Here is a 57,671-nt window from a genome sequence, read left to right as displayed (position 1 = left end):
ATGACTTTGTTGCACTCAGTTTGCAGTTTCTGCGCGGTCTGGATATCCCCTTCTTTCAGCGCCTTCACGATACCCTGATAACGCCAGCCCATAATGTTGTAAGTACTGCCGATACCACCATCAGCGCCCGCCAACAAACCAGAAGCAAAGATTTCGTCGTAACCGTTATAGAGCACCAGATCCGGATGTTCACGACGGATCTGCTCCATCTGATAGAGATCGCCAGAGGTCTGTTTCAGCGCGCCGACACCAGGCAACGTAACCAGAGTGTTAATCTGATCCAGGGTCAGTTTAACGCCGCTTAACGCCGGAATGTTGTACACCACCATCGGCAACCCATCCGCCGAATCAATAATTGCCCGATAGTGATCGCAGTGTTCTTCAAAGCTGAAAGGGTAGTAGAACGGCGTGACGGCGGAGACGGCATCGAAGCCATAACGTTTGGCTGAAGACGCTAGCTGTTGGCTTTCAGCAGTGCTGACGCAACCTACATGAGCGATGAGTTTAATCTTGCCTTTCGCCTCTTCGGCGACGATTTCCAGTACCTGTTCACGCTCGGAAAGGCTTTGTACAAAGGCTTCGCCGGTCGACCCCCCGACATATAAGCCGTCAATGCCCTGCTGAATATTGAACTGAACCAGGCGGCGCAGACTCGCTTTATCCAGTGCTTGTTGTTGGTCAAAAGGAGTCAGGAGTGCGGCCATCACGCCACGTAAATTCGTTGCCATAAATACCTCTGAAGTGATGCTTGTCTGTTGAAACGATATACCTTTATACCTGTTATACCAGATCAATTAAGCAACACCCCATACAGAAAGCTTATAATGCGATCTGCTTCACTAAAGTGGCATTATTTCTTTTTGTGGGTGGTTTGGCCGAAGGCGTGCCAGGTGGCAGAAACGCTGTTGAGATGCGATTGCAACGCGCGATCGGCTTCATCGGGATCGTGGCGGCGGATCGCGTCAACGATCGCAATATGCTGTTGATAGCTAACGTTGTTATGCTCGTGCAGAGCCTGATCAGCTACGGTTGGGCGCGCGGCGATCAGCCAATCGAGCAGGGCAACATGGATCGCCATAAAGATCGGATTGCCGGGGATCTCCGCCAGCACGCGGTGGAAATCAACGTCTGAACGAATGAATGCCGCGTTGTTATCCAGCGACTGACTGTTGATTTCCAGTGCTTTTGCCAGCAAATCAATTTGCTCATCGGTGGCATGTTCAGCCGCATAGCGCACCAGGCTGGATTCAAAGAACAGACGTAATTGTTCGAAATGGGCAATCCCGCCAGGATGAGAAAGGAAATCTTTCGCCATGCCGGAAAGCTCGCCGATGATGGTGTCCGCCGAAGGACGCGAGACGCGGGCGCGTTCTCCATTGTTTATTTGCACCAGACCTTTTCGTTTTAATGCTGCCAGCGCTTCACGCACCGAAGGTCGCCCGACGTTAAAGAACGCCATCAGTTCGCGCTCAGACGGCAACTGCTCACCTTCGCCAAACTCGCGGCGGCGGATCATCTGCTCCAGCTCTTCTTCCACCATTTCGGAGAGTTTTTTACGCGCCAGCGGGCGGCTGCGCAAGTTGCGACCGATAGTAGTAGTAGAATCTTCAGCTTGCGGCTCAAATGCGTTCATAAGGCTCTTTCTGGGAAAATGCGTTAACGGATAATAACGAAGTTATCGTAACACAGTATCAAAATCAGACGAAAAGAAGGTAGATAGCAAAACAGGCCACATGGGCCTGTTTATCATTTATTTCACAACCCGCAATGCCGGGCGTCCACCTCGTGGAGGCTGTGGCGGCTCGTCATCAGGATTATTGTCATCGTCATGATCGGGCTTATCACCGTCAATGACCGACATCACCGTCTCGCTTTCATCAGCGGAAGTGGTTTCGTCATCATTCTGGCTTGCGATTTCTTCGTCGTAAGCCGCTTCCGGCTCAAACATGGTGCCCGCACCATTTTCTCGTGCATAAATTGCTAACACGGCTGCCAGCGGAACATAGACCTGGCGAGGAACGCCACCAAAGCGCGCATTAAAACGCACTTCATCATTTGCCAGTTCAAGATTTCCCACGGCACGCGGTGCAATGTTCAGAACAATTTGCCCATCACGCGCATATTCCATCGGGACTTTCACGCCGGGAAGCGTCACATCCACCACCAGATGCGGTGTGAGCTGGTTATCCAGCAGCCATTCGTAAAATGCACGAAGCAGGTATGGCCGACGTGGTGTTAGCTGTGACAAATCCATACAGATTAACTCCGACCGAGGCGCATTTCGCGTTCGGCTTCTGTTAAGGAAGCGAGGAAGGAATCACGTTCAAAGACGCGCGTCATATAGCCTTTCAGCTCTTTCGCGCCCGGACCGCTGAACTCAATCCCCAGTTGCGGCAGACGCCACAGCAGCGGTGCCAGATAGCAGTCTACCAGGCTGAATTCATCGCTCAGGAAATAAGGCTTCTGACCGAAAACTGGTGCGACAGCCAGCAACTCTTCGCGCAGCTGTTTACGCGCAGCATCAGCTTCTGCATTAGAACCGTTCATGATGGTATTCATCAGTGAGTACCAGTCTTTTTCGATACGGTGCATGTACAGGCGGCTTTCACCACGTGCAACCGGGTAAACCGGCATCAGCGGCGGATGAGGGAAACGCTCATCAAGGTATTCCATAATGATGCGAGATTCCCACAGGGTCAGCTCACGATCAACCAGGGTCGGTACGCTCTGATTCGGGTTGAGGTCAATCAGATCCTGAGGCGGATTGTCCTTTTCCACGTGTTCGATCTCAAAGCTAACACCTTTTTCAGCCAGCACAATGCGGACCTGATGGCTATAGATGTCAGTAGGACCAGAAAACAGCGTCATTACCGAACGTTTGTTGGCAGCGACAGCCATGAAAACCTCCAGGTATAGTCAGAATTTTTACTGCTACCAGCCAACATATGGCCAGTCAGAAGTGATGTTACCCGCCAGCGGATGCGTCATTCATGTTCGGAACGCAAACAAAAAATGAACAATACCCGTCATTTGGGCAGAAAATTGGATGATAGTTTACCAGATTTTGCGACCTTTGTGGTGAGTCGATTCTGGAAATGGGGAAAAAGAGGCGACATTCAGAAGAATGCGACAAAACCAGACCCACTTTGGCGATAAAAAAACCCGCCGAAGCGGGTTTTTTCGCCAATGGTAATCTGCGTAAGCAGAAACCAAGTCGGGTAGGCAGTGATCATTACTGATCACCGCCCCCCTAAGAACCGTACGTGCGAATCTCTCCGCATACGGCTCAAGCCTTTCTGTTAACCTCCTGAGCGGTCGGCTTCACCACGTTTAACCCTAAAGCATGGATTTGAGTATGACAGACCGGATGTACCAGTACCCTGTTATCCAGTGTGTCATCGCCTCCGTGTACTCTGTATATGATATGGTGGTCATGCCATCCCGTCGCTCTCGTAATAGTCTGACCACATAAAGCACATTTTCCCTTCTGTTGCAGGTAAAGCATCTGCCATTGTCTGCGGTGTGCCTGATGTTCCAGCATCCGCTTCCGTGTCAGCTCTTCACCATACAACTCCCATTCCGGTAAAAACGGATTGAAGCCCGCTCTCACTTTCTGGTGTCGCTTTATTTTGACATCCCCTGCATACCGCAGATTCAGCCATTCCATACCTTCATTACCAAAGACCTGTGTTCCGAATACCCAGTTTCGGGTTGCCGTTGTGTGAAAGTATTTCTCCTTCACCCAGCGCTTACCCTTATTGGGGTGTCTCCGGCTTGCCCACCGCCACAACGCCCGCCATATCAGTGCATCCATACGGCCAAACGCTTTACTGGCCACCTGATGGCTGTGGTAGTTTGTCCATCCGCGTATCTTCGGGTTAAGCTTCCTTATCAGGTTTTCCTGTCGGGCAGAGCCATATTTCGTGATTGTCGCCTTAATGTTACGGTAAAATGCTTTCACATTCTTCCGTGACGGCTTTATCAGAATATGCCCTTTATATCGCCTGACCATCCAGCCCAGAAATTCAAATCCCTTATCGATATGCACGATGTGCGTTTTTGTCTCTGAAAGCCATAATCCCCGCTCAGCGAGGAAAGCTTCCACTACGGGTTTCACCTGATGCTGGAGCAAGTCCTGCGTTATTCCCGTAATAACAAAATCATCGGCGTACCGGATAAGATACACTTTGAACTGCCGGATTTTCCGGCTGGCTTTCTCACCGAAATGTTCAGCCAGTCGTTTTTCCAGCCCGTCCAGCGCCATGTTTGCCAGTGTCGGGGAAATAATTCCCCCCTGTGGCGTGCCTTCTTCTGTCTCCTTCAACTCGCCCATATCCACCACACCTGCTTTCAGCCACTTCTGCAATATCCGTTTATTCAACGGAACATGTTTCAGCAGCCAGTTATGGCTGATATGGTCGAAACACCCTTTAATATCTGCATCCAGCAGCCATTTCGGAGAGCCTGCCTTACACAATGTCATATGACAGTGAGTAATGGCATCTGCCGTGGAGCGGTTGAGACGGAATCCGTAAGAGCCCGTATCCCCCGTTGTCTCCGCAACAGGCTGAAGTGCCAGAAGATAAAGTGCCTGCATCGCACGGTCTTTCATAGTCGGAATACCCAGAGGGCGTTTCTTTCCATCCGCTTTGGGAATATAAACCCTGCGTAATGGCCGAGGTTTATACCTTTTTGCGGTTAACCGTCCGATAGCATTCCACTTCGCTTCGGGCGTATTCCAGAGTTCACGGTCGACACCTGCCGTCCGTTTGCCTTGGTTTTCTGTCACCCGCCTGACTGCCAGTGCTTTCGCATACGGCGAGTGGGTCAGCTTCCTTTGCAGGTTTTTAACCCTGCGCCAGTCGCTTTCCTGTGCTGCCTTCGCAATCCGTACCTGCAATCCTCTCACCACCTGCGTCACTTTTGACCAGTTAATCCGGTGCCAGTGACTCAGATGACCGGAGTACGCTGGGCTTGAAGAATGCTCCCCTTTCGGGTTATGCTCTTCTCGCTTAATCATGCTTTCCTCCTGTGATGCAGAGGTCAGCAGATTGTCCGGTAATTTATGATATCCTCTGGGTTAACGTCCTCACGTTACTGGTCAGAGGAAAATCACGGTCTTACCGTTATTCTGCCTACTGTCCACAACATGGTTTGTATGATTGAGTATGGTGCGCGAGGGATATCACCGTGATATCCCGGCCTCCATTCTCTTTCCTTATCCCACAGAGAATTAGCCTGCCATCTTACGATGAAAGACCAGACGGAAGTCTGCCCCCTTTCGGGTACGGGTATGTTTCACCCCGTTATCCGTGCCATTACAGCACGGCATTCGCTTTTTCCGTCTTCCCTTACCTGCACCTCCGACAGCTTCCCTTACGGGTCGCCTGCCCTTTCGGGCAGAGATACAGGCTTACCGAGTTCCATAATCATCACACGAAAGGTGAAGACGCTGCCTTGTCCGCCGGTGGCTTTGGTGATGACGTATTCCAACGTTAAAGTGGAATAACCCGCCACGTACCTTTTGGTCAGAGCCTGTCAGCAACTTTGGCTCTTTCTCTATTACGACGTTTAAACAGACAATTCACTTACGTTCGTCTTTCCTCTCAGCCTAGCCCCTCAACCACCCTGTTGCTGGTAGTATCCGCATGATTACCTCACGGTAATTACACGCCTGTTACGGGGGTACATTGTCAGGAAGCTCCGCACAAAACCGTTACCAGTTCTGCACTATCCCTAGGCTACCGTTGGTCATACAACGGGTTGACTCCCCTGCTATCGGGTTCAACAATGACGACTACAGCTTTAGCCCTTGTTTTGCAAGTTTGATCACGGATGTTATCCAGAGAAGCGCGAACCGATAATGCTGATCCACATCCTCTGACGGTTTCACAACGATTACATAAGACAGGATCCCACGAGGGAAACCCTCATCTTGATCATTACAATGGTCACATCCGTTACCGGAATGTCTTACACTGTTTCCTGTTGAAGAGAATTTCCCGAAGGAAATATCACTTCAGGATGACGGCAGTGCTTCAGAGAGAAATATCGTCTGCTACTGGTGCTTTTACGGGATGAGAAACCTCCCGCAGACATGTTAACTCCATATCCCAGAGGACGATCATAAATGATCGTTGGGACAATCCGCTTTTGGCCAGTTTACTACACTGCAAGCCCCTTAAGGGGCAGCAGAAAAACACTGCCCCAAAAAGGACTTGCAAAATGTCGAAAAACATGATAGCTTGCTTTTCGACTCTCCGAAAGTTGTTTAAAAACAACAACTTCCGACGCAAAGGGCGACTCTCGTCGCACTTAACGTTTGGAGAACTGCGGACGACGACGTGCTTTACGCAGACCGACTTTCTTACGTTCAACCTGACGAGCGTCACGAGTAACGAAGCCAGCTTTACGCAGTTCGCCACGCAGGGACTCATCATACTCCATCAGAGCGCGGGTGATACCGTGACGGATCGCACCAGCCTGACCAGAGATACCACCACCTTTAACGGTGATGTACAGGTCCAGTTTCTCAACCATGTCGACCAGTTCCAGCGGCTGACGAACTACCATGCGGGCAGTTTCACGACCGAAGTACTGTTCCAGAGAACGTTGGTTGATTACGATTTTACCGTTGCCCGGTTTGATGAAAACGCGAGCTGCGGAACTTTTGCGGCGACCAGTGCCGTAGTATTGATTTTCAGCCATTGCCTATAATCCCGATTAGATGTCAAGAACTTGCGGTTGCTGTGCCGCGTGGTTGTGCTCGTTACCCGCGTAAACTTTCAGTTTACGGAACATAGCACGACCCAGCGGGCCTTTTGGCAACATGCCTTTAACCGCGATTTCAATCACACGCTCAGGACGGCGAGCAATCATCTCTTCAAAGGTCGCTTGTTTGATACCACCGATGTGGCCGGTGTGGTGATAGTACACTTTGTCAGTACGCTTGTTGCCGGTTACAGCAACTTTGTCAGCGTTCAGAACGATGATGTAATCACCGGTATCTACGTGCGGAGTGTATTCCGCTTTGTGCTTACCGCGCAGGCGACGAGCCAGTTCAGTAGCCAGACGGCCCAGAGTTTTACCGGTCGCGTCAACAACATACCAGTCGCGTTTTACGGTTTCTGGTTTAGCTGTAAAAGTTTTCATTAAAAGCTTACCCAATAAATAGTTACACGTTGGTGAACACCCAAACGTCTTCAATTGTTGAGGTTCACACGACAAAGTCCGGCAAACCTACCCCTTCGAATAGCCTATGCCAGCACACAAAAAGTTTTGGGAAAAAAACTTTCTTGTAACGTGGGGTCGCAGGATTATAGAGAAGTCGGGGTCAAAGATCGACCCCTTTTTGTGATTTGTGGCAGGTTTTAACCCGCTAAATGCTCGCGCTTCAGATACTCTTCGCTTTGCATCTCTTGCAGACGTGACAGGCAACGCTGGAACTCAAATTTCAGCCGCTCGCCCTGATAAATTTCATATAGCGGCACTTCTGCACCCACCACTAATTTGACATGGCGCTCGTAAAACTCATCCACTAGCGCAATAAAGCGCCGCGCTTCGCTCTCCATCAACCGCGTCATGACTGGTACATCAAACAACATGACCGTGTGAAAGAGACGTGAGAGCGCAATATAGTCATGCTGACTGCGGGCATCAACGCACAGCGTAGTAAAAGAGACCGCCAGCGTCTGGTTCTCGACGCCTATTGTCGCCAACGGCCGATGGTTGATTTCTAACGTCGGTGAATTTTCTCGTTTCGCCCCCGCCAGCGCCAACCATAGTTTATCCATTTGCGCCCGGGTTTCATCGTTGAGTGGCGAAAGCCACAGGTGCGCCTGAGTGAGCGTACGCAGTCGATAATCAACACCAGCGTCCACGTTCATTACATCACAATGCTGTTTAATGGCATCGATTGCAGGCAGAAAACGCGCACGTTGCAGGCCATTTCGATAAAGTTCATCCGGCGGAATATTGGACGTCGCTACCAGGGTAATACCGCGGGCGAACAGGGCTTTCATCAGGCCGCCAAGTAGCATGGCATCGGTAATATCAGAAACAAAAAATTCGTCAAAACAGAGCACGTCAGTTTCGGCTTTAAAGCGATCGGCAATAATTTCCAGCGGATCGGTCTGCCCCTGCAAAGCAGTTAGCTCTTCATGTACCCGCAGCATAAAACGGTGAAAGTGCAGACGCTGTTTCCGCTCTCCCGGCAAGCTTTGATAGAAAAGGTCCATCAGCCAGGTTTTCCCACGACCTACCCCGCCCCACATATACAACCCGCGCACGGGTGCATTAGTTGTATCTTCGCGTTTTCCCAGCAGTTTTCCGATCCGCACCATTAACCCGCTCGCTTTGGGCGCTGTTGGCGTACCGTTAATTAACTCCTGATAAATCGTTTCCAGTCGATTCACCGCCTCTTTTTGTACGTCGTCCGGTTGGTGACTACCCTCTTTCAGAGCCTGGAGGTAACGCGATGTTGGGGTAAAGCTTTGCATGATGTTATTGTTATTCCTCGAATACTTTATCTGTCGTAGTTCATGCCTGGCGAAAAAAAGGCCGTTCTACACTACGTGATATGCTGTCGGGATTCCACTTCTACGGGATTAACGGTTATAGTGGCATTATCAGCCGCAGGCATGGAGCCTGAAGCCAACACCCTACGGAAACAAAAGACAACGGGAGATGTTCATGACCTGGGAATATGCGCTAATTGGGTTAGTCGTCGGCATCATTATCGGTGCCGTGGCCATGCGTTTTGGTAATCGTAAATTACGTCAACAACAGGCGTTGCAGTACGAACTGGAAAAAAATAAAGCTGAGTTGGATGAGTACCGCGAAGAGCTGGTTAACCACTTTGCCCGCAGCGCCGAATTACTGGACACCATGGCGCACGACTATCGCCAGCTGTACCAGCATATGGCGAAAAGCTCCAGCAACCTGCTGCCGGAGCTGTCTGCGGAGGCTAACCCGTTCCGCAACCGTCTGGCGGAATCTGAAGCCAGTAATGATCAGGCACCGGTGCAAATGCCGCGTGACTATTCCGAAGGCGCTTCCGGCCTGCTGCGTAGTGGCGCAAAACGCGATTAATTTATTTTTCGGGCGCAGCCATTGCGCCCTCCTCTTCTGTCCTGGCCCGACTATCATTTAATCTGACATCTGATTGTTCGCAGATTAGAAATTCAATAACATCAATCTGTTTTGAATCGATTTTCCTTATCACTCAAGGTACGAGAGCCGGAATATGAAAAAGCAAACCCAGCTGTTGAGTGCATTAGCGTTAAGTGTCGGGTTAATTCTCGCGGCACCGTATCAGGCCGCAGCATCAATTCCCGGCCAGGTTGCTGGTCAGGCACCTTTACCCAGCCTCGCCCCCATGTTGGAAAAAGTATTACCTGCGGTGGTCAGCGTTCGAGTCGAAGGCACAGCTGTTCAAAGCCAGAATATACCGGAAGAATTCAAAAAGTTTTTTGGCGATGACCTGCCAGAAGGACCTTCACAGCCTTTTGAAGGACTCGGATCAGGTGTCATTATCGATGCAGCTAAAGGCTATGTTCTCACCAATAACCATGTCATAAATCAGGCGCAGAAAATCAGCATCCAGCTCAATGATGGGCGCGAGTTCGATGCGAAACTGATTGGTAGCGACGATCAGAGCGATATCGCCCTGTTGCAAATTCAAAATCCCAGCAAACTGACACAAATTACCATTGCTGATTCCGACAAATTACGTGTCGGTGATTTTGCCGTGGCGGTGGGTAACCCTTTTGGTCTGGGGCAAACCGCGACCTCCGGGATTATCTCGGCGTTAGGTCGTAGCGGGCTAAATCTGGAAGGTCTGGAAAACTTTATTCAAACTGACGCCTCAATCAACCGGGGTAACTCTGGTGGTGCCCTTATTAACCTTAATGGCGAACTGATTGGGATTAATACTGCTATTCTGGCACCTGGTGGGGGCAGTGTAGGTATTGGCTTCGCCATCCCAAGTAATATGGCGCGCACTCTGGCTCAGCAACTGATTGATTTCGGCGAGATAAAACGTGGGTTGCTCGGAATTAAAGGTACGGAGATGACCGCTGATATCGCCAAAGCGTTCAAGCTGGATGTGCAACGTGGCGCATTTGTCAGTGAAGTCATGCCAAACTCCGGTTCAGCGAAAGCAGGTATCAAGTCAGGCGATATCATCACTAGTCTCAATGGGAAGCCATTGACCAGCTTTGCCGAGCTACGTTCCCGCATTGCCACGACCGAACCTGGCACTAAAGTCAAACTGGGCCTGTTGCGTAATGGCAAGCCACTGGAGGTTGAAGTCACGCTGGATACCAGCACCTCATCTTCTGCCAGCGCAGAGATGATCGCCCCAGCGCTACAGGGCGCAACGCTTAGCGATACACAACTAAAAGATGGTACCAAAGGTATCCGCATTGAAAATATTGAGAAAAGCAGTCCGGCGGCACAATCAGGCCTGCAGAAAGACGATGTGATTATTGGAATTAACCGTGATCGCGTGAACTCAATTGCTGAGATGCGTAAAACACTGGAAGCAAAACCGGCGATCATTGCTTTGCAGATTTTGCGTGGCAACGACACCCTTTATCTCCTCCTGCGTTAATGTAGCAAACCGGGCATCAGCCTTACGTGTGATGTCCGGTTAACTCATGGTATGCTGCTCCCGTTCCTTATTTTTATGACGCCTCCATCATGTTTGTGAAGCTCTTACGTTCAGTTGCTATTGGTTTAATTGTTGGCGCCGTGCTGCTGGTCGCCATGCCCTCATTGCGGACAATCAATCCTTTTTCTGCACCGCAATATGACAGTACCGATGAGACGCCAGCCAGCTACAACCCGGCCGTTCGCCGCGCAGCTCCGGCTGTGGTCAACGTCTATAACCGTGCAGTTAACAGCACTTCCCGCAATAAACTTGAGATCCGTGGACTGGGCTCCGGGGTTATCATGGATCAGCGCGGTTATATCATTACCAATAAACATGTGATCAGCGATGCGGATCAAATTATCGTCGCATTACAGGATGGTCGTGTATTTGAAGCCTTGTTGGTAGGCTCCGACAGCCTGACTGATCTGGCCGTTTTGAAAATCAACGCCACCGGTGGATTGCCGACAATTCCAATTAATGCCAATCGTACACCGCACATTGGCGACGTGGTTTTGGCTATCGGTAATCCCTACAACCTGGGGCAGACCATTACTCAGGGGATCATCAGCGCTACCGGGCGTATTGGTCTGAATCCCAGCGGAAGACAAAACTTCCTACAAACCGACGCCTCCATCAACCACGGTAACTCCGGTGGTGCACTGGTAAATACGCTGGGAGAATTGATGGGTATTAACACACTGTCCTTTGATAAGAGTAATGACGGCGAAACACCAGAAGGGATTGGATTTGCGATTCCTTTCCAGTTAGCAACCAAAATTATGGATAAGCTGATTCGTGATGGCCGGGTAATTCGTGGATTTATCGGTATTGGCGGACGTGAAATTGCCCCGATGCACTCCCAGGCTAATGGGATTGATCAACTCCAGGGCATAGTGGTTAATGAAGTTTCCCCGGATGGCCCGGCAGCTCTGGCAGGTATTCAGGTTAATGATGTGATTATCTCCGTGAACAACAAACCTGCAGTTTCCGCTTTGGAGACAATGGATCAGGTTGCCGAAATTCGCCCTGGTTCAGTGATTCCGGTAGTAGTAATGCGTGACGACAGGCAGTTAACATTCCAGGTCACCATTCAGGAATACCCGGCAACAAACTGATAAAGCTCCCCGCCTGGGGAGCTGTATTTAATCAACAATATTGGCCCGGCCGGGAATCTGGCGAGAAACCCGGCCACCACCAGCAGCGCAACACCAGAAGCTATCGCTATTTTATAGGACAAGGCCAACACTCCAGGTGTGTACCCCATCTCTACAGCCAGCGTTTCCATATCAGCCAGGTCTGACGGTATGCAAAGCGTCTTTAATGGCATGAACATCAGACAGACAATTAAGCTTTTCGGCAATTATCGCCAGTTGATGCTTCCGGTAAATAAAGGTTTACAACGACTGACATACAATAGCCTTCAAAAAGAAGGCACAATAATGGTGCTATAAGCGACTTAAAAAATAAGTATGGACTTCCCCAGGCCTACAGACCGGCGATACTTTTTAAAAATCACCAACAGACACCTTTATTGTGCGCAAGGTTAAATCAGACGTTATTTAATAAAGCTGACGTTCTGGCATATTTCTTCAGCAACAATATCTTTACGCTGATTAAAGATAACTTTATTTTGCTCGAACAGGTTATTGCCATGAGTATCAATTGAAACAATTAAAGGGCCAAACTCTTTAACCCGGCAAACCCACAATGTTTCCGGCATCCCTAAATCGCGCCACTGTGCATCTTCAATTTCTTCAACACAGACCGCAGCAACAACCGCACAACCAGCAGGGAAAACACAATGCAAAGCTTTATGTTCAGCACAACCCTCTTCAGTGCCTTTTCCCATACCACCTTTACCGACAATCAGTTTTACCCCGGTTTGCGCAATAAATTCTTTCTCAAATTTTTCCATACGCATACTGGTGGTAGGCCCAACAGAGACCATTTCAAATTTGTCATCAGATCCTGCAATCGGACGAACAATCGGTCCGGCATGAAGAATTGCGCCACCTTCGATATTAACCGGCAGTTCTCTACCACCTTCAATTAATCGGCGATGCGCAACATCACGACACGTTACAATATGACCATTGAGATAAATAATATCTCCCGCTTTAATATCTGCGAGGTCTTCATCTTTAATTGGCGTAGTCAGGATTTTTTTAGTCATTAGAGAGTCACTCCTGTATGAGACGTAATGGTATAATTTAAATCTTTATCGAAAACGATATGGCCTTTGCGGTGCGACCAGCACCCAACGTTTACTGCTACACCAATTGTGGAAGGATGACGTGCAGTATTTTCAATATTCACGCCCATCACGGATGTATTACCAGACATTCCCTGAGGACCTAATCCAATTTTATTAATGCCCTCTTCAAGCATTTTTTCCAGTGATGCAGCCCGTTCATTTTCATTATGAGAACCAACCGGGCGCATCAGCGCTTTTTTCGACAGCAATGCAGCCGTTTCTACAGAGGTCGCCACACCAACACCTACCAACAGCGGCGGACAAGCATTTAGCCCGTAACTGGTCATCACATCCAGCACAAAGCGTGTCACACCTTCGTAGCCTGCGCCCGGCATTAATACCATCGCTTTACCCGGCAAAGAGCAGCCACCGCCAGCCATATAGGTATAAATGCTGCACTGATCAGAGTTGGGAACAATCTCCCAGAACACCGTTGGCGTACCTTTACCCACGTTTTTTCCGGTGTTGTATTCATCAAAGGTTTCGACGCTATTGTGCCGTAGTGGAGAGTCAACGGTCGCTTTGATCACCGCTTCACGCAGTAGTGCTTCCAGTTCGCCAATCAGTGGAAAATTCGTACCACACTCCACCAGAAACTGGATTACGCCGGTATCCTGACAAGACGGACGATCCAGTTCTTTTGCCAGACGCTGGTTATCAAACATGGTGGTAAAGATGACATTCGCCAGTTGGCTGGTCTCTTTTTTCTGTAAATCTTCCAGTTTTGCGGTGACATCATCAGGCAGTACTTTGCCGGTATATCCCACAAACCTGGCCATAATATTGGTCATATGGGATATCTGTTCGCTTTTGCTCATAATTGCTCCTTGAAAAGGACAGTTGCGTTAATTACGGGTGAAAGGGGAAAAGAATTGGCAGCAAAATCAGGCTGACAATGGTTGAAACGATAATCAGGGGAATGCCAGCTTTGGCGTAGTCGATGAACTTATAGCCGCCAGCCGAGAGCACCATCATATTTGCTGGCATACCAATGGGTGTGGCGTAGGCACAGGAACCGCCGATAACTGTTGCCATTAAAACAGCACGTGGATCTGCGCCCATTCCAGCTGCAATCGACAAACTTACGGGCACCAGCAACGCTGTTGTCGCAGTGTTAGACATAAAGTTGGTCATAATCACCGATAAGGTAAACACCGCCACCAGTAACATAAAAGGTGAGGAGTTTTGTCCCAACATGCTAATGACATAGTCAGCAACCAGTTTGCCAGCACCTGTCATCTCCAGTGCTTTTGCCAGCGCCAGCGTGCCGCCGAAGATAAAAATGGTCTGCGAATCAATAGCGTTATAGGCCTGTTTTTCATTCAGGACACCTGTCACCACTAACACCAGCGCCCCAACACAACCGATCACTGCCAGACTAATACCGATCTGTTTTTCGAAGATCATGCCAAGGATCGTGGCGATCAATACCACCATAGACAGGATCTGCTTCCACTGTGGTATATGGCTGTAATCTCGTTGCTCGCCCACGCTACCAACCGCACCACCATTCGAGTTAGCAGGCAGGAATTTATAGCCAATTGTCAGGAAGTAAAAAATGCCGCAAGCCAGCATGGGCAGGCCGATTTTGGCGTATTCAAAAAAGCCAAACCCACTACCAATATTCTGTAAAGCGGACTGAGCAATCAGGTTACCCGGCGCACCAATCAGCGATAAGTTGCCGCCGAGCGCCGCAGCAAACACCAGTGGCATCAGCAGATGTGAGCGACTAAAACCTGATTTTGCTGCCACACCGATAACTACCGGAATCAACACCGCTGCTGTTCCGGTGTTGGAAAGAACACCGGACATCAATCCAGTCACCAGCATGATGGTGAAAATGAGCTGCTTTTCGGTTTTGGCAAAGCGAGTGATAACGCCGCCTACTTTATTCGCCATTCCGGTTTCGAATAGCGCACCGCCAACAATAAACATCGCAACAAATAAAATGACGTTATTGTCGATAAAACCGCCAAAAGCCTGTTTAACGTTGAGCACACCGGTAATGACCAGCGCAACACAAACGATCATAGAAGTGACCGCCAGCGGCACTTTTTCCCACACAAACATAGCTATGGCAAAGACCAGTAAACATAGGGTGATGGTAATGGGTTCCATATTTATAATTATCCTATCAATGATATATGATATTGTATCCAATATTGTTGGGACGAAAATTATGCCTCGCGCCAGGCGAAGTCAACGCGTTTTTAAGAAATGGATCAGTTTTGCGATCTAAATCAAGATCGTCAGAAAACGGTTTCGATGGGAAATTTATTCGTTATATCAATGATTAATATCGCCTGCACAGGAGGTGCAGACGATCAGATCAGGCGGCGGGATCGTCTACGTAGCGGGTTAGCATGTTTTCCATTGAGCGAATAATATGGTCATGCATACGCTGACGGGCCAGTTTTTCATCATTTTTTTCAAGAGCTTCTAAAATACCTTTATGTTCCTGAATGGAAATACCGGCATATTGCTCTTCCGTCACTTTATGACCCATCGACAGGCCATTCCACATATTGGAAAGCAGCATTTTCATTTTTTCATTACCCGCAGCGTTCCAGATTTCCATATGAAACGCCTGATTCAGGTCGGAATATTCAGCAGAATTATTATCAGCGAGGGCTTTCTCCGCCGAATAGTACACCTGAGCAATGCGTGAAATATCGACTCCAGGGCGCGAGGCTTTCGCCACGGCTTCACTCTCCAGCAATGCCCGGATCTCGTAGTGTTCACGAATAGTTTGTTCCTTAATACCCAGCACAACCGCACCTTTGTTTGGTCGTACTTTAATCAGTCCATCTGCCGCCAGAATCTGAAATGCTTCGCGCACGGGCATACTGGAGACGCCCACCATACTGGCAATACCTTCCAGGGTGATCTCCTGTCCTTCCACCAGCTCACGAGACAGTATGGCCTTGCGTAATACCGCTGCGACCTGTTCTTTCGCTGAAAGAAGCTTAATTTTCCCTAACTTAGGTCTCGGCAATTTCCAAATCCTTCATATGTTGACGCATAATTTCTGCTAATGAGAGGAAGTAACGCAGAGTGACCTGCACTATTTCATCGCGTTCACCTTTGCCGATGGCTGTACTGAGTTCGCGTAAAAGTAGCGCTGACTCCTGGCTATCCTCTTTCAGATACAAAATGACATAAGAGATGTAGCCATCCAGAAACTGCTGGTAGGCTTTCGAAAGATAACGGTTATCAATATATGATACGAGTGTCAGATGAAATTCCAACTCACGAGATTTATCTCCGGGCTGCGCCAGGCTCCGGGCAAGTTGCTTAAGTGTTTCGCCTGCCGCCGATGGAATTAAGGCAAACAGCTCAGCAGCCATTGCCGCAATGACACGAAAGATCTGACTGACATCATCAGCCGCCAGTTTCGCCACTTGCATATGGCGGTTTGGCAAACGGATCAAAAAACCTTCCTGTTCAAGGGCTTGTAATGCTTCTCTGACCGGCATTCTTGAAAGCCCCAGTTGCTCAGCAATACTCTCCTGCGCCAGTTCATCGCCGGCCTGTATATTGCCGGACAAAATTTCGTAGCGAATGATTTGAGAGATCTGATCCCTGGTTTGCTTTCTTTCGATTTTCTTCACAACATCCCCATCAGCTGTCACTAAAGACGCCGGGAGTTTAACAGATTTGTGACGTGGGTTAGTAATTCCAGTGAGGATCTGCAAGAACAAAAAACCGGAGGCATTACTCCGGTTTATCGTTGTGGTGATACAAATTCGCTTATTTATTAACGAACGCTTCACCCAGCTGAATATCTTTCTTCAGTGTATCCAGCATACCTTCCAGCGCATTCTGTTCAAAAGCGCTCAGTTTGCCGATTGATTTACGTTCTTCTACGCCGTTTTTACCCAGCAGCAGTGGCTGAGAGAAGAAACGCGCATATTGGCCATCACCTTCTACATAGGCGCATTCCACCACACCTTTTTCACCCTGTAGCGCACGAACCAATGACAGACCAAAGCGTGCTGCGGCCTGCCCCATCGACAATGTCGCAGATCCGCCACCGGCTTTTGCTTCCACCACTTCAGTACCCGCATTTTGGATACGTTTAGTCAGATCAGCAACTTCTTGCTCGGTAAAGCTCACGCCCGGAATCTGTGACAGCAGGGGCAGAATGGTCACGCCGGAATGGCCGCCAATTACCGGAACTTCGATTTCGTCAGGTTGTTTGCCTTTCAGCTCTGCCACAAAAGTATTGGAGCGGATAATATCCAGCGTGGTTACGCCGAACAGTTTGTTTTTGTCATAAACACCCGCTTTTTTCAGCACTTCTGCTGCAATAGCAACAGTCGTGTTAACCGGGTTAGTAATGATACCAATGCAGGCTTTCGGGCAAGTGGTCGCAATTTGCTGGACCAGATTTTTCACAATGCCAGCATTCACGTTGAACAGGTCAGAACGATCCATACCTGGTTTACGCGCAACGCCCGCAGAAATCAGCACCACATCAGCACCTTCGAGGGCTGGGGTAGCGTCTTCACCAGCAAAACCTTTAATTTTTACAGCAGTAGGAATGTGACTCAGATCAACAGCCACGCCGGGAGTAACTGGAGCGATGTCATACAGGGAGAGTTCTGAACCTGAAGGCAGTTGGGTTTTTAACAGTAGTGCAAGCGCCTGGCCGATACCACCAGCGGCGCCGAGGACTGCGACTTTCATCCTAAACTCCTTATTATATTGATTAGCTAAATATTTGTTGCTCCGCGGCGGCGACCTTAATTCAGAAATTCAATGAATACAATAACCACACTCTAAGAATGTGTACTCACGCGAATTTAGCTTTTATGTATTTAATTTTCCTGATTATAGCCACCCACACAACAGAACAACTTTCCAACAGGTATTGACAATATACCGTACTATTTGACCAAAACAACATCAATTTCATAACATTTTTTTTACTTTTGACGAGATTTGCGAGCCGTGACACAGGCATGTTTCTTGATAACGAAATTTGATAAAATTCTGCTCTTTCATAACATTATTTCAGCCCTCATCAGGGCAGACTGTTTGCATAAAAATTCATCTGTATGCACAATAATGTTGTTTCTACTGCCATATTACGGGTGACTTATGCGAAGCTCGGCAAAGCAAGAAGAATTAGTTAGAGCGTTCAAAGCGCTACTTAAAGAAGAAAAGTTTAGTTCACAGGGCGAAATCGTCGTCGCGTTGCAGGAACAAGGCTTTGACAATATCAATCAGTCTAAAGTCTCACGCATGCTGACGAAGTTTGGCGCAGTGCGTACTCGTAACGCCAAAATGGAAATGGTTTATTGCCTCCCGGCGGAACTGGGTGTACCGACAACATCCAGCCCATTGAAAAACCTGGTGCTGGACATCGACTATAACGATGCCGTTGTGGTAATTCATACCAGCCCAGGCGCGGCGCAACTGATTGCTCGCCTGCTTGACTCTTTGGGTAAAGCAGAGGGGATTCTCGGCACCATCGCCGGTGATGACACAATCTTTACCACGCCCGCCAGCGGCTTCTCAGTGAAAGAACTGTACGAAGCTATTCTGGAACTGTTCGAACAAGAACTTTAATCCCTTTCCCCCGTCGCCAGACGGGGGAAATCTTTCGCCACTCCCCGTTTTCTCCATGGCCTTTCACCTACCTGCTTTAGCATTGAGTGCCTTTATTAGCGACCTCATATTGATGATATGAATACAAAATGTAAATCAGGTCTATTTCCTGGCAATTCACATCTCATTGATTTATCAACAATTAAAAAATGAAATGATTCATATTTGTTATGATTTTAAGATTTGTTAACAATTAATATCACTGCAAATAATTAGCCAGGTATTAATTATTCACGCAACTAGTGTATACTTGATTTTGTGATGAGGGTCACGAAATAAAGGCCCTGATAAAGAATTCTACGAGGTGAAATAATATGAAAATGAAAACAACTGTTGCTGCCCTGAGTGTCCTCTCCGTACTGTCTTTTGGTGCGTTCGCTGCTGACTCCATTAATGCTAATCAGGCGCAAAATCGTGAAGCAATCGGTACGGTATCCGTTAGTGGCGTTGCTTCTTCGCCAATGGATATGCGTGAAATGCTCAACAAAAAAGCAGAAGAGAAAGGGGCATCAGCCTATCAGATCACTGAAGCACGTAGCGGCGATACCTGGCACGCCACGGCCGAACTGTACAAATAAACCCTCATCGTCAAGTCCGACGATATTGCCCCCCAACTGCCGGGGGCTTTTTTTATCTTAATGACGCATATTAAAGCGCAAGTGCCCTTCCAGTTCTTCTTCCGCTTCATCAAATAAAAGAATCAGAGCGCCAAAACGCCTGCGCGTTTTGTCATGGACATGAATAAACTCAATTTCCAGTGGCAGCGGTAGCTTATCCTCCATGATGACATCCCAAAATGAGTCAAGATCGCGTACCTGATCCCGGGTAAGTCCAAACGTTTGGGTAAACTCACGGAAAAAATCTTCCAGGTTCTCAATCTCATCAAAATCAAAAGTATAGATATTCATCAACTGCACCATTTTTTCCGTCGGCTTTCCACATGACATAGTGATCAGATTATCCGCACAACGACTAAGTATAGGCGTAAAAAAACCGACGCTGTTGGCATCGGTTTTCATACTTAACTGCTTGTCAGCGCATGTTGATACTTATGCAACATGCCTGAAAGTCGCTTCACCGGCTCGGTGACTTGTGGCGGTGCGTGCCATATCCGCAATTTCTCCTGATAAATCTCCAGCTCTTCCAGCAGCTGGCTAAAATATTTACGTCGTTTATCATCGCTGCGTGCAGAAATCACCTTATCGGCAGTGCGCCGCATCTGACGATGAAATGCAGATAAGTCGTCGTTAATCGGTACGGGTGCATCGCGCAAACGCTGATGAGCAATAATCATCGTCAATGCCAGATGAAACTTCGGCAAATCACCAGGAAACTTATTCATTAACAAGAACAGCTGCTGATAAAGTGCCGGAAGGTGATTCTCTTTACGTCGCACGACATTAGTCGTCATGGCAGAGATAGCCGCTGAGACAAACTGATTTAGCAACACACGTCCGGTGCGATCCCGGGATTTATCACGCACCAGCAAAATGACGGTAAATGCCAACACGCAGCCGACAATCTGTCCAAGCGCGCTATCCAGGAACAAACTGAATTCAAACTTCATCGGGTTATCCAGCACAATGATGTTAATTGTACTGGCCAGCGCCCCCATCGAACCCAGTCGACGTTTTTGCACTTCAATACCAAGGAAGAATCCCAGCACTGCCAGACTCAGGCATAACAACAACATGCTTTGTTGCGTATTGGGGATGATCACCAAAAAATAGAGTAACCCCAACGGCAGTGCCGCCAGCGTGCCATAGATAAAATCGATTCCCACCATTCGAGGATTAGGCAGCCGCATTGCCAGTGATGTTACAACAGCAATCATCACCATTGCCCCACTACCAGAAGTCCAGCCGGTCCATAACCAGAACAATGTTCCCAACACGCAAGAAATCGTGGTTCGCCAGAAGTTAACCATTGCGTGGTGGCGTTCGGCTGACTCGGCTTTCACCACCGGCTCACCTTGTAAGATCTCTTCTTCCGTAGCGCTAATTTTGGTGTTGCTGATAACCCCGCGTTTGATCAACAGATAACGTGTCGCCGCCCCTGCCCAACTATAAATCGTCACGGGCGTTTCACGCTCTCCTGTCCATGCAATAACGCGACGTAAACGCTTAAGCTGCTTATGCACATCCTGAGCAGTTTCAACAGGAGTGCTGAAGAACTCCCGAAAAGTCTCGGTGATCAGTTCTGGTCGGGTGTTCTGAATTAAATAGGTTTCGCATGATTGAGTAATCAATGTCAGCGATAACGTATTAAGTGCTTTTAAGCGTCGATTTGCCCGCGCCCAGCGGGAAGATTCCATATTAAGATTGCTGCGCATCCCTTCCAGGGCTGTTGTCCGCCGCACCAGATTTCCCCAGGCTTTGTCCACCTCCTCCGCTTCACCGTGTTTGATACACAACTGCATCAGTTGATACTGGGCCACCAGCAAGCTATCCAGTTCACGATCCACTTCTTGTTTGATCGATCGCGGCGAAAAGATCAGGTCCGCCACAATTGCGCAGACAATACCGACGACAATCTCACTGCAACGTTCAAGCGCAAACTGCGGCGTCAGCAAAGGTTCTGGCTGAATGGTAATGACGATAATGAGCGCGGTATAGCCTGCCAGCCCCCACGCATACGAATTTTCAACCCGTACCAGCGATGAGATCCAGGTACAAAATCCAGCCCAGATACAACACACCAGAATCATCAGCAGTGGCGCACGGATCATAGCGATGATAATCACCAACCCGGCGATACAACCAATAAACGTCCCAATAATACGCAACATTCCGCGATAACGAATTGCCCCGGCGTAAGGCTCTCCACCGGCAGCAAACGCCGGGCCAGCGGCGACAATTGCCGCCGTCAATACCGCCCAGCGTGGCGTCTCCAGCTGAAAATGGAAACCGACAAACAGCGCCAACACGATGGCGCTCGCCAGTTTGACTGCAAAGCGAATATGTTGGTTAGCTATAGAAAAAATGCCCATCGTGATTAACCAAACTCACGCAGTCGGTGGGCCATTTTGCGAAAGAATGAATCCTGACTCTCGTCACGATCATCTTTCCCGGTAACCACCACCGTTGCTGTGGTACCTGCGGGCCACAAATTTTCTGGTTGTGCGTCGAGGCGAATCCGTACGGGTACACGTTGTGCCAGACGAACCCACTCCAGATTTGAATCAATGGTCGCCATACCTTTGGCATCGCGGGTACTGCTGGCATTAGTTACCCCGGCAGCAACACTATCAACAGTGCCTTTTAACACACGGTTACTGCCCAGCGGTGTAATTTCCGCCCGGTAACCAGGACGAACACCCTCCAGCTTTGTTTCTTCCATATAGGCCAGCACATAGAAGGTGTTCTGTTTTACCAGTGCAACCGCCGTTGAACCTCGGGTAATAAATTCACCAGTATATACATTCAGGTTAGTTACCCAGCCATCAGCAGGCGCGCGGATCACGGTACGTTCAAGATCGAGTTTAGCTAAGTCACGAGTTGCCTGAGCTTTCGCTAACTGGTGTAACACCGTTTGCAGGACGTTATTCGCCTGGTCAATCTCTTCACGAGACATCGCCTGTACACCCAGCCTATTACGACGACTCGCTTCCTGGCGCTTTTCCTGTGCCAGCACGCTGTAATACGCGACATCAGCTTCCGCTTCTGCCAGTGCTTTTTGATAACGTGGCTGATCGATAGTGAACAGAACCTGCCCTTTTTTCACCAACTGGTTATCATGAACATTGACGTTAGTGATGAGTCCGGCAACATCCGGGGCGATAGCCACCACATCGGCGCTAAAGCGGGCGTCACGTGTCCACGGTGACTCCGTGTAGTAGACCCAGGCGCGAAAAATGGCAATAAATGCCAGGATAACCAGTACCAGCGTAATCGCCGTACGCGTGAGTTTTCTTATTAGTGTTTTCACTTAAACCTCAAACAAACAGGCGCGATATCAAGTAGAAGAGACAGCAATAGAGCGCAGTGTTAAACAACGCGGGATGCCAGACAAAATCGTAGATGCCCGTCGGCACTAAGACCCGACGCACCAGCCAGAAAATCGCCAGTGATAACAGCAGCTCGAAAAATATCGGTGGGAAGGAAAGACCAAACACCACGATAACGGGAAACAGACTCATGTTGACCTTGATAACTTTAGAGAGCGCAGATGATGTAGTTGTCAGACTATGTCACCGCAGAGAAGGGCAAGAAAAGCCAGGTGAGAACGACATAGCTGTTAATTGATAATTAATATATTAGCGTAACTGTTATGCTGTTATCTATATAATGTGATCTAAATCACTTTTAAGCCAGAGTGAATAATGGAAAGACTAAAACGCATGTCGGTGTTCGCCAAAGTTGTTGAATTTGGCTCTTTTACTGCCGCCGCCAGACAGCTACAGATGAGTGTTTCCTCCATCAGTCAAACTGTCTCTAAACTGGAAGATGAGTTGCAGGTTAAGCTGTTGAATCGCAGTACGCGTAGTATCGGGCTGACTGAAGCGGGTCGAATTTACTATCAGGGTTGCCGCAGGATGCTACATGAAGTTCGTGATGTTCATGAGCAACTTTACGCCTTTAACAACACCCCTATTGGTACACTACGGATCGGCTGTTCTTCAACTATGGCGCAAAATGTTCTCGCCGGACTAACTGCCAAATTATTAAAAGAGTACCCCGGTTTAACCGTAAATCTGGTGACCGGTATTCCGGCTCCTGATCTGATCGCTGATGGTCTGGATGTGGTGATTCGTGTCGGTGCCTTGCAAGACTCAAGCCTGTTTTCACGTCGCCTTGGCGCGATGCCGATGGTGGTTTGCGCCGCTAAAAGCTATCTCAGCCAGTATGGCATACCAGAAAAACCTGCCGACCTTAGCAGCCATTCATGGCTTGAATACAGCGTACGACCGGATAACGAATTTGAGCTGATCGCCCCGGAAGGGATCTCTACACGGTTGATCCCACAAGGACGGTTTGTCACCAACGATCCCATGACTCTGGTACGCTGGCTGACAGCAGGCGCAGGGATAGCATATGTTCCACTGATGTGGGTGATCAATGAGATCAACCGTGGAGAACTGGAGATCTTGCTGCCACGTTATCAGTCGGACCCGCGCCCGGTTTATGCCCTGTACACTGAAAAGGATAAAATGCCTCTGAAGGTGCAGGTGGTGATTAACTCATTGACGGATTACTTTGTCGAGGTGGCAAAACTGTTCCAGGAGATGCACGGGCGAGGAAAAGAGAAGTAATTAACTATCAGCACTCATGTCACATCTGGTGGCGACCTGTGCCTGATACGACGCTGACGTCGTATCAGGCCTGCACAGATTACGCTGTACCACCAACCGTCAGGTTATCAACTTTGAGTGTAGGTTGCCCTACCCCCACAGGCAGACTTTGCCCCTCTTTGCCGCAGACACCAACGCCATTATCCAGTTTAAGGTCGTTGCCGACCATGGAGATCTGCTGCATGGTTTCGATCCCAGAACCGATCAACGTTGCACCTTTTACCGGTTTCGTCACTTTGCCATTTTCAATCAGATACGCTTCTGAGGTGGAGAAAACGAATTTACCGGAAGTGATATCAACCTGGCCGCCACCAAAGTTCGGCGCATAAATACCATATTCAACAGATTCAATAATTTCCTGCGGAGTAGATTTGCCTGGCAGCATGTAAGTATTGGTCATACGCGGCATAGGCAAATGAGCATAAGATTCACGGCGACCATTCCCGGTCGGCGTCATGCCCATTAGACGTGCGTTGAGTTTATCCTGCATGTAGCCTTTCAGAATGCCGTTTTCAATCAGCACGTTGTACTGACCCGGAGTGCCTTCATCATCAATCGCCACCGAACCACGGCGATCAACCATCGTACCGTTATCAACCACAGTACACAGCGTTGAGGCAACCAGCTCACCCACCTGACCACTAAAGACGGAAGTGCCACGGCGGTTAAAGTCGCCTTCCAGCCCGTGTCCGACCGCTTCATGCAACAATACCCCCGGCCAGCCTGCACCGAGAACTACCGGCATTGTCCCTGCTGGTGCCGCAACAGCTGAAAGATTGACCAGCGCCATACGCACCGCTTCTTTCGCCCAGGCGTCTGCACGGACTTCACCGTCCAGATCTGCAAGGAAAAATTCATAACCAAAACGACCGCCACCACCGCTTGCGCCGCGTTCACGTTTGCCGTCTTCTTCTACCAGCACACTGACAGACAAGCGCACCAGGGGGCGAACATCGGCTGCCAGCGTACCGTCAGTGGCAGCAACCAAGATTAATTCATAGACACCACTCAGGCTGGCAGTCACTTCCTGTACGCGCTTGTCCGCTTCGCGAGCGACCTTATCGACGCGACGCAGGATATCCAGCTTCTCTTCACGACTCATGCTTTGCAGCGGATCAACAGCGGTATACAGCGGGGAGTGTTCAACAGCGCCCAGGGTTTGTACTTTTCCATCACCACTGTCACGGACAATAGTGCGCGCGGCCTGGGCGCTCTGTTCAAGTGCCAGCAGACTTATCTGATCGGCATAGGCAAAGCCTGTTTTCTCACCGCTGATCGCCCGAACACCGACACCCTGATCGATGTTATAAGAACCATCTTTAATGATGCGATCTTCTAAAACCCAGGATTCGTGATAGCTCGACTGAAAATAGAGATCGCCATAATCCAGGCGACGTTCGGCCAGTTGACCGAGAATGGCGAACAGATCCTGATGCTTCAGGCCATTCGCGGTTAGCAGTTGTTCACTTACCAGGTTAAGACTCATCGTTTTTGCTACTCGTTAGTTACTGCGGTAGAGGATTTTTACAGCTGCCGGATGCGGCTTTAACACCTTACCAGCTTACGGTTTCGTTCCTGCTCATTGGCCTTACGGCAACGACTCTTTAATGAGATTGGGGCAATTACACGCCCCCGTCAAATCATTGCTGGTTTTCTTTACGCGGCTGACGAAGTACTTCGTTAATCTGCGGCTGATCGATAGTCCCTGAAATGTGGTAACGCAAAATTGAGACTTTACTCCACAATGGCCCCAGAACTTTACTGGCGGCGAATACAGCCGCCCCCACAATCGGATTAACAGCAAACGCTGCTGCCACGCCGACTGTTGCTGAAATTTCAGGTGCAACCACGGCTTCCATATTCAGTTTACGCTGCACAAGATTAACCGAACCTTTCATCGCGATATCCGCTTCAAGTCCGTCCACCAGCGTATCATCCGTATGTAATACGCCATCTTTAATCCAGGCGGTACTGTTTATTGAATCGTAATAAAAACCTTCACCAAAGGTATCGCTGAAATCAAAGCGCAATTTACGCAACAAGGCATCGACACTCAGCAAGCGCAGCAACTGCCCCGCATGACCTGTGCTGATATCGGTTAACTCACCTTTGCCCAAATGCGTACGGATAATGCCGTTGAGTGTGGCTTCATCTGGCTGCCAGGGCGGATTACGCCAGTGCAGATCATATTCGAAATTAAACGACGAATTACGGATCGGCGTTGAAACACCAAAAAACTCAACTGCGGCATCAATCTTTTTACCCCGCAGCTTACCTTTAATCGATGTACGTTCGTTACCCGGCGCATTTACCCACTCGCCGTCAGCGGTGAGTCTGGCATAGCCCGTATCAAGTAGCCCGTTGCTCAGGGTGAGCGTGTTGCCATTAATTGCAATATCGCCGTCGATCCGGCCATATTTTTGCCCCCAAAACCAGCATTGTTGGCAGCGTATTTGCGCATCTGGCCAGCCCTGGAAACTAATCTGGTTGGCAGCAGCAAATGGCGACGATGTTCCGTTACTCTTCGCCACGCTGGGGTTGTAATAGAGATATTTAATATTTGCCAGCCACGGTGCGTTTTTGTGCATCGCCAGAGAGGCATTAATTTCACGCCCCTGAGCTTCCACTACCGTACCATTGGCAGATGGCTCAGAAATAATACTCAGATTGTTCCAGCGCTGCCCACCTAAAGACAACATCGGCGTACGTAAGGTGATATGTTCCGGGAAGTGGGTGGTATTTCCGACCTGATTCCCCACGCCTTGCTGAAACAGTGCCAGCCACTCTGCACCATCCATTGCCGGAAGATTCAACTCAACACCAGAGTGTTCTGGCAACGGCGGAAGTGTTTTACTGTCAGATGCCCAAATAGCCCGCTCAAGAGAGAGCCTCTCTCCCAGCATCCAGTGACTATTAAAATGGTTGTTTTCCCCGACAAGCCCTGTCAGTTCAAAGCCCTGCAAATTACCTTTCACGTTCATTGTGAATGGTAGCGGTTCGCCAGCGCTTTTTTCCAGCGGTGATGGTAAGTGACTACTTACATTCTTCATATCACCACGAAGTTCAACGTCATAAGTAGCGCCAGCACGATACGGAAGCTCAATACCTACTTTTCCGTCCCACGTTACGCTACCACTTAGCGCATCATTTATCTGTGTCGGAAGAACACCGGTACGTGCCGGTTGCCAGTTTCCGCTTAGATTCACCGCGACCTGATATGCTTTCGCCCCTTCGTTGGTGGTGAAATCGACATTTAGCGGTTGATTAAACCAACGTGCTGTCAACGGCTCACTGGTCAGATTGCCGTTGATAAAGCGGAATTTACCACTCAGGTTATCCAGTTTGCTATTGAGAGGCTTAATAAACAGGCTGTTATTTTTAAGTGCAACCTCGCCTTTAGCAGTAACAAGTTCGCCATTCAGTGGAATATCCAGATGTAAGCGAGCATTCACATTACCATCCAGCTGAAGTTGCTCAAGCGTTGCACCAAGTGAATCTTTTAACGGCGATTCGTCGAAATATGGCCCAACGGCTTTACCAGGACCACTGATATCCGCATCAATTAATAACTTCTCTTTCGAATAATCAGGGATGACAGCGGTCAGATTACTGGCCTGAACACCGCCCAGATTCACTTTGTCACTGCGCATCCATAAGCCGTCATTGATAAAATCCAGCTCAATATCAAGATTTGTTAGCGCAGGCCAGTCGGGTTGAAAGGCAAATTTGGCATTACGTAGCGGGACTAATACTTCAAATTGCCCGTCATTGTTTTCATAAGGGAAGTTTTGTGGGTTACCGCCGTACACCAGAGTTGCGTTATCTGCCTGACCGCCCTGAATGGCGCTACTGAGATAATCAACCAGCTCTTTACCCATCAGGTTTTCCGGGAAGTAGCGCCAGGCTTGTGAACCATCGTCGGTACTGATTCCCGCCAGAATACCCAGCCATGGCTCATCATTGGCAGGCTGTAGATAGCGAAAACCACCATGGGCATGAACAGCCGTTGCTTTGACGTCTATATTGCGACCATCTAACTGAAATCCTTTGTCATTTTTCAGCCAGTTTATAGTTGCCACACCCTCTTCTATTTCCAGCGGGGCGCGGAAAACCGTTTCGTAAGGCATTTTTGCCTGTTTCATCGAAACCGTCATGCTGGCGTTTTCGACACTACCAGCCAGCGTACCGGAGAAATGCTCAGCACCTGGCAGCAGTTTCCACTGTTTCCAGGCAAGATCACGCCAGTCGATTTGAAAACGGGTTTTTTCTGTTTGCTGTAGAGGAATATCCAGCGCAAGGACGTTTATTTGCCCGCTCGGTTGAGTCGCTTGCCAGATCTCACTCAGTGCCGGTGAAAGTTTACTTGCCAACGGACGGAGACCTTCCAACCCAGCCAGCTCCAGATGACTGGCACGGATTCGCAGCTCATCACTACGCTGATTATTCTTACCACCAACATCCTGTTCCGGTATCCAGGCCAGAGTTAATGCCCCACTCGGCCACGGCTTGTCATCCATCGTAATACGGGTATCAGGAATGGAAAATTGCCAGCCAGGCTGTTCGCGGGTGATGTGTGCAGTGAGATTATCAACCGAAAGAGTATGGGTTTTACCTTCTCCCAGCCAGCTTGCACCGCCCTTTTTCAGCCAGATATCGCCTCCGATAATGTCGCCATCGTCGATAGTCATCCAACCTTCAAGGGAGAATTGCGCCGTTTCAAGAGCAATGTTGTCCTGCATCCATTTACCCAGCCACGGCTTTACATCGATATCATCAGCCTGTAGCCAGATTCGACCATCTTTCAGCAGGCCATCGTTATCCTGCAAATCCATACGCACCTGCATCACACCATGCTGCCCGGTAAGGCTGGAAAGGCTGACCTGTCCTTCGGCACGGTGGCGAGCCTGGTCGTTCAGCCACGTCAGTTGCGGGATCGCCAGTTCAGCGCGTTGCCCGGATAACGTAATAAAACTGACTTCGCTGTCACGTAGATCAAAGTGATCGAACTGGCGCAAAAAAAGATCGCTGAGTTGGCTGCCTTCCAGCCCTTCACCACCATCACCTGGTTCTATGGGTGTATTGGTACGAAAACGCAATTGCCAGAAAGTGAGATCGCGAAATTGCCAGCGCATATGCAGCAAGCTTTGCCACACATCCAGTGCAAGAGTGACACGTTTTACAGAAAATTCACCGCCATCTTTTAAATCAGCGTGAATATCACGGGCTTCAAGGGTCGGGCCGAAAGTCTGCCAACTGGCGGAGAGCTGGCTGGCATCGACCGGGACTCCGGTCGCGGATTCAATTTTGTTGAGGATCTCTGGACGCCAGTGATCAAGATGGGGTAACGCCAGGCGCAGGCCACTGACCAGCAGCGCCACAACGACGACGAGCGTGGCTCCAGTGAGCAGTAAAATCCCCGGCAATCGCCTCACGCGTCTCTCCTTGTCTGCCTAAAAAGGGCCGTCTGACTGGCGGCCCGGTGCGGGTTTACATCATTACAACGTCAAACTGCTCCTGGTTATAGAGCGGTTCGATTTGTACTTTAACTTGTTTACCAACAAAAATTTCCACTTCTGCCAGCGCGTGTGACTCTTCTCCCTTCAGCGCTTCTGCCACTGCCGGAGAAGCATAGACGAGGAAGCGATCAGAGTCATAAGCATGATGCACGCGCACGATTTCACGCATGATCTCATAGCAGACGGTTTCTACCGTTTTCACCGTTCCACGGCCATGGCACGTTGGGCATTCGTTACACAACACATGCTCAATACTTTCGCGGGTGCGCTTGCGTGTCATCTCCACCAGCCCCAGAGCTGAAAATCCGTTAACGCTGGTTTTTACCCGATCTTTACTCAGCGCCTGCTCCAGCGAATGGAGTACCCGACGACGGTGATCTTCATTATTCATATCAATGAAATCAATAATGATTATGCCACCAAGGTTACGTAAACGCAGTTGGCGAGCAATCGCTTGTGTTGCTTCGATGTTGGTGTTGAATATGGTGTCATCCAGGTTGCGATGGCCGACAAATGCGCCGGTATTAATATCTACTGTGGTCATCGCTTCCGTCTGATCAATGATCAGGTAGCCGCCAGATTTCAACTCAACTTTACGCTCCAGCGCCCGCTGGATCTCATTTTCCACATCAAAGAGATCGAAAATCGGTTGGCGCCCGCTGTAATGTTCCAGCTTGCTGGTCATTTCGGGAATGTACTCAGCGGTAAATTCCAGCAATGCTTCATAGGTTAAACGAGAGTCCACGCGGATCCGATCCAGCTCAGCATCAGCAAAATCTCTTAATACACGCTGTGCCAGGGCCAGTTCACCATAAAGCTGATAGCGGGTTTGTGGGCGCTTTTTGCGCTCCATCACTTTGGTCCACACGCGCTTGAGATAAGCCGCGTCAGAAGCCAGTTCCGCCTCTCCTACGCCTTCTGCCGCTGTTCGGATAATAAATCCGCCCTGCTCATCACAATAGTCTGCCACCACCTTTTTCAGGCGTTCGCGTTCAGACTCACTTTCAATGCGTTGAGAAACTCCAACATGTGAAGCTCCTGGCATAAATACCAGATAACGAGAAGGCAAAGTGATATCAGTGGTCAGGCGCGCCCCTTTAGTGCCAAGGGGATCTTTGACCACCTGCACCATCAGATCCTGCCCCTGACGCACCAGTTCAGAGATATCCCGGACGGTAAACTGCTTTTGTTCATCACCTGCCACACATTCGGTATGCGGCATAATATCGGAAGCATGGAGGAATGCGGCTTTTTCCAGGCCAATATCTACAAAAGCCGCCTGCATACCCGGAAGTACACGACTCACACGACCTTTGTAGATATTGCCTACGATTCCGCGTCGCGCCTCACGTTCAATATGAATTTCCTGCAGAATACCGCCATCAATATACGCCACGCGCGTTTCCGATGGCGTTACGTTTACCAACAATTCAGCCGTCATGTTTATCCCTTTCTTCACGCAGTGCGTTAAAATTACTTAATAATTCATACGTTTCAACCAGCGGTAAGCCGACTACGGCGTGATAGCTGCCATTTATCTTCCTGACAAAACAACCACCCAGCCCCTGAATACCGTATGCACCTGCTTTATCTAACGGTTCACCGCTGGCGACGTAACCTGCGATGTCTTCGTCTGTTAACGTTCTGAAAGTCACATCAGTAACCACCAGGCAATCCAGCACATGTTGGCGGTCTGCCAGTGCCACTGCCGTCATCACCTGGTGAGTCTGCCCTGATAGTTTGCGTAGCATTGCGCTTGCGTGTGCAGCGTCGCGCGGTTTTTCCAGTACTTCTCCGTTGAGAATGACAATAGTATCTGCCCCCAATACTGGCAGATTCTGCGTCACTTTAGCGACACCTGCCTGCGCCTTTTCCCGCGCCAGACGTGTGACATATTGCTGAGCGCTCTCCTGCGGCTGACGCTGTTCTTCAATACCCGTAACAATACGTTCAAAGGTAACGCCAAGTTGCGCAAGTAACTCCTGACGACGCGGAGAACCGGAAGCTAAATACAGAGAAGTCATAGAAACCTTTAATGCACTTATTGCACTGCAAACTGCTGGCGAACTTTTCGCATCAGCAAGAAAATCCACGGCCAGAGCACGCCATTAACTACACTACTCCAGAACACTTCGGGTCTGAAAGAGACGTTGATCACTAAAAACTCTGCCCAGAAAACAATAATATCCACCACCAGCGAAAGCAACATGACGACCAGCGCCTGCTGCCATAATGCAAGGTTACGGAAAAGCTGGTACTTAAGTGCCACCAGATAGGCGACGATGCTCATTGAAAGCGCACGCACCCCCAGTGTTGAACCGCTGATGAGATCCAGTATGGCACCCATCACAAAACCTGTGCCCACATTTACGCGGTGCGGCAGAGCGAGTATCCAGTAGAGCAGTATAAGCAGTACCCAATTAGGCCGGAAAACAATGATATTCTCCGGCCAGGGCATGATTTGCAGTAACAAAGCTATAAGGAAAGAGAGCCAGATTACCCAGCGCCCCTGACTGCGATAACTGGCCACTACTGCCTCCCCGGCGCGCGCGCAGGCGTCGTCGTAGCAGGTGGCGGAGTGACCGCCTGCCCTGATGCAGCAGCTGGCGGCGTTGCAGGTTGAGTAGCCGCTGGCGGAGCGATGCCTGTAGCTGGCTCAGGTAACTGCGGCCCCATCGCGTCTGGCGAAGGTAATACTTGTGGCATCATCTGCATCAGGCGTTCATTAGCAACCCGATGTACTTCTTCCGGCGTCATTGGATTAGCGCCGTTACGGTCCGCGCCCCAAAGCAGCAGCAAGTAACGTAAACGTTGCAACCCGGCTGTTGGACGTGCCTGAATCACGGTATAAGCCCGCTGGGTGTCAAGTTTCACGGAAGAAACCACGGCAACCGGATAACCTTCCGGGAAACGCCCCCCGAGACCGGATGTCACCAGAACATCCCCCACCCGAATATCTGTGTTGGCGGGTAAATGTTCCAGTTGCAGATCATCAGTACAACCGTTACCTGCGGCAATCACACGGATATCGTTACGCAGCACCTGAATCGGCAGCGCATGAGTTGCATCACAAATCAGCAGCACCCGGCTGGTGAGTTTTGCTACCGCAACAACCTGACCGACAACACCTTTATCGCTAATTACCGGCTGCCCTTCGTAGACGCCGTTATCGCTGCCTTTGTCGATGACAACCTGGTCGCTGTAAGGATCGTTAACCGTCGAGATGACCTGAGTCACCATCTTTTGTTCATCCTGACGCAACGGCGATCCCAGTAATTCACGCAGACGTGCGTTCTCCTGCTTGTATTGCCCAAGCATAAGCAGATCGCTGTTTTTCAGCAGCAGTTCCTGACGCAGCGCACGGTTTTCCAGTTCAAGCTGATCGCGTGAGGCCAGCGTTTGCGAGACGCCATCAAGCAATTCGCGAGGTGCGTTAGAGATAAAAAAGAAAGGGCTGACGGCGGTATCCATATAAGTACGGATTTGACTGAACGTCCCCAGGCGGCTGTCGGCGATAATAACGCCGAGCGCCACCAGCACCGCCAGAATAAGGCGAATCTGTAGCGACGGGCCACGGCTAAAAATTGGCTTCATAAGTTATGCGTATTCTCGTGTCAGATTCGGCAGGGTTAGCAAGCGCTCACCCTGCCAGCATCTGGCTACTCTTCGCTGAACAGGTCGCCGCCGTGCATGTCGATCATTTCCAGCGCCTTGCCGCCGCCGCGAGCCACACAGGTCAGCGGATCTTCAGCAACAACAACTGGAATACCGGTTTCTTCCATTAACAAACGGTCAAGGTTACGCAACAGTGCGCCACCGCCAGTGAGCACCATACCGCGCTCGGAGATATCTGACGCCAGTTCTGGCGGACACTGTTCGAGAGCAACCATCACCGCGCTTACGATACCGGTCAGCGGTTCCTGTAGTGCTTCGAGGATTTCATTGGAATTCAGAGTAAAGCCGCGTGGTACACCTTCTGCCAGGTTACGACCACGGACTTCGATTTCACGGACTTCATCGCCCGGATAAGCAGAACCGATTTCGTGTTTGATACGTTCTGCGGTAGCTTCACCGATCAGAGAACCGTAGTTACGACGAACATAATTGATGATGGCTTCGTCGAAGCGGTCGCCGCCGATGCGTACAGAAGAGGAGTAAACCACGCCGTTCAGGGAGATAACGGCAACTTCAGTGGTACCACCACCGATATCAACAACCATGGAACCGGTCGCTTCCGAAACCGGCAGGCCAGCACCAATTGCGGCAGCCATCGGTTCTTCAATCAGGAATACTTCACGGGCGCCAGCGCCCTGTGCGGATTCACGGATAGCACGACGCTCAACCTGAGTCGCACCCACCGGCACACACACCAGAACACGCGGGCTTGGACGCATAAAGCTGTTGCTGTGCACTTGCTTGATGAAGTGCTGGAGCATTTTTTCAGTCACGAAGAAGTCGGCGATTACGCCATCTTTCATTGGGCGAATAGCAGCAATATTGCCCGGCGTACGGCCCAGCATCTGCTTCGCATCATGACCTACTGCAGCCACGCTTTTTGGTGAACCGGCACGATCCTGACGAATGGCCACGACAGAAGGCTCATTCAATACGATGCCTTGTCCTTTTACATAAATGAGGGTATTCGCAGTACCCAGGTCAATGGACAAGTCATTGGAAAACATGCCACGAAATTTTTTTAACATACTAAGGGATAATCCTGAAAGCTGGGGCGGAAAAGAAAATCCGCTTACTTTACCAACCACACGCAGCAGCGACAAGGCGCAAAAATCATCTGCTACGGTGAAAATTAGTGCAGTTCGTTTCCTGTGTTACAAATCTCTGCCTGAGTCCCTGAGGGCTGAATACATCAGCAGCAATCCTGGCCCTCATTTGCAACCTGTTAAGGTCATTCACCTGCAAATGCGCTGTTACAATCTGGCGAGCAGACAAGCACACTCCCATGAGGCACAGCGCGCGTTATTCTACGTGAAAACAAATTAAACGGCAGGTTAAACCGAGTATCTTTGCGAATATTTTTTCACGTTAGTATCAAGTGGCTGAGAGGCCGCAAAAAATTCCCCTTGCCCACCAGCAACTCCACGTTCTGTCAGTGTCTGCCACTCACCACGTGAGCGTACTCCGGTGGCATAAACCTGAGTGTTTGTTCCGGTGCAAGCTTCAACCAAACTTTGCACCAACAGCTGATTCTCGGTGCGCTTCTCGATGTTTCTGACCAGACTTGGGTGAAGTTTCAGTAACTCAACATTCAACTCTTTGATCCAGGTGGTACTTACCAGTGTTAAACCGGCTTGTGTTACCGCCACCCGAACACCCAGCGCGTGTACCAACCGCAATACGGATTGCAAACGGCTGATGTGTTGACCTACATCCGCCTCTGCAAGTTCAATAATTATGCGTTTACGCTGCGATTTTTCGCATTGCATCAATGTATCGCGCAACCAACGCTGAAAACGGGGGCGAATCAATGACTCTACTGTCACTTCCAGAGCCAGCGTTTCTTCTGGCCAGTACCTGAGCAACGGGATCACACGGCTAATCTGCAAACGGTCATACTCTTCTGCCAGGCCAAACTGCTGGACCATAGGCATATATTCAGCGGAGCTGACTTCTTCGTTGCCGTCATATATACGACACATCAACTCACGATGATGGACATGACCTTCACGGGTTACCGCAGGTTTTTGATATATCCGTGGCCCACCACGGCTAAGCATTTGCTCAATAAGCGTACGCCAGCGAACATTTCCGCGTCCTTTTTCTGGCAACGAATCATCATAAACGGCCCAACCATTCCCGCCCTGCAACACGGCGTTGCGGGTTGCAGACTCCGCATGTTCCATCACTTGCTCAGTGCTCTGACCACCACGCCAGCCGCAAATACCAATGTGCATCATGTCATCACGATCAAGCATTTTATTGCTCGGCAACGTGTCAATTGCCTTCAATAATTGCCCGGCAATGCTTTCCGCTTCTTTCAGAGTGCGATGAGGCAGCAGAACCGTAAAATCACTGCGGTGATAACGCGCCAGCAACGCACCGGGATAGCGCATCATAAAGGTAGATAACAGATTGATCAGACTGAAAAGTTGCTCTTCGGTCTGGCTATGCCCCCAGGTTTCGCTCAGCAAAGTAAAGTCTGGCAGACGAATCATCATCACGATGCCATGCGTTCCCACCTTCTCTTGATCTTCCAGAAGCGTTGCCAGTTGATTATCGAAAAAGAAACGGTTGTTAAGACCTGTTTTAGTGTCATGTGCAGCATACGAGCGAATCAGTGTATCCAGTCGGCTATGCTGTTCACGGGCGTTCTGAATTTCTGATAACAGCATATCTAATGCGCTACTGGTTCTTTGTGGCCACTCGTAGATTGTCCCCCTCACGTTCGCCCCACGCTCACCGTTCAGAATACGAGTTGAACGGATCTCCAGTAGCTCCTGCCCGGAAAGTTGTCGTTGCAACCAGCGTACGGCCAGAAAAAGCATAATAATGATAAAGCCAATGGCAATGGTGAGTGGTGCCGTGGTCATCAGCGAATGGAAATAGTTACCCATCGGATCCTGATACACCAGGCGCAGGGACATGCCCGGATGTTTCACCAATGAAACAGTAATATCCCGAAATTGATTACTTGTACCAAGAGGGCGATAGCTACCACCACGTGTCTGGGAATAAACCAGCTTTTCCCCCTGGAGAAAATCGACACGAACGATATCAGTAGACACCATCAGTTCATTGATTTGCGGCTTAAGCGTTTTGAAGTCGTGGGTAACCAGATGGGTATCAATTGCCGTCGCCACCGCCTGAACCCGATGACTAAACTTAAACTGAATGGCGTTATAAAAGCTCAGCGTACAGCCGATCAGCGTAACAAATATCGTTAATCCGGTGAGCAGCGTGACAAAGGCCGAAAATTTCGTCGTTAATCTCATCCTTGTCTTAACTCCGATAGAGGGGAAGCGGGCATACTACCAAATAGGATTTTTCTCGCAATTTATTGCGCTTCGTCGGCATTGCGATTTAATTAGCGAGTATAGTCTTCAGAAATTATTTTCCAATCCATCATACACATGAGGACAGCGTATGCAGGCTTTGATCTTAGAACAGCAGGACGGCAAAACCATTGCTACCGTACAGAGCATTGAAGAGAGTCATCTGCCTGCGGGCGATGTGACTGTTGATGTTCACTGGTCGAGCCTGAATTATAAAGATGCTCTGGCAATTACCGGCAAAGGGAAAATAATCCGCAATTTTCCGATGATTCCTGGCATCGACTTCGCCGGAACTGTTCGTGCCAGTGAAGATCCGCGTTTTCATGCTGGTCAGGAAGTGTTACTGACTGGCTGGGGTGTTGGGGAAAATCATTGGGGTGGACTGGCAGAACAAGCGCGTGTGAAAGGCGACTGGCTGGTTGCTATGCCGCAAGGTCTGAATGCGCGTAAAGCGATGATTATCGGTACCGCCGGGTTTACCGCCATGCTGTGCGTGATGGCGCTGGAAGATGCAGGTATTCGTCCGCAGGATGGCGAGATTGTCGTGACGGGTGCCAGCGGTGGTGTTGGTAGTACTGCCGTGGCGCTGTTGCATAAGCTGGGGTATCAGGTCGTTGCTGTATCGGGTCGCGAAAGTACCCATGAGTATCTGAAAAGCTTAGGCGCCAGCCGTATTCTGCCGCGCGATGAGTTTGCCGAATCCCGTCCTCTGGAAAAACAAGTCTGGGCTGGGGCAATTGACACCGTCGGTGACAAAGTACTGGCAAAAGTGCTGGCGCAAATGAATTACGGCGGCTGCGTGGCGGCCTGTGGTCTGGCGGGCGGTTTTACTCTGCCTACAACGGTCATGCCATTTATTCTGCGTAATGTCCGTTTACAAGGGGTGGATTCGGTGATGACGCCACCAGCACGCCGTGCGCAAGCCTGGCAGCGTCTGGTCGCCGATCTACCAGAATCATTCTACTCACAGGCTGCAAAAGAGATTGCACTGGCTGATGCACCAAAATTTGCCGAGGCCATTATTAACAATCAGATCCAGGGCCGTACGCTGGTAAAAATTAACTAAGCGTTAGCATAAAATAATTTACATATCGTTAACGAATTTTAGCAGCACTTTGACATTCTCCCTGCCATAGTAATCATGAGCATACCGGGAGTCTGTTATGAAAAAAATTCGCAAACTTACAGAAGCCGATGTCACTGCAGAATCGGCTTTTTTTATGCAACGTCGACAAGTTCTGAAAGCATTAGGCATTAGCGCTGCCGCCCTCTCTTTACCAAATGCCGCACACGCCGATTTGCTTAGCTGGTTTAAAGGGAATGATCGTCCGCCCGCACCTGCCGGAAAACCGCTGGAGTTCAGCAAACCGACAGCCTGGCAAAATAATCTGCCATTGACACCGGAGGATAAAGTTTCCGGTTACAACAATTTCTATGAGTTTGGGCTGGATAAAGCCGATCCCGCAGCGAATGCTGGCAGCCTGAAAACTGATCCGTGGACGCTAAAAATCAGCGGCGAAGTCGCCAAACCGTTAACGCTTGACCATGACGCATTAACCCGCCGCTTCCCGCTGGAAGAGCGAATTTATCGTATGCGCTGCGTAGAAGCGTGGTCGATGGTGGTGCCATGGATTGGTTTTCCGCTAAATAAACTGCTGGCGTTGGCAGAGCCGACCAGCAACGCAAAGTACGTCGCTTTCGAAACGATTTATGCACCGAAACAGATGCCCGGTCAGCAGGACCGATTTATCGGCGGTGGTCTGAAATACCCTTATGTAGAAGGGTTACGTCTCGACGAAGCAATGCATCCGCTCACGCTGCTGACTGTTGGTGTCTACGGCAAGGCGTTGCCACCGCAAAATGGCGCGCCGGTACGCCTGATTGTGCCGTGGAAATATGGCTTCAAAGGTATCAAGTCTATCGTCAGCATCAAGCTAACGCGCGAACGTCCACCAACAACCTGGAATCTTGCGGCCCCAGACGAATATGGCTTTTACGCCAACGTTAATCCGCATGTTGATCATCCCCGCTGGTCACAGGCCACTGAACGATTTATCGGTGCAGGTGGTATTCTGGATGTACAACGTCAACCAACACTGCTGTTTAACGGATATGCCGATCAAGTGGCGTCCCTCTATCGTGGACTGGATTTACGGGAGAATTTCTAAGTGCGACTGACAGCAAAACAAGTGATATGGCTGAAAGTTTGCCTGCATCTTGCCGGGTTTTTGCCCTTTGTCTGGCTGGCCTGGGCAATCAATCATGGTGGATTAAGTGCCGATCCGGTGAAAGATATCCAACATTTTACCGGTCGGATTGCGCTGAAATTTTTGCTCGCAACATTATTAATCACGCCGCTGGCGCGCTACGCTAAACAGCCATTATTGATACGCACTCGCCGTCTGTTAGGTTTATGGTGTTTCGCCTGGGCTACGCTGCACTTAACCAGTTACGCCTTACTGGAGTTGGGCATGAATAACCTGGCGCTATTTGGTCAGGAATTAATCACTCGACCTTATTTAACGCTCGGCATTGTCAGTTGGCTGATATTGCTGGCATTAGCGTTTACCTCAACTCAGGCAATGCAGCGAAATTTAGGCAAACACTGGCAACAGTTGCACAACTTCGTCTATCTGGTCGCGATCCTGGCACCCATACATTATTTGTGGTCAGTGAAGATTATCTCGCCACAACCAATTCTGTATGCCGGACTTGCTTTGCTACTTTTAGCCTTGCGATACAAGAAGTTCCGTACATGGCTTAAGTAGTTTTCCGAATTGTGCAGTGAGTAGCAAAACGAAGACGCGTGGATGTTATTTTCCTGTTAGCTGTTGATTATCTTCCCTGATAAGACCAGTATTTAGCTGCCAATTGCTACGAAATCGTTATAATGTGCGACCTTGCTTATCTCCTGGCGGTTTTTTGCGCCGTACAGAGGGTGACATTCGCACAATAGAGGTATATTTTGTTTTTTGCCGGAGGATTGCAGAAGATCGCTGCAAAATATCCGACAAGTCTCGCAACTAGTCTGAGACCGAATATACCTGCGAACCGGCACGACTACGCTATGAATGCAGTTGTCGGAGCATACGCTTTACAGACGGCGGTGAAACGCCTGTCACAATCACACTAAACAAAGAGTACGGAACCCACTCATGGATATTCGTAAGATTAAAAAACTGATCGAGCTGGTTGAAGAATCAGGCATCTCCGAACTGGAAATTTCTGAAGGCGAAGAGTCAGTACGCATCAGCCGTGCAGCTCCTGCCGCAAGTTTCCCTGTGATGCAACAAGCTTACGCTGCACCAATGATGCAGCAGCCAGCTCAATCTAACGCAGCCGCTCCGGCGACCGTTCCTTCCATGGAAGCGCCAGCAGCAGCGGAAATCAGTGGTCACATCGTACGTTCCCCGATGGTTGGTACTTTCTACCGCACCCCAAGCCCGGACGCGAAAGCGTTCATCGAAGTGGGTCAGAAAGTCAACGTGGGCGATACCCTGTGCATCGTTGAAGCCATGAAAATGATGAACCAGATCGAAGCAGACAAATCCGGTACTGTGAAAGCAATTCTGGTCGAAAGTGGACAACCGGTAGAATTTGACGAGCCGCTGGTCGTCATCGAGTAACGAGGCGAACATGCTGGATAAAATTGTTATTGCCAACCGCGGCGAGATTGCATTGCGTATTCTTCGTGCCTGTAAAGAACTGGGCATCAAGACTGTCGCTGTGCACTCCAGTGCGGATCGCGATCTAAAACACGTATTACTGGCAGATGAAACGGTCTGTATCGGCCCTGCTCCGTCAGTAAAAAGTTATCTGAACATCCCGGCAATCATCAGCGCCGCTGAAATCACCGGCGCAGTAGCAATCCATCCGGGTTACGGCTTCCTCTCCGAGAACGCCAATTTTGCCGAGCAGGTTGAACGCTCCGGCTTTATCTTCATCGGCCCGAAAGCAGACACCATTCGCCTGATGGGTGATAAAGTATCCGCAATCGCCGCGATGAAAAAAGCGGGCGTTCCTTGCGTACCGGGTTCTGACGGCCCGCTGGGCGACGATATGGATAAAAACCGCGCCATTGCAAAACGCATTGGTTACCCGGTGATTATCAAAGCCTCCGGCGGCGGCGGCGGTCGTGGCATGCGTGTAGTACGCGGTGACGCTGAACTGGCACAATCCATCTCCATGACCCGTGCGGAAGCGAAAGCCGCTTTCAATAACGACATGGTTTACATGGAGAAATACCTGGAAAATCCTCGCCACGTCGAGATCCAGGTACTGGCGGACGGTCAGGGCAACGCTATCTATCTGGCGGAACGTGACTGCTCTATGCAGCGTCGTCACCAGAAAGTGGTCGAAGAAGCGCCAGCACCGGGCATTACCCCGGAACTGCGTCGCTACATCGGCGAACGTTGCGCTAAAGCGTGTGTTGATATCGGCTATCGCGGTGCAGGTACTTTCGAGTTCCTGTTCGAAAACGGCGAGTTCTATTTCATCGAAATGAACACCCGTATTCAGGTAGAACACCCGGTTACTGAAATGATCACCGGCGTTGACCTGATCAAAGAACAGCTGCGTATTGCTGCTGGTCAGCCGCTGTCGATCAAGCAAGAAGAAGTTCACGTTCGCGGCCATGCGGTGGAATGCCGTATTAACGCCGAAGATCCGAACACCTTCCTGCCAAGCCCGGGCAAAATCACCCGTTTCCACGCACCTGGCGGTTTTGGCGTGCGTTGGGAGTCTCATATCTACGCTGGCTACACCGTGCCGCCGTACTATGACTCAATGATCGGTAAGCTGATTTGCTACGGTGAAAACCGTGACGTGGCGATTGCCCGCATGAAGAATGCGCTTCAGGAGCTGATCATCGACGGTATCAAAACCAACGTTGATCTGCAGATCCGCATCATGAATGACGAGAACTTCCAGCATGGTGGCACTAACATCCACTATCTGGAGAAAAAACTCGGTCTTCAGGAAAAATAAGACTGCAAAAACGTCAAAAGGCCGGATTTTCCGGCCTTTTTTATTACTGGGGATCGACAACCCCCATAAGGTACAATCCCCGCTTTCTTCACCCATCAGGGACAAAAAATGGACACTCGTTTTGTTCAGGCCCATAAAGAGGCGCGCTGGGCGCTGGGGCTGACCCTTTTGTATCTGGCGGTATGGTTAGTAGCCGCTTACTTACCTGGCGTTGCCCCCGGTTTTACCGGCTTTCCGCGCTGGTTTGAGATGGCTTGCATCCTGACGCCGCTGCTGTTTATTGGACTGTGCTGGGCGATGGTGAAATTTATCTATCGCGATATCCCACTGGAGGATGACGATGCAGCTTGAAGTGATTCTACCGCTGGTCGCCTATCTGGTGGTGGTGTTCGGGATTTCAGTTTATGCGATGCGTAAACGGAGCACCGGCACCTTCCTTAATGAGTATTTCCTCGGCAGCCGTTCTATGGGCGGTATTGTGCTGGCGATGACGCTCACCGCGACCTATATCAGTGCCAGTTCGTTTATCGGCGGGCCAGGCGCTGCTTATAAATACGGCCTGGGTTGGGTATTGCTGGCGATGATTCAGCTTCCTGCGGTCTGGCTTTCGCTCGGTATTCTCGGCAAGAAGTTCGCGATTCTTGCGCGCCGCTACAATGCGGTGACGCTGAACGATATGCTGTTTGCCCGCTACCAGAGTCGTCTTCTGGTGTGGCTGGCGAGTTTGAGTTTGCTGGTTGCGTTCGTTGGTGCGATGACCGTGCAGTTTATCGGCGGTGCGCGCCTGCTGGAAACCGCAGCGGGTATTCCTTATGAAACCGGGCTGCTGATTTTCGGTATCAGCATTGCGTTGTATACCGCCTTTGGCGGCTTTCGCGCCAGCGTGCTGAACGACACCATGCAAGGGCTGGTGATGCTGATTGGCACCATTGTGCTACTTATTGGCGTGGTACATGCCGCAGGCGGCTTAAGCAACGCAGTAGAGACGCTGCAAACCATCGATCCGCAACTGGTTACGCCACAAGGCGCTGACGATATTCTGTCGCCTGCGTTTATGACGTCGTTCTGGGTGCTGGTGTGCTTTGGCGTTATTGGCCTGCCACATACTGCGGTGCGCTGTATCTCTTATAAAGACAGCAAAGCAGTACATAGGGGGATCATCATCGGTACGATTGTAGTCGCAATCCTGATGTTCGGTATGCACCTGGCCGGAGCATTAGGTCGTGCAGTGATCCCCGATCTCACCGTACCGGACCTGGTGATCCCGACGTTGATGGTAAAAGTATTGCCACCGTTTGCTGCCGGGATCTTCCTTGCAGCTCCTATGGCTGCGATCATGTCGACGATCAACGCCCAATTGCTGCAAAGTTCCGCTACGATCATTAAAGATCTCTATCTGAATATCCGTCCGGATCAAATGCAAAACGAGACGCGCCTGAAGCGGATGTCGGCGGTGAGCACGTTGATTCTCGGCGCGTTGCTGCTGCTTGCTGCATGGAAGCCGCCTGAAATGATCATCTGGCTGAATTTGCTGGCCTTCGGCGGGCTGGAAGCTGTCTTCCTGTGGCCGCTGGTACTGGGTCTTTACTGGGAACGCGCTAACGCCAAAGGCGCGCTAAGTGCGATGATCGTTGGCGGCGTGCTGTATGCCGTACTTGCGACACTGAATATTCAGTACCTGGGCTTCCACCCTATCGTGCCCTCGTTGCTGCTAAGTTTGCTGGCTTTCCTGGTCGGAAACCGTTTCGGTACGTCCGTCCCGCAAGCTACCGTTTTGACTACTGATAAATAAAGAGTTTTGCCATGCCTTGGATCCAACTGAAACTGAACACCACCGGCGCGAACGCCGAAGATCTTAGCGATGCGCTGATGGAAGCGGGTGCCGTTTCTATCACTTTTCAGGATACCCACGATACGCCTGTATTTGAGCCGCTTCCGGGCGAAACGCGTCTGTGGGGCGACACCGATGTGATTGGTCTGTTCGATGCTGAAACCGACATGAAAGAAGTCGTGGCGATTCTGGAGAATCATCCGCTGCTCGGCGCAGGCTTCGCGCACAAAATCGAACAACTGGAAGATAAAGACTGGGAGCGCGAATGGATGGATAATTTCCACCCAATGCGCTTTGGCGAACGTCTGTGGATCTGCCCAAGCTGGCGTGATGTGCCGGACGAAAATGCCGTCAACGTAATGTTAGACCCAGGGCTGGCGTTTGGTACAGGGACTCATCCAACCACCTCTCTGTGCCTGCAATGGCTCGACAGCCTCGATTTAACCGGTAAAACGGTCATCGACTTTGGCTGTGGTTCCGGCATTCTGGCTATCGCGGCGCTGAAGCTGGGTGCAGCAAAAGCCATTGGTATTGATATCGACCCGCAGGCGATTCAGGCCAGCCGCGATAACGCCGAACGTAATGGCGTTTCTGACCGTCTGGAACTCTACTTACCGAAAGATCAGCCAGAAGAAATGAAAGCCGACGTGGTGGTCGCGAACATCCTCGCAGGCCCGTTACGTGAACTGGCACCATTAATCAGCGTCCTGCCAGTTTCAGGCGGTTTGCTGGGCCTTTCCGGTATTCTGGCAAGCCAGGCGGAGAGCGTTTGCGAAGCTTATGCCGACAGCTTCGCTCTGGACCCGGTCGTGGAAAAAGAAGAGTGGTGTCGCATTACCGGTCGTAAGAATTAACTTTCGCATCACCGTATAGTGATGCAGAGCGAAGTGCGAGCAATATCACAAAAGGCACGTTAATTTGCCGATTATTTACGCAGATTTGCGTGCCAAAATTTTCATTCATAAAGAAAAATTGAGAACTTACTCAAATTTCTTGGAGTGTGAATTTTAGTCACTATTTTCTAATATGATGATTTTTATGAGTAATTATCGCGCTACGCTCATTTTAAATGCAATTCTTTGATCCATCTCAGAGGATTGGTCAAAGTTTGGCCTTTCATCTCGTGCAAAAAATGCGTAATATACGCCGCCTTGCAGTCACAGTATGGTCATTTCTTAACACATGCGCATCGGACAATATCAGCTCAGAAATCGCCTGATCGCAGCGCCCATGGCTGGCATTACAGACAGACCTTTTCGGACGTTGTGCTACGAGATGGGAGCCGGATTGACAGTATCCGAGATGATGTCTTCTAACCCACAGGTTTGGGAAAGCGACAAATCTCGTTTACGGATGGTGCACATTGATGAACCCGGTATTCGCACCGTGCAAATTGCCGGTAGCGATCCTAAAGAAATGGCAGATGCAGCACGTATTAACGTGGAAAGCGGTGCCCAGATTATTGATATCAATATGGGTTGCCCGGCTAAAAAAGTGAATCGCAAGCTCGCAGGTTCAGCCCTCTTGCAGTACCCGGATGTCGTTAAATCGATTCTTACCGAGGTCGTCAATGCAGTGGACGTTCCTGTTACCCTGAAGATTCGCACCGGCTGGGCGCCGGAACACCGTAACTGCGAAGAGATTGCCCAACTGGCTGAAGACTGTGGCATTCAGGCTCTGACCATTCATGGCCGTACACGCGCCTGTTTGTTCAATGGAGAAGCTGAATACGACAGTATTCGGGCAGTTAAGCAGAAAGTTTCCATTCCGGTTATCGCGAATGGCGACATTACTGACCCGCTTAAAGCCAGAGCTGTGCTCGACTATACAGGGGCGGATGCCCTGATGATAGGCCGCGCGGCTCAGGGAAGACCCTGGATCTTTCGGGAAATCCAGCATTATCTGGACACTGGGGAGTTGCTGCCCCCGCTGCCTTTGGCAGAGGTTAAGCGCTTGCTTTGCGCGCACGTTCGGGAACTGCATGACTTTTATGGTCCGGCAAAAGGGTACCGAATTGCACGTAAACACGTTTCCTGGTATCTCCAGGAACACGCTCCAAATGACCAGTTTCGGCGCACATTCAACGCCATTGAGGATGCCAGCGAACAGCTGGAGGCGTTGGAGGCATACTTCGAAAATTTTGCGTAAACAGAAATAAAGAGCTGACAGAACTATGTTCGAACAACGCGTAAATTCTGACGTACTGACCGTTTCTACCGTTAACTCTCAGGATCAGGTAACCCAAAAACCCCTGCGTGACTCGGTTAAACAGGCACTGAAGAACTATTTTGCTCAACTGAATGGTCAGGATGTGAATGACCTCTATGAGCTGGTACTGGCTGAAGTAGAACAGCCCCTGTTGGACATGGTGATGCAATACACCCGTGGTAACCAGACCCGTGCTGCGCTGATGATGGGCATCAACCGTGGTACGCTGCGTAAAAAATTGAAAAAGTACGGCATGAACTAATTCAGGTTAGCTAAATGCTTGATTAAAAGGCGCTACTCGGCATGGGGAAGCGCCTTTTTTATACGTGTCACACTGGGGAGTGACCATGAGATCAAAATGTGAACCAACCTGGTTTGGTGATGAGTCCAGGCGCATTATCCACGGTGACGCGCTTTCTGAATTAAAAAAACTTCCTTCTGAAAGTGTAGATTTAATTTTTGCTGACCCGCCCTATAACATCGGCAAAAATTTTGATGGACTGGTTGAGTCCTGGGATGACGCCGTTTTTCTCTCCTGGCTGTTTGAAATCATTGCTGAATGCCACCGCGTTCTGAAGAAACAAGGCAGCATGTACATCATGAACAGCACGGAAAATATGCCCTGGATCGATCTTGAATGTCGTAAACTCTTCACCATTAAAAGCCGCATTATCTGGGCTTATGACAGCTCTGGAGTGCAGGCGAAAAAATACTTCGGCTCAATGTATGAACCCATCCTGATGATGGTCAAGGATGCCAAAAACTATACCTTTAACAGTGATGCGATCCTGGTAGAAGCCAAAACCGGGGCGAAGCGTGCATTGATTGACTACCGTAAAAATCCACCACAACCATATAACTCGCAAAAAGTTCCAGGGAATGTTTGGGAATTCTCTCGTGTGCGTTATTTGATGGATGAGTATGAAAACCATCCCACGCAAAAGCCTGTTGCCCTTCTTAAGCGGATTATTCTGGCGTCTTCCTGCCCTGGCGATATTGTTCTGGACCCGTTCGCGGGTAGCTTCACCACCGGCGAAGTTGCGGTAGAAACAGGGCGTAGATTCATCGGTATTGAAGTTAACTGCGAGTATGTGAAGATGGGGCTTAGAAGATTGAATGTTGACTCCCATTTTTCTGCCGAAGAGCTGGCGAAAGTGAAAAAACGCAAAACGCGGAATCAGTCGAAAAAAAGTCAAAACTCACGTGTTTCCCTTTTACCCCGGTAACGTAAAAGCATTGTAAGCTCACTTTTCAACTCATAATTTTCGTGTATATTTCCAGCTCGTCTGGAGATGAATACGCAGGGTTGAGCAATGATTCGTAAATATTGGTGGCTGATTGTGTTTGCGATTTCGGTTTTTGTTTTTGATGCTTTAATCATTCAATTGATTGAGTTAATGACGAATGAAGCCGATAAATGCCGCAATATGAACTCTGTGAATCCACTTAAGCTAGTGAATTGTTCTGAACTTGACTAATAAATATGATTAATAAATCATGCGAGTGATATATTCACATCATGGATGTATGAAGTTTTATTAGGATCTGGCATAAGCATCCGTAACACGTTATCAACTAATACGGGAGCCTGCTGATACAGGTTATATCCCGTTGGATTTATCAACCAGTTTTTAACAATGCCGCTAAACGCCCCATAAATCACAATAACCATTACGTCTAAATCAAGTTGATTTGCGATCTCTCCCTTCGCCATACTTTTTTGTAACGTTTGCCGCAGAGTGTGAAGGTTAAACCCCATTTTCTCCCTTATTTCCTGTTCTGATATCATCTCTTCATTAAATTCACATTTATGAAACAGAATTTGTAATAACGCCTGCTGTCTTGGTATTTCAGCAATATACTGCAGACCAACGATGAGCTGCTCCCGAAGTTGTTCCAGGGGGCTTTCTGCATCGTGAACCAGGAGCTTGTCTTGAATCAACTCACGTAACGCTGGTTGCTGCGCCCACACCTCATTGAACAACTGCGTTTTGTTCTCAAAATGCCAATAGATAGCTCCCCGCGTAACCCTTGCGGCATCGGCGATGTCATTCAGCGTTGTGTTGCTTACTCCACGCAGAGCAAACTGCACAATTGCCGTTTCAATCAAATGTTGTCTGGTTTTAAGGGCATCAGCCTTCGTTTTCTTCGCCATAATTTTATTTGCAGAGTTATCACAGGAGACAGTATTCCGTTGTTAGCGGAAAGAATAATGGGCAAATTTATCATTTACCGTAGAATTAAACGAGCCTCTCCCTTTTAATTTCCTGACCCTCACCAAATCATTATTCCCATGAATCAATAAAGGCAATTTATTCATGGAGAAAATATATTTCCGGCTGTATTTAAAGATCGTAAAAAGTTACACTTCTGCGAATTGATAAACATCAGAATATTAATCTATTTTTGTTTTTATGTGCCGTATTTCGCGCACATAAATAAGTATTACTTACATCCACCAATGTTAATTTGTAGGATAGCGGATTGCTATTTTCCATCTTGTGCCTTTGCGCTTTACCGTTCTCCGGTAAATAACGTGCTTCTGTTTTTAAGGATTAGTAATGACGAAACATGCCAGGTATTCACTCCTGCCTTCATTCATCATCATCTCTGCCGTGTTACTTGCCGGATGTAAAGAAAAGGAAGAAACACCAGCGGTACATGCTGAACCACACGTCACAGTACACGTGGTCAAATCAGCACCGCTGGCAGTTACCACCGAATTACCAGGCCGGACTTCAGCCTTCCGTATTGCAGAAGTTCGTCCGCAAGTGAGCGGCATCATTCTGCAGCGCAATTTTAAAGAAGGCAGTGATGTTCAGGCAGGTGATTCGCTTTATCAAATTGATCCCGCCACATATCAGGCCAATTTCGATAGCGCTAAAGGCGAACTGGCGAAAAGCGAAGCTGCAGCTGCTATCGCACACTTAACAGTGAAACGCTATAACCCACTGGTGGGCACCAAATACATCAGCCAACAGGAATACGATCAGGCTATTGCCGACGCCCGTCAGGCTGACGCAGCGGTGATCGCCGCAAAAGCTGCGGTTGAAAGTGCACGCATTAACCTGGCTTACACCAAAGTGACTTCGCCTATTAGTGGACGTATTGGCAAGTCCAGCGTCACCGAAGGTGCACTGGTGACCAATGGTCAGGCATCACAACTGGCTACAGTGCAGCAGCTCGATCCAATTTATGTTGATGTTACTCAGTCCAGCAATGACTTTATGCGACTGAAACAGTCAGTTGAGTTGGGTAATTTGCATAAAGACAGTGCCAGCAGCAGTGTCGAACTGGTAATGGAAAATGGCCAGGTTTATCCACTGAAAGGCACGTTGCAATTCTCAGATGTCACCGTTGATGAAAGCACCGGCTCCATCACTTTAAGAGCTGTGTTTCCGAATCCACAGCACACCCTCTTGCCTGGTATGTTTGTCCGCGCACGCATTGACGAAGGCGTACAGCCTGACGCCATTCTTATCCCTCAACAGGGTGTTTCCCGGACACCACGAGGCGATGCTACGGTCATGATTGTGAATGACAAAAATCAGGTTGAGGCACGCTCTGTCGAGGCATCTCAAGCCATCGGTGATCAATGGTTGATCAGCAAAGGATTAAAACAGGGTGAGCAAGTTATCGTTAGCGGCTTACAAAAAGCACGTCCTGGAGCACAGGTTAAAGCCACTGTGGATACACCCGCTGCCGATGCGTCTAAATAAGGTAACCTGATATGGCAAACTTTTTTATTCGACGCCCAATTTTTGCCTGGGTGCTGGCCATCATTTTAATGATGGCTGGTGTGCTGGCTATTTTACAGTTGCCGGTTGCGCAGTACCCAACCATTGCGCCACCAGCAGTTTCAATCTCAGCTAACTATCCGGGAGCTGATGCACAAACGGTGCAGGATACAGTTACTCAGGTTATCGAACAGAATATGAACGGTATCGATAATCTGATGTATATGTCCTCCACCAGCGACTCAGCCGGGAGCGTGACCATTACCCTGACCTTCGAATCTGGCACAGATCCCGATATCGCCCAGGTACAGGTACAGAACAAACTTCAGCTTGCTACGCCGCTTTTACCACAAGAAGTCCAGCAACAGGGGATTAGCGTTGAAAAATCAAGCAGTAGCTACCTGATGGTTGCAGGGTTTGTTTCTGATAATCCAGATACAACCCAGGATGATATTTCTGATTATGTTGCGTCAAATATCAAAGATTCGATCAGTCGTCTGAATGGTGTTGGTGACGTACAACTGTTCGGCGCCCAGTATGCTATGCGCATCTGGCTTGATGCGGATTTGCTGAATAAGTACAAACTGACTCCCGTTGATGTCATTAATCAACTGAAAGTACAAAATGACCAGATTGCTGCCGGACAGCTCGGCGGAACACCTGCATTGCCAGGGCAACAGCTGAATGCCTCGATCATTGCGCAAACCAGGCTGAAAGATCCGCGGCAGTTCGGTAATGTTACGTTACGGGTAAACACTGATGGCTCAGTGGTGCATCTGAAAGATGTAGCCAGAATCGAGCTTGGTGGTGAAAACTACAACGTCATCGCCAGAATCAATGGAAAACCCGCTGCGGGTCTGGGTATCAAACTGGCTACTGGTGCCAATGCTCTGGACGCCGCGACGGCAATCAAAGCAAAACTGGCAGAACTCCAACCCTTCTTCCCGCAAGGGATGAAAGTCGTTTACCCCTATGACACAACGCCATTCGTTAAGCTCTCCATCCATGAAGTGGTAAAAACGCTGTTTGAGGCGATTTTACTGGTTTTCCTGGTGATGTATTTGTTCTTGCAGAACATCCGCGCAACGCTGATCCCAACTATCGCAGTACCCGTCGTTCTGTTGGGTACGTTCGCCGTTCTTGCTGCTTTTGGTTATTCCATCAACACGCTAACAATGTTTGGCATGGTGCTCGCCATCGGTCTACTCGTCGATGACGCCATCGTGGTTGTTGAAAACGTCGAACGCGTCATGATTGAAGATAACTTGCCACCAAGGGAAGCAACGGAAAAATCGATGTCGCAGATTCAGGGCGCCCTGGTCGGTATTGCGATGGTGCTCTCGGCAGTATTTATTCCAATGGCCTTTTTTGGTGGTTCAACCGGAGCGATTTATCGCCAGTTCTCTATCACCATCGTTTCGGCAATGGCGCTTTCAGTATTAGTAGCGTTAATTCTGACACCCGCTCTGTGCGCAACTTTACTTAAACCCGTTACCGCTGAGCATCACGAAAACAAGAGCGGATTTTTTGCCTGGTTTAACAGAACGTTTGACCACAGCGTTAATCACTATACCAATAGCGTTAGCCGGATCATCGGCGTAACAGGTCGTTATCTGCTGATTTATGTACTGATTGTTGCAGGAATGGTGGTGTTGTTCTTACGTCTGCCGTCTTCGTTTTTACCAGAAGAGGATCAGGGGGTATTTCTGACCATGATTCAGTTGCCAGCAGGTGCAACTCAGGAACGCACCCAAAAAGTGCTGGATCAGGTCACTGACTACTATCTGAAAGAAGAAAAAGCGAATGTCGAAAGCGTCTTTACCGTGAACGGCTTTAGCTTCAGTGGACAAGGACAGAACGCTGGCATGGCCTTTGTGAGTCTTAAGCCATGGGAAGAACGTAGCGGTAAAGAAAACAGTGCAGAAGCTGTAATCAGTCGAGCAAAACAAGCGTTAGGGCAGATTCGTGATGGCTTTGTCATCCCTTTTAACATGCCAGCTATTGTCGAACTGGGTACTGCCTCTGGCTTTGACTTTGAGTTAATCGACCAGGGCGATCTCGGTCATGATGCCCTTACCCAGGCGCGCAATCAATTGCTGGGAATGGCTGCACAACACCCGGATAAATTAGTCAGTGTGCGTCCAAATGGACTGGAAGATACCGCACAGTTCAAACTTGAGGTTGATCAGGAGAAAGCGCAGGCATTAGGTGTTTCTCTCTCCGATATAAACCAGACGATTTCTGCTGCACTGGGCGGCTCCTATGTTAACGACTTCATTGACCGTGGGCGCGTGAAGAAAGTTTATGTTCAGGCTGATGCCAAATTCCGTATGCTGCCAGAAGATGTCAACAAACTCTTTGTCCGTAGCGCGAACGGTGAAATGGTGCCTTTCTCAACATTCAGTTCCGCGCATTGGGTATACGGTTCTCCTCGACTGGAACGCTATAACGGCTTGCCTTCTATGGAGATTCAGGGGGAAGCGGGTCCGGGTACCAGTTCCGGTGATGCGATGGCTTTAATGGAAAGCTTTGCTACCAAATTACCAACAGGTATTGGCTACGACTGGACAGGAATGTCGTACCAGGAACGGTTATCAGGAAACCAGGCGCCTGCCTTGATTGCAGTCTCCTTCGTCGTGGTCTTTCTTTGTCTCGCTGCGCTCTATGAAAGTTGGTCAATACCCTTCTCGGTAATGTTAGTTGTACCGTTAGGAATTGTTGGCGTTCTGTTGGCAGCTACGCTCTTTAACCAGCAAAACGATGTTTACTTCATGGTGGGCTTGTTGACCACTATCGGCTTGTCGGCCAAAAACGCCATTTTGATTGTCGAGTTCGCCAAAGATCTGATGGATAAAGAAGGTAAAGGGGTTATCGAAGCAACATTGTCTTCGGTACGTATGCGCTTACGACCTATCCTGATGACTTCGCTCGCTTTTATACTCGGTGTACTGCCACTGGCGATAAGTAGTGGCGCGGGAAGTGGTGCGCAGAATGCGGTCGGGATTGGTGTTATGGGAGGCATGATCTCCGCAACACTGCTGGCAGTGTTCTTTGTACCAGTTTTCTTTGTGGTGGTAAAACGTCGATTTAGCCGTCACAGTAGTTAACATTTTTTATAAAGGCGCTTAATGCGCCTTTATTTCTTTATTTATGAATATGATATTTATTTCTCTGTTGCCTTCATTACCGTCCCCTCCATTATTTTTACAATTCACATGAATTGAGATTATTTATCATAATTGACCTTATTATCGCAGTGGTAATATACGATTGAATTCGTATTCGATCCGTCACTTATTTACTGACTGCTCGAAATGTTAATATTTGAGGTAACATCATGAAAAGATTAATTCCTGTAGCATTGCTTACCGCTCTGCTTGCGGGTTGTGCGCATGATTCACCCTGCGTTCCGGTTTATGATGATCAGGGGCGCCTGGTTCACACTAATACCTGTATGAAAGGTACAACTCAGGATAACTGGGAAACTGCCGGGGCAATTGCTGGTGGGGCTGCAGCAGTCGCAGGTTTGACAATGGGTATTATCGCGTTATCCAGGTAGCGTTGATCTTTTCTCATAAATTCAGGTGATTGAAAAACACTGGAATACCTGAAGCAATAAATTTATTAACTTTTCTTCTCTACAAAAATACTAACACGCGAAATTGTTATTTCGCGCGTCATCCTCCCTGAACTTTTTTGCGCCAAAATGTGGCTTAGGTTGCAATTTTGCACCATTCTGGCGCGTTCTCTTTTTTATTTCCTGTCTACACTCAGCATATTGCGACAAATATATAGTCGCAAAAGCTGGCACTACTTTTGCTTATAAAAGGATGGCCACAGACAGGTAAAAGACGTTTCCCAAACGTCCTATAACGATAATTTTCGCCTCACAGGAAGCATTATGAAAAAGATGATGATAGCCACACTGGCTGCCGCCAGCGTGCTGCTTGCCGTTGCAAATCAGGCGCATGCTGGCGCGACGCTTGATGCCGTACAGAAAAAAGGGTTTGTGCAATGCGGGATCAGTGATGGATTACCTGGGTTCTCTTATGCCGATGCTGACGGTAAGTTTTCTGGTATTGATGTTGATGTTTGTCGTGGTGTTGCAGCTGCTGTATTCGGTGACGATACGAAAGTGAAATATACCCCGCTCACTGCAAAAGAACGCTTCACCGCTTTACAGTCAGGGGAGGTGGATTTGCTCTCCCGTAATACGACCTGGACTTCCTCTCGCGATGCCGGTATGGGAATGGCATTTACTGGCGTCACTTATTATGACGGCATTGGTTTCCTGACGCACGATAAAGCGGGATTAAAAAGCGCGAAAGAACTGGATGGCGCAACAGTCTGTATTCAGGCGGGTACTGATACCGAACTCAACGTCGCCGATTACTTCAAGGCAAACAATATGAAGTACACACCAGTGACTTTCGATCGCTCTGACGAATCCGCGAAGGCACTGGAATCTGGTCGCTGCGATACGCTGGCCTCGGATCAATCACAACTGTATGCCCTGCGCATCAAATTAAGCAACCCAGCTGAATGGATTGTTTTACCGGAAGTTATCTCTAAAGAACCGCTTGGGCCGGTAGTTCGTCGTGGCGATGATGAATGGTTCTCTATAGTGCGCTGGACGCTTTTCGCCATGCTGAATGCTGAAGAGATGGGCGTTAATTCGCAAAACGTTGATGAAAAAGCGGCTAATCCTGCAACGCCTGATATGGCGCATCTGCTGGGTAAAGAGGGCGATTACGGTAAAGATCTGAAGCTGGATAATAAATGGGCTTACAACATCATCAAACAGGTGGGTAATTACTCGGAAATTTTTGAGCGTAACGTAGGTTCAGAAAGCCCCCTGAAGATTAAACGTGGGCAAAATAATCTCTGGAATAACGGCGGTATTCAGTACGCGCCGCCCGTGCGTTAAGTCGGTGTGAGGTAATGAGCGTCGCTACGGCGGCGCTCTCTTCAGCGTTATGGTTTCCGAGGTTTCTATGTCTCATCGCCGCCCGTCCGTTAAAGGCTCACTCTCCTTTGCCAACCCTACGGTTCGCGTCTGGTTATTCCAGATCCTTGCCGTTGTTGCTGTTGTCGGCATTATTGGTTGGTTATTTCACAACACCGTAACGAATCTCAGTAATCGCGGCATTACTTCAGGTTTTGCCTTCCTGGACCGCGGCGCTGGCTTCGGTATTATCCAGCATTTGATCGATTACCAGCAGGGTGATACCTACGGACGCGTTTTCATTGTTGGCTTACTCAATACGCTACTGGTTTCGGCATTGTGTATTGTGTTCGCTTCTGTTCTGGGCTTTTTTATCGGTCTGGCGAGACTTTCGGATAACTGGCTTCTACGAAAGCTTTCCACAATTTATATTGAGATCTTCCGTAATATTCCGCCCCTGCTGCAAATCTTCTTCTGGTACTTTGCCGTATTGCGCAATTTGCCCGGACCACGCCAGGCAGTGAGTGCATTTGATCTGGCCTTTTTAAGCAATCGTGGGCTTTATATTCCGTCGCCGCAGCTGGGAGACGGGTTCCTTGCGTTTATCCTGGCTGTTGTTATGGCTATAGCCCTTTCTGTTGGGCTATATCGCTTTAATAAAAAACACCAGATAAAGACCGGACAACTGCGCCGAACCTGGCCGTTCGCCGTTGGGTTAATCATTGGCTTGCCTTTACTGGCGCAATGGCTTTTTGGCGCAGCACTGCACTGGGATGTTCCAGCCCTACAAGGTTTTAATTTCCGCGGCGGAATGGTTTTAATTCCTGAACTGGCAGCCTTAACGATGGCGCTTTCGGTTTATACCTCTGCATTTATCGCCGAGATTATCCGCGCCGGGATTCAGGCAGTGCCTTATGGTCAACATGAAGCTGCCAGGTCACTGGGATTGCCCAACCCGGTTACGCTACGCCAGGTCATTATTCCCCAGGCACTGCGAGTGATTATTCCGCCATTAACCAGCCAGTATCTCAACATCGTCAAAAACTCCTCTCTTGCCGCCGCTATTGGCTATCCGGATATGGTTTCGCTGTTTGCTGGCACCGTACTAAACCAGACGGGGCAAGCCATCGAGACGATAGCCATGACCATGTCGGTCTATCTGATTATCAGTCTGACTATCTCGCTGCTGATGAATATTTATAACCGCCGCATCGCGATCGTTGAACGCTAAGGAGTCATGATGACAAAAGTATTGCTGTCTCATCCCCCGCGCCCGACGAGCCATAACTCAAGTCGCGCTATGGTGTGGGTGCGAAAAAATCTGTTCTCCAGCTGGAGCAATAGCCTGCTGACTATTGGCTGTCTGTGGCTGATGTGGGAACTGATCCCACCATTGCTGAACTGGGCATTTTTGCAGGCTAACTGGGTTGGCTCAACGCGTGCCGACTGCACAAAAGCAGGTGCCTGTTGGGTCTTCATCCACGAACGATTTGGTCAGTTTATGTATGGGCTTTACCCACACGACCAACGCTGGCGAATTAACCTGGCATTACTGATTGGCCTTGTTTCGATCGCACCAATGTTCTGGAAAATACTCCCGCATCGCGGTCGCTATATTGCGGTCTGGGCGGTGATTAACCCACTGATTGTCTGGTGGCTGATGTATGGCGGGTTTCTTGGTCTTGAACGGGTTGAAACCAGGCAATGGGGCGGGCTGACGCTAACTTTAATTATTGCATCAGTTGGGATTGCGGGGGCGCTACCGTGGGGGATCTTACTGGCGTTAGGTCGCCGCTCCCATATGCCGATTGTGCGTATCTTATCGGTCATTTTTATCGAATTCTGGCGCGGCGTGCCGCTGATTACCGTTCTGTTTATGTCTTCGGTCATGCTGCCGTTGTTTATGGCAGAAGGCACCAGTATCGACAAATTGATCCGCGCGCTGGTTGGCGTGATCCTGTTTCAGTCAGCATATGTTGCGGAAGTCGTGCGAGGCGGATTACAGGCGCTGCCTAAAGGGCAATATGAAGCGGCAGAGTCGCTGGCGTTGGGTTACTGGAAAACTCAGGGGCTGGTTATTCTGCCACAGGCGTTGAAGCTGGTAATTCCTGGGCTGGTAAATACCATCATCGCACTCTTCAAAGATACCAGCCTGGTGATCATTATCGGGTTGTTCGATCTTTTCAGTAGCGTTCAGCAGGCAACCGTTGATCCCGCCTGGTTGGGTATGTCGACGGAAGGGTATGTTTTCGCTGCGCTGATCTACTGGATCTTCTGTTTCAGCATGTCACGTTATAGCCAACATCTGGAAAAACGTTTTAACACCGGGCGTACACCGCATTGAGGACACTATGAGCCAAATTTTACTGCAACCTGCTAACGCGATGATTACGCTGGAAAACGTCAATAAATGGTATGGGCAATTCCATGTTTTGAAAAATATAAATTTAACCGTGCAACCGGGAGAACGGATCGTTCTGTGTGGCCCTTCTGGTTCCGGTAAATCGACAACCATTCGTTGTATTAATCATCTGGAAGAACATCAACAGGGACGAATCGTGGTAGATGGCATCGAACTTAATGAAGATATCCGCAATATTGAGCGTGTCAGGCAGGAAGTGGGAATGGTCTTTCAGCATTTCAATCTCTTCCCTCATCTGACCGTTCTACAGAACTGTACCCTGGCACCGATTTGGGTACGCAAGATGCCTAAGAAAGAGGCTGAAGCTCTGGCGATGCATTACCTTGAGCGGGTGAGAATTGCCGAACATGCCCAGAAGTTTCCGGGACAGATTTCTGGTGGTCAGCAGCAACGTGTTGCCATTGCGCGCTCGCTGTGTATGAAGCCGAAAATTATGTTGTTTGATGAGCCCACATCGGCGCTCGATCCGGAGATGGTAAAAGAAGTGCTGGATACGATGATTGGGCTGGCGCAGTCGGGTATGACAATGTTGTGCGTAACGCACGAGATGGGGTTTGCGCGAACCGTCGCTGACCGGGTGATTTTTATGGATCGTGGGGAAATAGTGGAACAAGCTGCACCGGATGAGTTTTTTGCGCATCCTAAATCAGAGCGTACGAGGACATTTTTATCGCAGGTAATCCATTAAGTTTTACATGGATTCTAAACGCAAAAAGGCCATCCTTTCAGATGGCCTTTCGCTTGATTTGATGTCTGGCAGTTCCCTACTCTCGCATGGGGAGCCCCCACACTACCATCGGCGCTACGGCGTTTCACTTCTGAGTTCGGCATGGGGTCAGGTGGGACCACCGCGCTACTGCCGCCAGACAAATTCTTTTCTAATCTGCCGAACTTTAACCTAAAAAGTGGTGCTGATACCCAGAGTCGAACTGGGGACCTCACCCTTACCAAGGGTGCGCTCTACCAACTGAGCCATATCAGCACGCTTAATTTGATGCCTGGCAGTTTATGAATCACTTCGCGATTCACCCTTCGGGCCGTTGCTTCGCAACGTTCAAAAGCTTTCGCTTTTGTCCTACTCTCTTATCGAGTAGTGAACTGCCTCAAAGGTCAGTGCCATTCTTCTTAATTTGATGCCTGGCAGTTCCCTACTCTCGCATGGGGAGACCCCACACTACCATCGGCGCTACGGCGTTTCACTTCTG

At 49.4% G+C, this 57,671-nt stretch carries 52 protein-coding genes, 1 tRNA gene, 1 rRNA gene and 1 pseudogene (1 of these 55 running past the window's edge); 25 read left to right on the top strand and 30 right to left on the bottom strand.

Annotated elements, in window-relative coordinates:
* From nanA to zapE, 8 genes are all read right to left on the bottom strand, one after another.
* Nucleotides 1–728: the 5' portion of an N-acetylneuraminate lyase gene (gene nanA, locus K0335_RS04645; protein WP_104920060.1), read on the bottom strand. Its footprint begins 166 nt before the window's first position; the window shows 728 of its 894 coding nt (coding positions 1–728); it begins with the start codon at nucleotides 726–728; its stop codon lies beyond the left edge, outside the window.
* 122 nt (nucleotides 729–850) lie between these two features.
* Nucleotides 851–1,633, bottom strand: a complete 783-nt coding sequence (nanR, locus tag K0335_RS04640) for a transcriptional regulator NanR (RefSeq protein ID WP_104920059.1) — start codon at nucleotides 1,631–1,633, stop codon at nucleotides 851–853.
* A gap of 117 nt (nucleotides 1,634–1,750) precedes the next feature.
* Complete coding sequence (gene sspB / locus K0335_RS04635) at nucleotides 1,751–2,254, bottom strand: ClpXP protease specificity-enhancing factor (protein WP_000366121.1); 504 nt, start codon at nucleotides 2,252–2,254, stop codon at nucleotides 1,751–1,753.
* A gap of 5 nt (nucleotides 2,255–2,259) precedes the next feature.
* A complete protein-coding gene (gene sspA / locus K0335_RS04630) occupies nucleotides 2,260–2,898 on the bottom strand; it encodes a stringent starvation protein SspA (protein WP_000257287.1) in 639 nt (212 codons plus the stop codon).
* A gap of 388 nt (nucleotides 2,899–3,286) precedes the next feature.
* Nucleotides 3,287–5,020 carry a group II intron reverse transcriptase/maturase gene (gene ltrA / locus K0335_RS04625; RefSeq protein WP_219393746.1) on the bottom strand — a complete coding sequence of 578 codons (1,734 nt, stop codon included), beginning with the start codon at nucleotides 5,018–5,020 and terminating at the stop codon, nucleotides 3,287–3,289.
* 1,295 nt (nucleotides 5,021–6,315) lie between these two features.
* Nucleotides 6,316–6,708 (bottom strand): 30S ribosomal protein S9, encoded by a 393-nt coding sequence (gene rpsI, locus K0335_RS04620; protein ID WP_000829815.1) that lies wholly within the window; start codon nucleotides 6,706–6,708, stop codon nucleotides 6,316–6,318.
* 15 nt (nucleotides 6,709–6,723) lie between these two features.
* Nucleotides 6,724–7,152, bottom strand: a complete 429-nt coding sequence (gene rplM / locus K0335_RS04615; RefSeq protein WP_000847559.1) for a 50S ribosomal protein L13 — start codon at nucleotides 7,150–7,152, stop codon at nucleotides 6,724–6,726.
* A 218-nt stretch (nucleotides 7,153–7,370) separates the two neighbouring features.
* Nucleotides 7,371–8,498: a cell division protein ZapE gene (zapE, locus tag K0335_RS04610; RefSeq protein ID WP_219393745.1), complete on the bottom strand. Its 1,128-nt coding sequence runs from the start codon at nucleotides 8,496–8,498 to the stop codon at nucleotides 7,371–7,373.
* A 193-nt stretch (nucleotides 8,499–8,691) separates the two neighbouring features.
* On the opposite strand from zapE, the gene zapG reads away from it, so the two are divergent.
* The 3 genes from zapG (at nucleotide 8,692) to degS (ending at nucleotide 11,769) form a co-directional block, all read left to right on the top strand.
* The gene (gene zapG, locus K0335_RS04605; RefSeq protein WP_104920057.1) at nucleotides 8,692–9,090 is read left to right on the top strand and encodes a Z-ring associated protein ZapG; all 399 of its coding nucleotides are present in this window, start codon (nucleotides 8,692–8,694) and stop codon (nucleotides 9,088–9,090) included.
* A 154-nt stretch (nucleotides 9,091–9,244) separates the two neighbouring features.
* The gene (gene degQ / locus K0335_RS04600) at nucleotides 9,245–10,612 is read left to right on the top strand and encodes a serine endoprotease DegQ (RefSeq protein WP_000745036.1); all 1,368 of its coding nucleotides are present in this window, start codon (nucleotides 9,245–9,247) and stop codon (nucleotides 10,610–10,612) included.
* A gap of 89 nt (nucleotides 10,613–10,701) precedes the next feature.
* The gene (gene degS, locus K0335_RS04595; RefSeq protein ID WP_000497731.1) at nucleotides 10,702–11,769 is read left to right on the top strand and encodes an outer membrane-stress sensor serine endopeptidase DegS; all 1,068 of its coding nucleotides are present in this window, start codon (nucleotides 10,702–10,704) and stop codon (nucleotides 11,767–11,769) included.
* Nucleotides 11,770–11,804: 35 nt separating this feature from the next.
* Here the strand turns inward: degS and K0335_RS22420 are convergent.
* The 7 genes and pseudogenes from K0335_RS22420 to mdh all read right to left on the bottom strand — a co-directional run.
* Nucleotides 11,805–12,027: pseudogene (locus K0335_RS22420) on the bottom strand (oxaloacetate decarboxylase subunit beta); the annotation flags it as partial.
* Nucleotides 12,028–12,209: 182 nt separating this feature from the next.
* Complete coding sequence (ttdB, locus tag K0335_RS04585) at nucleotides 12,210–12,827, bottom strand: L(+)-tartrate dehydratase subunit beta (RefSeq protein ID WP_000162409.1); 618 nt, start codon at nucleotides 12,825–12,827, stop codon at nucleotides 12,210–12,212.
* Nucleotides 12,827–13,726, bottom strand: coding sequence for a L(+)-tartrate dehydratase subunit alpha (gene ttdA, locus K0335_RS04580; RefSeq protein ID WP_000045353.1), 900 nt, complete (start codon nucleotides 13,724–13,726; stop codon nucleotides 12,827–12,829). Before ttdA ends, ttdB begins: the two co-directional genes overlap by 1 nt.
* Before the next feature lie 31 nt (nucleotides 13,727–13,757).
* Entirely contained in the window at nucleotides 13,758–15,026 is a 1,269-nt protein-coding gene (locus K0335_RS04575; protein WP_000433387.1) for an SLC13 family permease, read from the bottom strand.
* Nucleotides 15,027–15,237: 211 nt separating this feature from the next.
* Entirely contained in the window at nucleotides 15,238–15,903 is a 666-nt protein-coding gene (locus K0335_RS04570) for a GntR family transcriptional regulator (RefSeq protein WP_001137891.1), read from the bottom strand.
* Nucleotides 15,890–16,519, bottom strand: coding sequence for a GntR family transcriptional regulator (locus tag K0335_RS04565; RefSeq protein ID WP_024256539.1), 630 nt, complete (start codon nucleotides 16,517–16,519; stop codon nucleotides 15,890–15,892). The genes K0335_RS04570 and K0335_RS04565 overlap by 14 nt, the downstream gene beginning before the upstream one ends.
* 139 nt (nucleotides 16,520–16,658) lie before the next feature.
* Entirely contained in the window at nucleotides 16,659–17,597 is a 939-nt protein-coding gene (mdh, locus tag K0335_RS04560; RefSeq protein ID WP_000861594.1) for a malate dehydrogenase, read from the bottom strand.
* A gap of 414 nt (nucleotides 17,598–18,011) precedes the next feature.
* On the opposite strand from mdh, the gene argR reads away from it, so the two are divergent.
* Nucleotides 18,012–18,482, top strand: coding sequence for a transcriptional regulator ArgR (argR, locus tag K0335_RS04555; RefSeq protein ID WP_001257854.1), 471 nt, complete (start codon nucleotides 18,012–18,014; stop codon nucleotides 18,480–18,482).
* Nucleotides 18,483–18,835: 353 nt separating this feature from the next.
* Complete coding sequence (gene yhcN / locus K0335_RS04550; protein ID WP_000782936.1) at nucleotides 18,836–19,099, top strand: peroxide/acid stress response protein YhcN; 264 nt, start codon at nucleotides 18,836–18,838, stop codon at nucleotides 19,097–19,099.
* Between the two features lie 57 nt (nucleotides 19,100–19,156).
* Here the strand turns inward: yhcN and K0335_RS04545 are convergent, their stop codons facing one another.
* From K0335_RS04545 to aaeX, 4 genes are all read right to left on the bottom strand, one after another.
* A complete protein-coding gene (locus tag K0335_RS04545) occupies nucleotides 19,157–19,429 on the bottom strand; it encodes a hypothetical protein (RefSeq protein WP_219393775.1) in 273 nt (90 codons plus the stop codon).
* Between the two features lie 113 nt (nucleotides 19,430–19,542).
* On the bottom strand, nucleotides 19,543–21,510 hold the full coding sequence (gene aaeB, locus K0335_RS04540; protein WP_219393744.1) for a p-hydroxybenzoic acid efflux pump subunit AaeB: 1,968 nt from the start codon (nucleotides 21,508–21,510) through the stop codon (nucleotides 19,543–19,545).
* Between the two features lie 5 nt (nucleotides 21,511–21,515).
* Entirely contained in the window at nucleotides 21,516–22,448 is a 933-nt protein-coding gene (gene aaeA, locus K0335_RS04535; RefSeq protein ID WP_000854044.1) for a p-hydroxybenzoic acid efflux pump subunit AaeA, read from the bottom strand.
* 7 nt (nucleotides 22,449–22,455) lie between these two features.
* A complete protein-coding gene (aaeX, locus tag K0335_RS04530; protein WP_000051841.1) occupies nucleotides 22,456–22,659 on the bottom strand; it encodes a p-hydroxybenzoic acid efflux pump operon protein AaeX in 204 nt (67 codons plus the stop codon).
* 183 nt (nucleotides 22,660–22,842) lie between these two features.
* On the opposite strand from aaeX, the gene aaeR reads away from it, so the two are divergent.
* Nucleotides 22,843–23,772, top strand: coding sequence for an HTH-type transcriptional activator AaeR (aaeR, locus tag K0335_RS04525; RefSeq protein ID WP_000440325.1), 930 nt, complete (start codon nucleotides 22,843–22,845; stop codon nucleotides 23,770–23,772).
* Between the two features lie 79 nt (nucleotides 23,773–23,851).
* Here aaeR and tldD read toward each other — a convergent pair whose 3' ends face one another.
* From tldD to csrD, 8 genes are all read right to left on the bottom strand, one after another.
* The gene (gene tldD / locus K0335_RS04520; protein ID WP_219393743.1) at nucleotides 23,852–25,297 is read right to left on the bottom strand and encodes a metalloprotease TldD; all 1,446 of its coding nucleotides are present in this window, start codon (nucleotides 25,295–25,297) and stop codon (nucleotides 23,852–23,854) included.
* 154 nt (nucleotides 25,298–25,451) lie between these two features.
* Nucleotides 25,452–29,243, bottom strand: coding sequence for an AsmA2 domain-containing protein YhdP (yhdP, locus tag K0335_RS04515; RefSeq protein WP_104920056.1), 3,792 nt, complete (start codon nucleotides 29,241–29,243; stop codon nucleotides 25,452–25,454).
* A gap of 55 nt (nucleotides 29,244–29,298) precedes the next feature.
* Nucleotides 29,299–30,768: a ribonuclease G gene (gene rng / locus K0335_RS04510; RefSeq protein ID WP_000123204.1), complete on the bottom strand. Its 1,470-nt coding sequence runs from the start codon at nucleotides 30,766–30,768 to the stop codon at nucleotides 29,299–29,301.
* On the bottom strand, nucleotides 30,758–31,351 hold the full coding sequence (locus tag K0335_RS04505) for a nucleoside triphosphate pyrophosphatase (RefSeq protein WP_000203087.1): 594 nt from the start codon (nucleotides 31,349–31,351) through the stop codon (nucleotides 30,758–30,760). The genes rng and K0335_RS04505 overlap by 11 nt, the downstream gene beginning before the upstream one ends.
* A gap of 17 nt (nucleotides 31,352–31,368) precedes the next feature.
* Entirely contained in the window at nucleotides 31,369–31,857 is a 489-nt protein-coding gene (mreD, locus tag K0335_RS04500; protein WP_000179411.1) for a rod shape-determining protein MreD, read from the bottom strand.
* Nucleotides 31,857–32,921, bottom strand: coding sequence for a rod shape-determining protein MreC (gene mreC, locus K0335_RS04495; RefSeq protein ID WP_000802528.1), 1,065 nt, complete (start codon nucleotides 32,919–32,921; stop codon nucleotides 31,857–31,859). Before mreC ends, mreD begins: the two co-directional genes overlap by 1 nt.
* 65 nt (nucleotides 32,922–32,986) lie before the next feature.
* Nucleotides 32,987–34,030, bottom strand: coding sequence for a rod shape-determining protein MreB (gene mreB, locus K0335_RS04490; RefSeq protein WP_000913396.1), 1,044 nt, complete (start codon nucleotides 34,028–34,030; stop codon nucleotides 32,987–32,989).
* A gap of 306 nt (nucleotides 34,031–34,336) precedes the next feature.
* Entirely contained in the window at nucleotides 34,337–36,277 is a 1,941-nt protein-coding gene (gene csrD, locus K0335_RS04485) for an RNase E specificity factor CsrD (RefSeq protein ID WP_001241390.1), read from the bottom strand.
* 151 nt (nucleotides 36,278–36,428) lie between these two features.
* On the opposite strand from csrD, the gene K0335_RS04480 reads away from it, so the two are divergent.
* The 12 genes from K0335_RS04480 to K0335_RS04425 all read left to right on the top strand — a co-directional run bounded on the left by K0335_RS04480 (nucleotide 36,429) and on the right by K0335_RS04425 (nucleotide 46,840).
* Nucleotides 36,429–37,403, top strand: coding sequence for an oxidoreductase (locus K0335_RS04480; protein WP_001148235.1), 975 nt, complete (start codon nucleotides 36,429–36,431; stop codon nucleotides 37,401–37,403).
* Nucleotides 37,404–37,500: 97 nt separating this feature from the next.
* Complete coding sequence (msrP, locus tag K0335_RS04475; RefSeq protein ID WP_104917414.1) at nucleotides 37,501–38,505, top strand: protein-methionine-sulfoxide reductase catalytic subunit MsrP; 1,005 nt, start codon at nucleotides 37,501–37,503, stop codon at nucleotides 38,503–38,505.
* On the top strand, nucleotides 38,506–39,105 hold the full coding sequence (gene msrQ / locus K0335_RS04470; protein ID WP_104917413.1) for a protein-methionine-sulfoxide reductase heme-binding subunit MsrQ: 600 nt from the start codon (nucleotides 38,506–38,508) through the stop codon (nucleotides 39,103–39,105). It begins immediately after the preceding gene.
* A 387-nt stretch (nucleotides 39,106–39,492) separates the two neighbouring features.
* Nucleotides 39,493–39,963 carry an acetyl-CoA carboxylase biotin carboxyl carrier protein gene (gene accB / locus K0335_RS04465; RefSeq protein ID WP_000354622.1) on the top strand — a complete coding sequence of 157 codons (471 nt, stop codon included), beginning with the start codon at nucleotides 39,493–39,495 and terminating at the stop codon, nucleotides 39,961–39,963.
* A gap of 10 nt (nucleotides 39,964–39,973) precedes the next feature.
* Nucleotides 39,974–41,323 (top strand): acetyl-CoA carboxylase biotin carboxylase subunit, encoded by a 1,350-nt coding sequence (gene accC / locus K0335_RS04460; RefSeq protein ID WP_000884620.1) that lies wholly within the window; start codon nucleotides 39,974–39,976, stop codon nucleotides 41,321–41,323.
* A 108-nt stretch (nucleotides 41,324–41,431) separates the two neighbouring features.
* A complete protein-coding gene (locus K0335_RS04455) occupies nucleotides 41,432–41,674 on the top strand; it encodes a YhdT family protein (protein WP_000381170.1) in 243 nt (80 codons plus the stop codon).
* Entirely contained in the window at nucleotides 41,664–43,115 is a 1,452-nt protein-coding gene (gene panF, locus K0335_RS04450) for a sodium/pantothenate symporter (RefSeq protein WP_104920055.1), read from the top strand. Before K0335_RS04455 ends, panF begins: the two co-directional genes overlap by 11 nt.
* A gap of 11 nt (nucleotides 43,116–43,126) precedes the next feature.
* Nucleotides 43,127–44,008, top strand: coding sequence for a 50S ribosomal protein L11 methyltransferase (gene prmA / locus K0335_RS04445; protein ID WP_001145812.1), 882 nt, complete (start codon nucleotides 43,127–43,129; stop codon nucleotides 44,006–44,008).
* A 328-nt stretch (nucleotides 44,009–44,336) separates the two neighbouring features.
* Entirely contained in the window at nucleotides 44,337–45,302 is a 966-nt protein-coding gene (gene dusB / locus K0335_RS04440) for a tRNA dihydrouridine synthase DusB (protein WP_001219652.1), read from the top strand.
* 25 nt (nucleotides 45,303–45,327) lie between these two features.
* Nucleotides 45,328–45,624 carry a DNA-binding transcriptional regulator Fis gene (gene fis / locus K0335_RS04435; protein WP_000462905.1) on the top strand — a complete coding sequence of 99 codons (297 nt, stop codon included), beginning with the start codon at nucleotides 45,328–45,330 and terminating at the stop codon, nucleotides 45,622–45,624.
* Between the two features lie 85 nt (nucleotides 45,625–45,709).
* The gene (yhdJ, locus tag K0335_RS04430) at nucleotides 45,710–46,588 is read left to right on the top strand and encodes an adenine-specific DNA-methyltransferase (RefSeq protein WP_104920054.1); all 879 of its coding nucleotides are present in this window, start codon (nucleotides 45,710–45,712) and stop codon (nucleotides 46,586–46,588) included.
* An 87-nt stretch (nucleotides 46,589–46,675) separates the two neighbouring features.
* The gene (locus tag K0335_RS04425; protein ID WP_000620007.1) at nucleotides 46,676–46,840 is read left to right on the top strand and encodes a DUF2556 family protein; all 165 of its coding nucleotides are present in this window, start codon (nucleotides 46,676–46,678) and stop codon (nucleotides 46,838–46,840) included.
* Between the two features lie 17 nt (nucleotides 46,841–46,857).
* Here the strand turns inward: K0335_RS04425 and envR are convergent, their stop codons facing one another.
* Nucleotides 46,858–47,517 carry an acrEF/envCD operon transcriptional regulator gene (envR, locus tag K0335_RS04420; RefSeq protein ID WP_104920053.1) on the bottom strand — a complete coding sequence of 220 codons (660 nt, stop codon included), beginning with the start codon at nucleotides 47,515–47,517 and terminating at the stop codon, nucleotides 46,858–46,860.
* A 406-nt stretch (nucleotides 47,518–47,923) separates the two neighbouring features.
* Here envR and K0335_RS04415 point away from each other — a divergent pair, with 406 nt between their 5' ends.
* The 7 genes from K0335_RS04415 to K0335_RS04385 all read left to right on the top strand — a co-directional run bounded on the left by K0335_RS04415 (nucleotide 47,924) and on the right by K0335_RS04385 (nucleotide 57,154).
* On the top strand, nucleotides 47,924–49,081 hold the full coding sequence (locus K0335_RS04415; protein WP_000160392.1) for an efflux RND transporter periplasmic adaptor subunit: 1,158 nt from the start codon (nucleotides 47,924–47,926) through the stop codon (nucleotides 49,079–49,081).
* An 11-nt stretch (nucleotides 49,082–49,092) separates the two neighbouring features.
* Nucleotides 49,093–52,206 (top strand): efflux RND transporter permease subunit, encoded by a 3,114-nt coding sequence (locus K0335_RS04410; protein WP_001273300.1) that lies wholly within the window; start codon nucleotides 49,093–49,095, stop codon nucleotides 52,204–52,206.
* 230 nt (nucleotides 52,207–52,436) lie between these two features.
* Nucleotides 52,437–52,658 (top strand): membrane protein, encoded by a 222-nt coding sequence (locus K0335_RS04405; protein WP_000825640.1) that lies wholly within the window; start codon nucleotides 52,437–52,439, stop codon nucleotides 52,656–52,658.
* Nucleotides 52,659–53,000: 342 nt separating this feature from the next.
* Complete coding sequence (locus K0335_RS04400; RefSeq protein ID WP_000738584.1) at nucleotides 53,001–54,026, top strand: amino acid ABC transporter substrate-binding protein; 1,026 nt, start codon at nucleotides 53,001–53,003, stop codon at nucleotides 54,024–54,026.
* A 67-nt stretch (nucleotides 54,027–54,093) separates the two neighbouring features.
* Nucleotides 54,094–55,275, top strand: a complete 1,182-nt coding sequence (locus K0335_RS04395; RefSeq protein ID WP_002432739.1) for an amino acid ABC transporter permease — start codon at nucleotides 54,094–54,096, stop codon at nucleotides 55,273–55,275.
* Between the two features lie 9 nt (nucleotides 55,276–55,284).
* Nucleotides 55,285–56,388, top strand: a complete 1,104-nt coding sequence (locus K0335_RS04390) for an amino acid ABC transporter permease (RefSeq protein ID WP_219393774.1) — start codon at nucleotides 55,285–55,287, stop codon at nucleotides 56,386–56,388.
* Between the two features lie 7 nt (nucleotides 56,389–56,395).
* A complete protein-coding gene (locus tag K0335_RS04385; RefSeq protein ID WP_000078345.1) occupies nucleotides 56,396–57,154 on the top strand; it encodes an amino acid ABC transporter ATP-binding protein in 759 nt (252 codons plus the stop codon).
* Between the two features lie 63 nt (nucleotides 57,155–57,217).
* On the opposite strand, the gene rrf is transcribed toward K0335_RS04385, so the two are convergent.
* Nucleotides 57,218–57,333, bottom strand: a 5S ribosomal RNA gene (gene rrf, locus K0335_RS04380).
* A 39-nt stretch (nucleotides 57,334–57,372) separates the two neighbouring features.
* Nucleotides 57,373–57,448 (bottom strand) — tRNA-Thr (locus tag K0335_RS04375).
* Nucleotides 57,449–57,671 lie beyond the last annotated feature (223 nt).

It is taken from the genome of Escherichia sp. GZ89, from assembly GCF_019366485.1.
In the GTDB taxonomy this organism is placed as follows: domain Bacteria; phylum Pseudomonadota; class Gammaproteobacteria; order Enterobacterales; family Enterobacteriaceae; genus Escherichia; species Escherichia fergusonii.
This window is presented reverse-complemented; position numbering and strand designations above follow the sequence as displayed.

Coding starts and splice junctions, on each gene's coding strand:
- K0335_RS04575 (WP_000433387.1), bottom strand. CDS start 15,026: ATGGAACCCATTACCATCACCCTATGTTTACTGGTCTTTGCCATAGCT.
- sspA (WP_000257287.1), bottom strand. CDS start 2,898: ATGGCTGTCGCTGCCAACAAACGTTCGGTAATGACGCTGTTTTCTGGT.
- tldD (WP_219393743.1), bottom strand. CDS start 25,297: ATGAGTCTTAACCTGGTAAGTGAACAACTGCTAACCGCGAATGGCCTG.
- rplM (WP_000847559.1), bottom strand. CDS start 7,152: ATGAAAACTTTTACAGCTAAACCAGAAACCGTAAAACGCGACTGGTAT.
- degQ (WP_000745036.1), top strand. CDS start 9,245: ATGAAAAAGCAAACCCAGCTGTTGAGTGCATTAGCGTTAAGTGTCGGG.
- yhdJ (WP_104920054.1), top strand. CDS start 45,710: ATGAGATCAAAATGTGAACCAACCTGGTTTGGTGATGAGTCCAGGCGC.
- sspB (WP_000366121.1), bottom strand. CDS start 2,254: ATGGATTTGTCACAGCTAACACCACGTCGGCCATACCTGCTTCGTGCA.
- aaeB (WP_219393744.1), bottom strand. CDS start 21,510: ATGGGCATTTTTTCTATAGCTAACCAACATATTCGCTTTGCAGTCAAA.
- K0335_RS04480 (WP_001148235.1), top strand. CDS start 36,429: ATGCAGGCTTTGATCTTAGAACAGCAGGACGGCAAAACCATTGCTACC.
- K0335_RS04405 (WP_000825640.1), top strand. CDS start 52,437: ATGAAAAGATTAATTCCTGTAGCATTGCTTACCGCTCTGCTTGCGGGT.
- msrP (WP_104917414.1), top strand. CDS start 37,501: ATGAAAAAAATTCGCAAACTTACAGAAGCCGATGTCACTGCAGAATCG.
- dusB (WP_001219652.1), top strand. CDS start 44,337: ATGCGCATCGGACAATATCAGCTCAGAAATCGCCTGATCGCAGCGCCC.
- accC (WP_000884620.1), top strand. CDS start 39,974: ATGCTGGATAAAATTGTTATTGCCAACCGCGGCGAGATTGCATTGCGT.
- degS (WP_000497731.1), top strand. CDS start 10,702: ATGTTTGTGAAGCTCTTACGTTCAGTTGCTATTGGTTTAATTGTTGGC.
- K0335_RS04400 (WP_000738584.1), top strand. CDS start 53,001: ATGAAAAAGATGATGATAGCCACACTGGCTGCCGCCAGCGTGCTGCTT.
- K0335_RS04385 (WP_000078345.1), top strand. CDS start 56,396: ATGAGCCAAATTTTACTGCAACCTGCTAACGCGATGATTACGCTGGAA.
- K0335_RS04545 (WP_219393775.1), bottom strand. CDS start 19,429: ATGAATATCTATACTTTTGATTTTGATGAGATTGAGAACCTGGAAGAT.
- ltrA (WP_219393746.1), bottom strand. CDS start 5,020: ATGATTAAGCGAGAAGAGCATAACCCGAAAGGGGAGCATTCTTCAAGC.
- csrD (WP_001241390.1), bottom strand. CDS start 36,277: ATGAGATTAACGACGAAATTTTCGGCCTTTGTCACGCTGCTCACCGGA.
- nanR (WP_104920059.1), bottom strand. CDS start 1,633: ATGAACGCATTTGAGCCGCAAGCTGAAGATTCTACTACTACTATCGGT.
- rng (WP_000123204.1), bottom strand. CDS start 30,768: ATGACGGCTGAATTGTTGGTAAACGTAACGCCATCGGAAACGCGCGTG.
- fis (WP_000462905.1), top strand. CDS start 45,328: ATGTTCGAACAACGCGTAAATTCTGACGTACTGACCGTTTCTACCGTT.
- K0335_RS04415 (WP_000160392.1), top strand. CDS start 47,924: ATGACGAAACATGCCAGGTATTCACTCCTGCCTTCATTCATCATCATC.
- K0335_RS04390 (WP_219393774.1), top strand. CDS start 55,285: ATGACAAAAGTATTGCTGTCTCATCCCCCGCGCCCGACGAGCCATAAC.
- K0335_RS04425 (WP_000620007.1), top strand. CDS start 46,676: ATGATTCGTAAATATTGGTGGCTGATTGTGTTTGCGATTTCGGTTTTT.
- rpsI (WP_000829815.1), bottom strand. CDS start 6,708: ATGGCTGAAAATCAATACTACGGCACTGGTCGCCGCAAAAGTTCCGCA.
- yhcN (WP_000782936.1), top strand. CDS start 18,836: ATGAAAATGAAAACAACTGTTGCTGCCCTGAGTGTCCTCTCCGTACTG.
- K0335_RS04505 (WP_000203087.1), bottom strand. CDS start 31,351: ATGACTTCTCTGTATTTAGCTTCCGGTTCTCCGCGTCGTCAGGAGTTA.
- prmA (WP_001145812.1), top strand. CDS start 43,127: ATGCCTTGGATCCAACTGAAACTGAACACCACCGGCGCGAACGCCGAA.
- mreB (WP_000913396.1), bottom strand. CDS start 34,030: ATGTTAAAAAAATTTCGTGGCATGTTTTCCAATGACTTGTCCATTGAC.
- zapG (WP_104920057.1), top strand. CDS start 8,692: ATGACCTGGGAATATGCGCTAATTGGGTTAGTCGTCGGCATCATTATC.
- aaeR (WP_000440325.1), top strand. CDS start 22,843: ATGGAAAGACTAAAACGCATGTCGGTGTTCGCCAAAGTTGTTGAATTT.
- K0335_RS04395 (WP_002432739.1), top strand. CDS start 54,094: ATGTCTCATCGCCGCCCGTCCGTTAAAGGCTCACTCTCCTTTGCCAAC.
- mdh (WP_000861594.1), bottom strand. CDS start 17,597: ATGAAAGTCGCAGTCCTCGGCGCCGCTGGTGGTATCGGCCAGGCGCTT.
- K0335_RS04410 (WP_001273300.1), top strand. CDS start 49,093: ATGGCAAACTTTTTTATTCGACGCCCAATTTTTGCCTGGGTGCTGGCC.
- ttdA (WP_000045353.1), bottom strand. CDS start 13,726: ATGAGCAAAAGCGAACAGATATCCCATATGACCAATATTATGGCCAGG.
- argR (WP_001257854.1), top strand. CDS start 18,012: ATGCGAAGCTCGGCAAAGCAAGAAGAATTAGTTAGAGCGTTCAAAGCG.
- zapE (WP_219393745.1), bottom strand. CDS start 8,498: ATGCAAAGCTTTACCCCAACATCGCGTTACCTCCAGGCTCTGAAAGAG.
- accB (WP_000354622.1), top strand. CDS start 39,493: ATGGATATTCGTAAGATTAAAAAACTGATCGAGCTGGTTGAAGAATCA.
- panF (WP_104920055.1), top strand. CDS start 41,664: ATGCAGCTTGAAGTGATTCTACCGCTGGTCGCCTATCTGGTGGTGGTG.
- aaeX (WP_000051841.1), bottom strand. CDS start 22,659: ATGAGTCTGTTTCCCGTTATCGTGGTGTTTGGTCTTTCCTTCCCACCG.
- envR (WP_104920053.1), bottom strand. CDS start 47,517: ATGGCGAAGAAAACGAAGGCTGATGCCCTTAAAACCAGACAACATTTG.
- mreC (WP_000802528.1), bottom strand. CDS start 32,921: ATGAAGCCAATTTTTAGCCGTGGCCCGTCGCTACAGATTCGCCTTATT.
- K0335_RS04455 (WP_000381170.1), top strand. CDS start 41,432: ATGGACACTCGTTTTGTTCAGGCCCATAAAGAGGCGCGCTGGGCGCTG.
- ttdB (WP_000162409.1), bottom strand. CDS start 12,827: ATGACTAAAAAAATCCTGACTACGCCAATTAAAGATGAAGACCTCGCA.